Raw genomic sequence first — 55,062 nt, 5'->3', positions numbered from 1 at the left:
GAGCGCGGCGCGCACGACCAGATCCTGAACCTGCCCCTGCATGTCGGCACCGATGGCGCGCCGGCCCGCGCCGCATGGCGCCAGATCTGCGCCCGGGTCGAGGACTGGCGGCCGCAGCTGGTGCTGGTCTCGGCCGGGTTCGACGCCCATGCCGCCGATCCTTTGGCCGGGCTGATGTGGGACGAGACCGATTTCACCGCCATCACCCGGATGATCTGCGACGCGGCGGTGTCATGTTCGGCCCCGGTGGTATCGGTGCTGGAAGGCGGTTATGATCTCGCGGCTCTGGGGCGCTCGGCGCGCGCCCATGTCGAAGTATTAAGGGAGACGGCCGCGTGACCGAGATTGCTGAGATGTCCTTCGAGGAGGCAATGAAAGAGCTTGAGGCTACGGTCGGCAAGCTTGAGCACGGCGAAGCCTCTCTGGAAGAATCGATCGCCCTTTATGAGCGCGGCGCCGCGTTGCGCGCGCATTGCGACAAGGTGCTGCGCGCCGCCGAAGAGCGCGTTGAAAAGATCACGCTTGCGGCCAATGGCCAGCCCGGCGGAACGGTTCCGGTCGAGGGTCTGTGATGCGCGAACGTCTTGAGGATGTCCGGGCGCAGGTTCAGACCGCGCTGGAAGAGGCCATGGCCGCGCTGCCCGAGGGCGAGCTGACCGATGCCATGCGCTATGCCTGTATCGGCGGCAAGCGCATCCGTGCCTTTCTGGTGATGGAATCGGCCCGGCTGTTCGGCCTGCGCGACAAGGAATCGCTGCCCGTCGCTGCTGCGGTCGAGGCGTTGCACGCCTATAGTCTGGTGCATGACGACCTGCCGGCGATGGATGACGACGACCTGCGCCGCGGCCTGCCGACCGTGCATGTGCAATGGTCCGAGGCCACCGCGATCCTTGCGGGCGATGCGCTGCAATCGCTGGCCTTTGGCCTGCTGACCGATCCGGTGATCGGCGCGCCCGACGCGCGTCTGGCCTTGGTGCGGCTCTTTGCCGATGCGGTGGGGGCGCGCGGCATGGTCTGGGGGCAGGTGCTGGACATCGCCGCCGAAACCGCCGTCGAACCGCTGGATCTGGTGGCAATCAAGCGGCTGCAACAGGCCAAGACCGGCGCGCTGATCCAGTTTTCCGCCACCGCCGGTGCGATCATGGCCGGCGAGGATGCCGGACCGCTGGCCGATTACGCCCGCCATCTGGGTCTGGCCTTCCAGATCCAGGACGACATTCTGGACGTGACCGGCAATGAGCAGGACACCGGCAAGCGCATCGGCAAGGATGTCGCCGCCAACAAGGCCACCTTCGTGTCGCTGATGGGCCTTGAAGGCGCGCAGGACAAGGCCCGCAAGCTGGCCCGCGCCGCCGAGGCCGCGCTGGAGCCCTATGGCGAGGCCGCCGGAAACCTGCGCGACCTCGCGCGTTTCGTCATCGAACGCGACGCCTGAACGAAAGGGTCAGCCATGAGCCAGACCGAAGATTCCCGCCCCGCGACGCCGATTCTGGATCGGGTCACCCTGCCCTCGGACCTCAAGGGGCTGACCGACCGCGAGCTGGTGCAGCTTGCCGACGAGCTGCGCGCCGAGACGATCAGCGCGGTCTCGGTCACCGGCGGCCATCTGGGCGCGGGTCTGGGCGTGGTCGAGCTGACCGTCGCGCTGCATGCGGTCTTTGACACGCCGCGCGACAAGGTGATCTGGGATGTCGGCCATCAATGCTATCCGCACAAGATCCTGACCGGGCGGCGCGACCGCATCCGCACCCTGCGGATGGAGGACGGGCTGTCTGGCTTTACCAAGCGCTCCGAAAGCCCCTATGACCCGTTCGGGGCCGGCCATTCCTCGACCTCGATCAGCGCGGCGCTGGGGTTTGCCATGGCGCGCGAACTGGGTGGCGATCCGGGCGATGCCATCGCGGTGATCGGCGACGGCGCCATGAGCGCGGGCATGGCCTTCGAGGCGCTGAACAATGCCGGCGATCTGGGCAAGCGGCTGTTCGTGGTGCTGAACGACAATGAAATGTCCATCGCCCCGCCGACCGGGGCGCTGTCGCGCTATCTGACGCGGCTTTACGCCGAGGGCCCGTTTCAGGATCTCAAGGCCGTGGCCAAGGGCGCCGTGGGCTTCCTGCCGACGCCGCTGCAAGAGGGCGCGCGCCGGGCCAAGGAAATGCTGAAGGGCATGACCGTCGGCGGCACCCTGTTCGAGGAGCTGGGCTTTTCCTATATCGGCCCGGTCGATGGCCATGATCTGGAACAGCTGTTGCCGCTGCTGCGCACGCTCAAGGCGCGGGCGACCGGGCCGGTGCTGATCCATGCCGTGACCCGCAAGGGCAAGGGCTATGCCCCCGCCGAGCGCGCCGCCGACAGGGGCCATGCCACCGCGAAATTCGACGTGGCGACCGGCACGCAGGCCAAGGCGAAATCGAATGCGCCCAGCTATACGGCGGTCTTTGCCCGCGCTTTGGCCGATCAGGCGGCGCGCGATGACAAGATCGTGGCGGTGACCGCCGCCATGCCGGATGGCACCGGGCTGAACCTGTTTGCCGAGCGCTTCCCACGCCGCTGTTTCGACGTGGGCATCGCCGAGCAGCATGCCGTGACCTATGCCGCCGGGCTGGCGGCGGGCGGGATGAAACCCTTTTGCGCGCTTTATTCGACCTTCCTGCAGCGCGGCTATGATCAGATCGTGCATGACGTGGCGATCCAGCGCCTGCCGGTGCGCTTTGCCATCGACCGCGCGGGTCTGGTCGGCGCCGATGGCGCCACCCATGCCGGGGCCTATGACGTGGCCTTCCTCGCCAACCTGCCCGGCATGGTCGTCATGGCCGCCGCCGACGAGGCCGAGCTGGCCCGCATGGTTGCCACCGCCGCCGCGCATGACGCGGGGCCGATCGCCTTCCGCTATCCGCGGGGCGAGGGCATGGGCGTCGAAATGCCCGAGCGCGCCGAACCGCTGAAGATCGGCAAGGCCCGCGTCATCGCCGAGGGCAAGCGCGTCGCCATCCTGTCGCTGGGCACCCGTCTGGGCGAGGTCATGCGCGCGCGCGAGGAACTGCTCGGCATGGGCATCCAGCCCACCGTCGTCGATGCGCGTTTCGCCAAGCCTCTGGACCGCGACCTGATCCTGCGGCTTGCGCGCAGCCATGAGGCGCTGATCACCATCGAAGAGGGCGCGGTCGGCGGTTTCGGCTCGCTGGTGGCGCAGCTTTTGTCGGATGAGGGCGTGTTCGACGGCGGGCTGCGTTTCCGCCAGATGGTGCTGCCCGACACTTTCATCGACCACGCCAGCCCGGAATCGATGTATCGCGCCGCCCGCATGTCGGCCCCCGACATCAAGGCCAAGGTGCTGGAAGTGCTGGGCGTCGCGCAGATCGAGGGCAAGCGGGCCTGACGCCCCCCGCCCCCGCCGGCCTGCGCGACCGGTCACGGGGGCTATATGCCCGGCGCGGGCGGTGCTAGCTTTTGCCAGACCGCGTTTTCCACGGCCTGCCGGCCATGCTTTGCAACCAAGGTGAAACCCATGCTGCGAACCTTTGTCATCGGGCTTGCCCTGTCCTTGCCTCTGGGCGCCCTGGCGCAAGAGCAGGCCGAACCCTCGGCCGCGACGCCGGCCCCGGCTGAGGGCGCGGCACCTGCTCCGGCCCCGGCGGAAAAACCGCAAGAGGCGGCCAAGCCCCCGGCGGAAAAGCCCGCCACCGAGAAGCCTGCGGCGAAACCTGCACCCAAACCCGCAGCCGAGGCGCCGGCCAAGACCGAGCCCGCCCCGGCGGTGCCTGCCAAGGGTCAGCCCGCCCCGGCCGAGGCGCCCGCGCCTGCTGCCGCACCGGCCCCCGCCACCACCGAGGCAGCAGCAGCCCCCGTCGAGGCGCAGCCGGAAAAGCCCGCGCCCTTCCTGCCGAACCTGTTTGACGTGACGGTGCTGGAAACCTGGGACACGCTGAATGTGCGCGCCGCCCCCGATGGGCAGGCCCCGGTCATCGCCACCCTGCCCGCCACCGCCACCAATGTCGAACTCTTGGCGCGCGATGCCTCGGGCAAATGGGGCAAGGTCAATACCGGCGAACAGACCGGCTGGGTCGCGCTGCGCTTTCTGAAGCTGCAACCGGGCGTCTGGCAATCGGCGGCGGTGCCGCAAAGCCTGTCCTGCAGCGGGACCGAGCCATTCTGGTCGCTCAAGGCCACCAAATCGGGCATGGTCTTCAGCCAGCCCGACAGCCCTGACCGGCCGCTGACGCTGCGCAAGGTGATGGACCGCGGCATCGAGGGTGAACCGACGCGCGGCCTGATCGCGGGCGATGACAAGGGCCGCGTCACCGCCTTCGTCCGCCCCGAGCAATGTTCGGACGGCATGTCGGACCGAGGCTTTGCGCTGGCGGTGGCGGTGATCCTTGACGGGCAGGACATGCCCTCGCGCATGCTGACCGGCTGCTGCTCGATCGCGCGCTAGGCGGGACCGGTCCCGGCAGTCTGCCTTGCAGCAAGACGGCTTTCCTTTTGGCCCCGCGATTCGTAATCTCGGGGCCGTCCCGCGCCAGGGGGTGCTCTGCCGATGTTCTCTGTCCTGCCGCTGCTTGCCGGCCTGCTGCTCGTGGCAGCCTCGCTGACACCCTCGCTGGTGCCGCGCGACTGGGTCATGCAAGGCGCCCTGGCGGGGGTGTCGATGGCGGCGGGCTATGTCGCCACGCAATTCCTGCTGGCGCTGTGGCGCACGCTGGAGATCCCGGTGCTGCGCGGGCGGGCGGCCACCATCGCCCATGCGGTGATCGCGGTGCCGGTGCTGATCGTGCTGCTGCGCTGCGTGGCGCTGTCCTCGGCATGGCAGGACAGCATCCGCAGCCGGATGCACATCCCGCCGCTGGATTCGGCCAATACCACCCGGATGCTGGTGCTGGCGGCGGGGGTGTTCCTGTCGCTTTTCGTGCTGGGCAAGGCGGTGCAGGGGCTGTTCGACCTGCTGCGGCTGCGGCTGGCGCGCTATATCCCGGCCACCAGCGCCAATGTCCTTGGGCTGCTGCTGGCCGGAACGTTTCTGGTCATCCTGACCCGCGACGGCGTGGTGAACGGCGCCATGCGCATCGCCGACAGCTCTTATGTCGCGGCCCAGCACCTGACCGACCCCAATCTGGACCCGCCGACCGAGCCATGGCAGTCGGGCGGCCCCGGCTCGGTGGTGGACTGGGGGCTGATGGGCGCGCCGGGGCGCGATTTCGTGCTGGGCGGGCCGCGCGCGGCGGCGATCGCGACCTTTACCGGGCGCGCGGCCAAAGAACCGCTGCGGATCTATGTCGGCCTTGCCCAGGACAAGGACCCCGAGGAACGCGCCCGCATCGCCCTGCGCGAGATGCTGCGCACCGGCGCCTTTGACCGCAAGACCCTGATCGTGGCCAGCCCCACCGGCACCGGCTGGATGGACCCGGCCAGCTATGATGCGCTGGAATACATGCATGACGGCGATGTGGCGACGGTGGCGGTACAGTATTCCTATCTGCAAAGTCCGCTGGCGCTGATCTTTGAAACAGACGCCGGGCTGGCGCAAAGCACCGCGCTGATGCAGCAGGTCTATGGCCATTGGCGCCAGATGCCGCCCGAACATCGGCCCCGGCTTTACCTGCATGGCATCTCGCTGGGGGCGTGGTCGTCGATGTATGCCTTCAACCCGTTCCAGATGATGGACCAGCCGGTGGCCGGGGCCTTTTGGGTCGGCCCGCCCTTTCCCTCGACGCTGTGGCAGCAGGCCAATGCGGCGCGCCAGCCCGACAGTCTGTATATCCTGCCCCGGATCGACGACGATCAGGTGATCCGCTACGCCAGCCAATATGCCCGTCCCGAACGCTCGGCCCGGCCATGGGGGCGGCTGCGCATCCTGTTTTTACAACACGCCAGCGACCCGATCGTGTTCTACACCCCGCAATCGCTGTGGCGCCCGCCGGAATGGATGCGCGAGGCGCCGGCGCCGGATGTCTCGCCCCGGCTCAGCTTCACCCCCATCGTGACGCAGCTGCAGCTGGCGGTGGACATGCTGGTGTCGACCTCGACGCCCCCGGGCTATGGTCACATCTACGACGCCGAGGAATATATCGACGGCTGGGTGGCGGTCACCGCCCCCGAGGGCTGGACGGCCGGCGACACCGCCCGGCTCAAGGCGAAATGCGGCAAGAACGGGCTGATCGGTTGCGACAATCGCTGATCAAAAGATGGGCGGTCAGGACGGCGCTGCTGCTGCTGGTTCTGGTGACGGTGCTGGTGCTGAACACAGCGCGCAACGCCATGGGCTGGCAGCCGCTGGTCGATACGCCCCAGCAGCGCCGGGCGGTGCTGTCGTCCGGCTGGCGCATCGCGCAGCCGCCGGGGCCGGGGCCGCACCGGGCCGCGATCCTGCTGTCGGGCTGCGACGGCGTGCATGACAATATGGAGTGGTGGGCGGCGCGCCTGCGGGCGCAAGGCCGCGCGACGCTGATCCTGGACAGCCACGGCCCGCGCGGCATCGACCGGGCACAAAGCTGGCGCGCGGTCTGCGCCGGCCAGTTGCTGACCGGATCGGAACGCGCGGGCGATCTGGCGACGGCGCTGGTGGCGCTGCGCGAGATGCCGGGGATCGACGCCCATGACGTGGCCATCCTTGGCACATCCCACGGCGCCTGGACGGCGATGGAGCTGATGGCGGCGCTGGCCCGGCCCGAGCCGCCGCCGGGCCTGTCGGCATGGCCCGCCCCGCCCGCAAACATCGCGGCGCAGGTCGGGCCGGTGATCCTGCTATACCCATATTGCGGGCTGCTCAGCCGGGCCGGCGGCAGCGCATGGCCCATGCCGGCGCGGGGGCTGATGCTGCTGGCGCAAAACGACAGCATCACCAGCCCGCAGGATTGCCGCGCCATGGCGCAGGGCCTGCGCGACAAGGGCGCGGCATTGCGCGTCCTGACCCTGCCCGGCACCGATCACGGCTTTGACCAGCAGGAACGCTCGGCCCTGTCGCCGCTGCAATTCGACGCGCGCAGCCGTGACCGCGCCGGGATGCTGGTCGATGATTTCCTGACCGGCTTTGCATCCGCCCCGCGCCTTGGCATATGAAGGCCGCAGAACGGAGGGCCAAGGCATGCGCGTGATCTTCATGGGAACCCCGGAGTTTTCGGTCCCGGCCCTGCAGGCCATCGCCGCCCGGCATCAGGTGGTGGCGGCCTATTCGCAGCCGCCGCGCATGGCCGGTCGCGGGCAAAAGCCGCGCCCCTCGCCGGTGCAGCGCGCGGCCGAGGAGCTGGGCATCCCGGTGCGCACGCCGCTGCGTCTGCGCGAGGCCGAGGATCAGGCCGCATTCGCCGACCTGCAGGCCGATGTGGCCGTGGTGGTGGCTTACGGCCTGATCCTGCCGCAGGTGGTGCTGGACGCACCGCGTCTGGGCTGTCTGAACATCCACGCCTCGCTTTTGCCGCGCTGGCGCGGTGCGGCACCGATCCATCGCGCGATCATGGCCGGCGATGCCGAGACCGGCGTGGCCATCATGCAGATGCAGGCCGGGCTCGACACCGGCCCGGTGCTGGCCGAGACGCGCACGCCGATCGGCCCCGAGGACACCACCGCCGATCTGCATGACCGTCTGTCCGCGATGGGGGCCGCGCTGATCACCGACGTGCTGGACCGCCTGCCCCTGCCGGCCACGCCGCAGGCCGAAGGCGGCGTGACCTATGCCCACAAGATCGACAAGGCCGAGGCCCGCATCGACTGGAGCCGCCCCGCCGCCGAGCTGGACCGTCAGATCCGCGGCCTGTCGCCCTTTCCCGGCGCGTGGTGCATGGTCGGCGGCGAGCGCCTCAAGCTGCTGCGCTCGCGCGTGATCGCGGGCAAGGGCGCGCCGGGCGAGGTGCTTTCGGGCTTTGTCATCGCCTGCGGCGAGGGCGCCATCGAGGTAACCGAGGCCCAGCGCGAGGGCAAGCGACCGATGCCCGCCGCCGAGGTGCTGCGCGGCCTGACCCTGCCGCCCCGGCTGGACTAGGGCAGCCACATTCGCCGCCCCGACAACACGCGCGGGTAGCAAGGGCTGTGGCGGTTTCGCCACGGCAAACGATTTGCCCAAATACACCACCGCGCGCGGCCCCTGCTCGTGTTATGCTGTCCCCGGCAGACCGGGCCGACCCCGTCGCGCCATGCCGTTGATCGCATTCCAGAACAGGAGCCCGACGATGGAAAACCTTGCCCGCGTGATGTCGGATCACTGGTGGGTGCCGCTGCTGCGCGGCATCGCCGCCATCATCTTTGGCCTGATCGCGCTGGCGATGCCGGGGCTGACGGTGCTGGTGCTGCTGCTGACCTTTGGCGTCTATGCGATCTTTGACGGCGTGCTGGCCATCGTCACCGCCCTGCGCCGCAAGGACGGGGACGAACAATGGTGGGCCTGGGCGCTGGACGGGCTGTTGTCGGTGGTGATCGGCATCCTGGCCCTGACCTGGCCCGCCGAGACGGCGGTGGCCTTCGTGCTGTGGATGGCCGCCTGGGCCGTGGTCGCGGGCGTCTTTCGCATCATCGCCGCGATCCGGCTGCGGCGCGAGATCGACGGCGAATGGGCGCTGGGGCTCAGCGGGCTGTTGCTGGTCTTGTGGGGCATCCTGCTGGTGCTGATGCCGGCGGCGGGGATCCTGGGTGCCGCCTGGATGATCGGGGGCTTTTCGCTGGTGATCGGCGTGCTGCTGATCATGCTGGCCTTGCGGCTGAAATCACTTCAGGCGCTTTAGCTGCCACGAGGCTTGGCCCGCAGGGTCGGATCAGCCTCCAGCGGGTTTTCCGGCCACGGGTGGCGCGGATAGCGGCCGCGCATGTCCTTGCGGACATCGGCATAGCCTCCGGCCCAAAAACCGGGCAGATCCGTCGTCACCGCGATCGGCTTGCCGCCCGGCGACAGCATGGTGATGCGCAGGGGCTGGCGGCCCACGGTCGGATGCCGCGCCAAGCCGAAAAGCTCTTGCAGCTTCAGCTCGATGCTTGGCGTTTCGTGGTCATAGTCGATGGGCACCTTGCGGCCCAGGGGCGTGGTGAAATGCGCCGGCGCCGTCTGGTCCAGCCGCTGTTGCCCGTCCCAGCCAATGCGCGCCTTCAAGGCCTCGGTCAGGTCGAGCCCGCGCAGATCGGCGGCGGTGCGCGCACGCGTCAGCCATGGCAGCAGCCAGTCGGGATCGGCCAGCAGGCTGTCGTCATCGACCGGGCCAAGGTCCGGGATCAGCGCGATCCGCGCCCGCAGCCGGGCGGCAGCGGGGGTCAGCGTCAGCCCCAGCTGCCGCAGCCCCTCAAAGGCGGCGCGGGCCAGCGCCTGCGGATCGGGATTGTCCAGTGCTCGGTCCGACAGCACCAGCGATCCCAGCCGCTCCTGCCGGCGGGCAATGACGCGGTTATCGCGGCGCGACCATTCGACGGTCTCAACGGTTTCCACGCGGTCGGCGTAGAGGTCACGAATTTCAGCCTCGGTCACGGCGGCGGCCATGCGGATGCGGGCCTCGCGCGTGTCGCCGTCCAGATCGGACGCCACGATCAGCGCGTCGCCTGATAGCGCATCGCCCTCGGGCAAGATCGCGCCCTTGCCGCCCGACAGCACATAGCGCGGCTGATCGCCCTTGCGGCGCTGGCCGATGCGGTCGGGATAGGCCAGCGCGGCCATGGCGCCGGGTGACAGCGCCGGCCCGTCGCCCGCCATGCGGCGCAGGCGCCTGGCCTCATCGCGGATGCGGTGCAGGCCGGCGTAATTGACCGGCCATGGGTGGCGGTCGCGATAGGCGCGCAGGTCGCGGATCGCCGTCAGCCGGGGTGCCAGATCGACCGGGGCGCCGCTCAGCGGATCGCGGTCGGCCAGCAGCGCGGCCAGATCGGCAGCGCCCCGCCCGGCGATGGCCAGCATATGCGCCAGTCGCGGATGCAGTGGCAGCGCCGCCAGCGCCCGGCCATGCGCGGTGATGCGGTTTGCCCCGTCAAGCGCGCCCAGATCGCGCAAAAGTGCCCGTGCCTCGGCCAAAGCGCCCTCGGGCGGAGGGGTCAGGAAGGCCAGATCGGACCCGTCCGAGCCCCAGATCGCCAGTTCCAGCGCCAGCCCGGCCAGATCGGCGACCGCGATCTCGGGCGGGGCAAAGCCGGGCAACGCGCCTTCCTCGGCCCGCGCCCACATGCGATAGCAAATGCCCGGCGCGACGCGGCCCGCGCGGCCCCGGCGCTGTTCGGCCTCGGCCCGGCTGACGCGCTCGGTGACCAGCCGCGACATGCCGCTGCCCGGATCAAAGCGCGCGCGGCGCGCCCGGCCGGCATCGACCACCACTTTCACATCGGGAATGGTCAGCGAGGTTTCGGCGATCGAGGTCGCCAGCACCACCCGCCGCGCGCCGGTCGGCTGCATGACGGCGCGCTGCGCCTTGAAGTCCATGGCGCCGTAAAGCGCCACCACGTCGCAGGACAGATCCAGCGCGGCCTGCACGCGCCGGATCTCGCCCTCGCCGGGCAGAAAGGCCAGAACGGTGCCGCCCAGATCGCGGGTCGCGGCATCGGCTTCGGTGATCAGCCGCGCGGCCTCGGGGACCAGCCGGGCGCCGGCGGGCAAGGGTCGGTCCAGCCAGCGGGTTTCCACCGGATAGGCCCGACCCTCGCTGCGGATCACCGGGGCCGCGTCCAGCAGCGCGGCGACCGGCCCGGCATCCAGCGTGGCCGACATGACCAGCAGCGCCAGATCGGGACGCAGGGCGGCCCGCGCCTCCCAGACCAGCGCAAGGCCCAGATCGGCGTTCAGACTGCGTTCGTGGAACTCGTCAAAGATGACGCAACCGATGCCGTCCAGCGCCGGGTCCGATTGCAGCATCCGGGTCAGGATGCCCTCGGTCACCACCTCGATCCGGCGGCCGGGCACGGATTCGCCGCGGATGCGATAGCCCACGCTTTGGCCCAAGGGCTCGCCCAGCGTTTCGGCCAGACGCTCGGCGCTGGCACGGGCGGCCAAGCGGCGGGGCTCTAGCATGACGATGCGGCCCCGGATCACCGGCATCAGCGCCAGCGGCACACGGGTCGTCTTGCCCGCGCCGGGCGGGGCCACCAGCACCGCGCGGCCATGCGCAAGCAGGGCTACGGTCAGATCGGGCAGAACGGCGTCGATGGGCAATTGCATGACGGTGTTATGGCAAAAGCGCTGGGACGGTGAAAGGGCATGAGCAGGCACTTGACGCGGGGCGCCGCTCGCGGCTTCGTGAACGTGCAAGACCAGAGGTTTTTCCATGAGCGAATGGCTGCTGCTTTTCCTGCTTCCGCTTGGCGCGGCGGCCTTTGCCGACCTGTTTCAGCACGAGGACGAGGAGACGGACAATTCCGCGCCCCGGCCCGAACCCGAGCCGCAGACCGACGGCACGGCTGGCGACGACACGCTGAGCGCGCCCGATGGCTATCATGGCCGGGTCATGGGCCGCGACGGCGATGACCTGATCACCGTCGGCTCGCCCGAGAACGCCAGCCATTACCACGACGGCACCAACCTGACGCCCGACGACGGGCAGTGGAACGGCTGGCCGGACTGGGATCCGTATTCGCCCGGCGCTGTACCGCCCGGTGTGGTATTGGCGCGCGGCGGCGAGGGCGCGGACACCATCATCGGCAGCGGACGCGGCATCCATGCCCAGGGCGACGCCGGAGATGACCGGATCGAACTGCACAGCCAGCCGGGCGACCTCGGCGAAGGACGCGGCGATTTCGCCGTGGTTGGTCGCGGCGGCGACGGCGATGACGAGATGATCGTCTCGGGCAGCGGCGCGCTGGTGCTGGGCGATGCCGGCAACGATTCGATCCGCGCCTCGGGTGACAACATGGTCATCAATGGCGGCGACGGCGCGGACCATATCGACGTGGCCGGCCTGCGCAACAGCGAGATCGTGCTGGGACGCGGCGATGTGGTGACCGGGCGCAGCGAGACGGCGGACGGGTTGCGCTTTCGCCTGCATGACGGCGCCGATTTCACGGGCAATAACAGCGATGAAAGCTTCGTGGCGCGCGAGGGGTCGCGAGTCGATGGCGGCGGCGGCAACGACCTGCTGACCAATTCTTATCTAGATCGCAGTTCGGTCACGCTGATCGGCGGGGCCGGCGACGACAGTTTGGTCGGCAATGATGCCGTCGGCGCCCATGCCAGCACGGCGCAGGACGGTTACCGTTGGCGCGTCGGCGCATCGAGCGACAGCCTGGACGGCGGCGATGGCAACGACCTCATCGGCTATGATACGGACGACACCATAACCGGCGGCAGCGGTGCCGACCGCATGGACGGTTTCGTGGACAGTCGCGAACACGCCACCGTCACCGACTTCAACCCCGCCGAGGACTGGCTGCGCATCAATAGCCCGCCCGCCGAGGCGGGTGACGACAGCGACCGCTTCGGTAATGTCTCGGTGGCGGAAGAGGACGGCGACACCATCATCCGGCTTGGCACCGACGAAGTGATGCGGATCGAGAACGCCACCGGCCTCAACATCGGCTTCCAGACCGACCGCTACCGCGAGGAATGGTCCGATGGCAGCATCCACGAGGGCGAGTTTAGCGAGGGTGACGGCGAGGTGCTGAACGACCACACCATATTTACCGACCTCGACGGCAACAAGGTCGACCGCGGCTCGCTCGACGTTGTGATCAACAGCTATCTGACGCTCTATACCTGAAGCCCTACACATCCCTGACGGCGTTGCCTATCTTGACCGGGCGACATGCGAGGGACGGGAATGGGACTTGCCGACGATCTGATGCAGGGGTTGGGGATGTCCGACCCGGTCATCCGGCTGGGAGTGACGGGCCTGTCGCGCGCCGGCAAGACGGTGTTCATCACCTCGCTGGTGGCAAACCTGCTGGACCGGGGCCGCATGTCGGCGCTGCGCGCGGCGGCAGATGGCTCGATCAAGGCGGCGTGGTTGCAGCCGCAGCCCGACGATACCGTGCCGCGTTTCGATTACGAACGCCATCTGGCCGCGATGACCGGCCCCGACCCGCATTGGCCCGAGGGCACGCGCCATGTCAGCCAGTTGCGCCTGTCGCTGCGGGTGCAGCCGCGCGGGCTGATCTCGGGCTGGCGCGGCACGCAGGTGATGCATCTGGACATCGTGGACTATCCCGGCGAATGGCTTCTGGACCTGCGGCTGATGGACCGGGAATTCGACGCCTGGTCGGTCGAGGTTCTGGGCCGTATCGAGGGCCGCCCGGGGGCCGAGGCGTTTCGCGCCGCATTGGCCGCGACCGATCCGCAGAATTTCGACGAAAGGGCCGCGCAGGCGCTGGCCACGGCCTATACGGCGCATCTGCATCAGGCGCGCGACGCCGGCTGGTCGGATTGCACGCCCGGCCGCTTCCTGATGCCCGGAGAGCTGGAAGGCTCGCCCGCGCTGACCTTTACGCCGCTGCCGCCGGACATGGCCGGCACGCCGCTGGGCCGCGAATTCGCCCGCCGCTTCGGCGCCTACAGGTCGCGCGTGGTCAAGCCGTTCTTCCGCGATCATTTCGCCCGCATCGACCGGCAGGTGGTGCTGATGGATGTGCTGGGCGCCATCCACGCCGGGCCGCAGGCGGTCGAGGACATGCGCCGCGCCATGGCCGATATCCTGACCGCCTTTCGCCCCGGTCGCGCGGGCTGGCTGTCACAGCTTCTGGGCTCTCGCCGGGTGTCGCGCATCCTGTTTGCCGCGACCAAGGCCGATCACCTGCACCACATCCAGCACCCACGCCTGACCGCGATCACGGGCGCCATGCTGCGCGAGGCGCGCGACCGGGCCGATTTCTCGGGGGCACGGACCGAGGCCATGTCCATCGCCTCGCTGCGCACCACGACCGAGGAAATGATCCGTCAGGACGGCGACGAGCTGCCGGCGGTGCGCGGCACGCTGATGGATGGCCGGCAGGCAGCGTTCTATCCGGGCGAGCTGCCGGCCAATCCGGCCGAGCTGCTGGTGCCGGCCAGTCAGGGCGCGGTGCATTGGCTGGACGGCGATTACGCGATCATGGACTTCGCCCCGGCGCGCAGCACTTTGCGCCCGGGCGACGGGCCGCCGCATATCCGGCTGGACCGCGCCGCCGAATTCCTGATCGGCGACCAGATCTGAGGAGAGGTCATGTCTGAGAACGGAAAGCGACGCGGCCCGCTGCTGGTGGAACTGGGCACGACCGCGCCCAGCGAGCGGCCGGTGATGCTGGAAAACCCACCCGGCAACGTGACAGATGCCCCCGCCGCCGACGCGCCGCGCGGCACGGACAATCGCGAGCGCCGTGCGCCGCGCAGCGAGCTGCGAGAGGCTGGCCCCTCGCCCGCCGATGCGCCGCCGGTGGACGCGGGCGAGGCCCCGGGCCTGCCGCAACCACGCACCATGCAACTGGTGGCGCGGCTGGTCGGCAGCGGCCCCTCGCCGCTGACGCGGTTCTTCATCAACAGCGGCGTGGCACTGTTCACCTTTTTCCTGTCGGTCGCGGCACTGAACTATCTGACCAACCTGCTGCGGACCTATCCGCTGCTGGGCTGGATCGGCATCGGGCTGCTGACGCTGTTCTGCATCGCGGCTCTGGCGATGGCGGTGCGCGAATACCGGGCATGGGCGCGCTTTGCCGCCATCGATGGCATCAACCGGCAGGCGGGGGCGGCGATGACCTCGGGTGATGTGAAATCGGCGCAAGAGGTTGTGACGCGGCTTGAGGGGCTGTATCGCCACCGCCCCGAACTGGAATGGGGTCTGGGCCGGGTGCGCGAGCGCAAGCCCGAGGCCTATGACGCCCATAGCCTGATCGCTTTGGCCGAGACGGAGTTGCTGGCGCCACTGGACCAGCAGGCCCGGCGCGAGATCGAGGCCGCTGCCCGCACCGTCGCCGCCGCGACCGCGCTGATCCCGCTGGCTTTGGCCGATGTGATCGCGGCGCTGGCCGCGAACCTGCGCATGATCCGGCGCATGGCCGAGATCTATGGTGGCCGCGCGGGCGCGGTGGGCGGCTGGCGACTGGCCCGCACGGTGATGACGCATCTGATCGCCACCGGCGCCGTCGCGGCGGGCGATGATCTGATCCATACGATGGCGGGCGGCGGGCTGCTGGCCAAGGTCTCGAAACGCTTTGGCGAGGGGGTGGTGAACGGCGCTCTGACCGCCCGCGTTGGCATCGCCGCCATGGAGGTCTGCCGGCCGCTGCCCTTTGTCAACCAGCCGCGCCCGGCGGTCAGCAATCTGATCGCGCGCGGGCTGAAGGGGCTGTTTGGCGAGGACGGGCCGAGGTAGCCGCCTGACCGCAGGCTTGGCATGGGTATTTGGGAAATGGTGAAAGCCGCAGGGCATCGCGAGGTGGCGGCGGGTGCGGGCTTTCGGAGCCGAGACCGGAGGGCGTAAGCAGGGGATATGAGACCACGCCGCCTTGCCCTGTCGATCTGCGCCGCCGTGCTGGCCCTTGGGCTGGCGGCGGGCGCGCGGGATCGGTTCGATGACTGGATCGCCGCCACCCAGCTGCCCCGGCTGGAGGTGCCGGTGGGGGTCGAAGTGCTGGCGCGCGACGGCTCGTTGCTGCGGGCGTTTCAGGTGGCCGATGGGCGCTGGCGGCTGGATGCCGGTCCGGTCGACCCGCTGTTCCTGGACATGCTGACCGCCTGGGAGGACCGGCGGTTTGAACGCCACCATGGCGTCGATGTGCTGGCGCTGTTGCGCGCCGGGGGACAGGCGGTCTGGCATGGACGGGTAGTCTCGGGCGGCTCGACGCTGACCATGCAGGTGGCGCGGCTGCTGGAGGAGGGCACCACCGGCGTCTGGGGCGGCAAGCTGCGGCAGATGCGGCTGGCGCTGGCGCTGGAGCGGCGGCTGAGCAAGGCGCAGATCATGGGCCTGTATCTGCGGCTGGCGCCCTATGGCGGCAATGTCGAAGGTGTCAGAGCGGCGGCGCTGCAATGGTTCGGCAAGGAGCCGCGCCGGCTGAGCCCGGCGCAGGCCGCGCTGCTGGTCGCGTTGCCGCAATCGCCCGAGGCGCGCCGGCCGGATCGTTTCCCCGGGGCGGCGCGGGCGGCGCGCAACCGGGTGCTGGCGCGGGCGGCGGCGGTGGGGCTGATCTCGGAGGGGGATGCCCGCGCCGCCATGGCCGAGCCGGTGCCGCGCCAGCGCCGCGCCTTTCCGGCCCGCGCGCCCCTGCTGGCGGCACGGCTGATGCGCGAGCATCCGGGCGCCGGTCGCATCGAAACCACGATCGACCCGCGCCTGCAGATCCGCGCCGAGGAGCTGGCCCCGCGTGCGGTGCGCGGGCGGCCGGGTCTGTCGGCGGCCATCGTGCTGGCCGATCACCGCAATGGCGAGATTCTGGCCGACGTCGGGGCGGCGGACTGGACCGATGGAGGCTCGGCCGGGTTCGTGGACATGACCCGGGCCTGGCGCTCGCCCGGATCGACGCTGAAGCCCTTTGTCTATGGGCTGGCCTTTGACGACGGGCTGGCGCATCCCGAAACGCTGATCGAGGACCGGCCCACCGCCTTTGGGCGCTGGCAGCCGCAGAATTTCGACCATCATTTCCGCGGCACGGTCAGCCTGAGAAATGCGCTGATCTGGTCCTTGAACATCCCGGTCGTGAAGCTGGCCGAGGCGGTGGGGCCCAATCGCATTGCGCAGGCGCTGGCGCGCGGCGGGGTGGCGCTGCGCCTGCCGGGCGACACGCCGGGGCTGGCCCTGGTGCTGGGCGGCGGCGGCGTCACGCTGGAGGGGCTGACGCAGGGCTATGCGGCTCTGGCGCGCGGTGGGCAGGGGATCGGTCTTTCGGCGCTGCCGGGGCAGTCTGCGCCGCTGCCGCAGCCGATGTTCGGACCGGCGGCGGCATGGCAGGTCGGCGCGATCCTGTCGGGCAATCCCGCCCCGCATGGCGTGCGCCAGCGGGTGATGGCCTACAAGACCGGCACCTCTTATGGGCATCGCGATGCGCTGTCGCTGGGCTATGACGGCGCCCATGTCGGCGCGGTCTGGCTGGGCCGGCCGGACGGGACGCCGGTGCCGGGCGCCTTTGGCGGCGAACTGGCCGCGCCGGTTCTGTTCGATCTGTTCGATGCGCTGCCCTCGGTCGCGCTGCCGCCACCACCGCCGCAGGTGCTGACCGTGCCGGGCAGCGCCCTGCCCCTGGCGCTGCGCCGCTTTGCCCCGCCGGGAGAGGCCAGCGCCACCCTGTCGCGGCCGGCCAGCCCCGATCCCCTGCGCCTGACCTACCCGCCCGACGGCGCCGAGATCGAGGCCGGTCCGCGCCTGATCGCCAAGGCGCGCGGCGGCAAGGGGCCGTGGAGCTTTCTGGTGAACGGGGTGCCTGCGGTGCTGGCCTCGGCCCGGCCCGAGGCGGAACTGGACAGCCCCGGCCCGGGTTTTGCCGAATTGACGGTCATCGACGCGACAGGAGCATCAGATACTGCGGCAATCCGGTTGCAATCGCCGTAATTCCTGCGTGAATGGCGGTTGACGCCTTTTTTCCGACGGGTTTTGCCACATATTCCGACCATGTTGCGTATTAGTGATACATTATTCATTGCAGAGTGGGAGCTGTCGGAGCAATTCAGCCGATCCCAGGGACCCGGTGGTCAGAATGTGAACAAGGTCGAAACAGCGGTCGAGCTGCGGTTCGAGGCAGAGCGTTCGCCGCATCTGACCGAGGCCGTCAAGCAGCGCCTGCGCCGTCTGGCCGGGCGGCGCTGGACGCAGGATGGCGCGCTGTTGATCCGCGCCGAGGAAACCCGCAGTCAGGCCCGCAACCGCGAGATCGCACGCGAACGGCTGGCCGAACTGATCCGCAGCGCGCTTGCCGCGCCGCGCAAGCGCATCGCCACCCGCCCCACATTGGGCAGTCAGCGCCGCCGTCTGGCTGCCAAGACACAACGGGGCGATGTCAAGAACCTGCGCGGCCGCATCCGCCAGCCGGAGGGCGACGAATGAACAGGATCATGCGCGACAAACTGGGCAAATTGCTGGGCCGCAAGCCGCCGCAGATGCAGGTGGCGGCGCTGTGCCGCGATGCGCAGGGGCAGGTGCTGTTGGTGACCAGCCGCGACACCGGCCGCTGGATCCTGCCCAAGGGCTGGCCGATGGCAGGCCGCAGCCTTGCCGAGGCCGCCGCCCAAGAGGCTTGGGAAGAGGCCGGCGTGCGCGGATCGGTCGAGCAGGCCGAGATCGGCACCTATCATTATGACAAGCTGCAGGATCGCGGTTTTGCCATCCCGGTCCAGGTGCGGGTCTATGCGATGTCGGTGGATGAGCTGGCCGAGCGCTATCCCGAATCCAAGGAACGCAAGCGGCGCTGGTTCGCGCCGGCGCGCGCCGCCGAGATGGTTGCCGAGGTCGGATTGCAGGCGCTGCTGCGCAGGCTGCCCTTTTCCGGGCCGCAGCCGCGCCCGGGCGACGGTCAGGCCGGATGAGCCAGCGACCCGAGCGGGACTACCGCATCCTGGACAAGGATCTGGGCCGGATGAGCAATGCCGAGCACGCGGCGCTGGCGCTGGCGCGGCCGCGCGTGCGCTTTGGGCTGGCGCTGGTGTTCATCGCCGCTGCGGCCGAGACGGCGGCGACGGTGCTGGCCGGACAGCCGGCGCTGGGGATCGTCGCGGCCTCGGTGGCGATCGCGATCTATCTGGCGCTGTCGATCGGCGCCAATGACGTGGCCAACGCCCTGTCCCCCGCCGTCGGCGCCGGGGCCATCGGGCTGAGCGCCGGCCTGTGGCTGGTGGCGATGATGGATGTGGCCGGGGCGGTGATCGCCGGCGGCCCCGTCACCCAGACCCTTGCCGCCGGGCTGGTCGGCAACAATCTGGGTCAGGGCTCGCCTACGGCCCTGATGATGCTGGCCGCTTTAGCCAGCGGCGCGACATGGATCAGCGTGGCGACATGGCTGGATGCGCCGATCTCGACCACGCATTCGGTGGTGGGGGCCATCGCCGGCGCCGGCATGGCGACCTATGGCTTTGCCTCGGTCAACTGGCCGGCCCTGGGTGTCGTCGCCCTTGGCTGGCTGGTGTCGCCGATCGTTTCGGGCGGGCTGGCGGCGGCGCTGCTGGCCAGTCTGCACCGCCATGTGCTGGACAAGGACGACCCGCTGCCCTCGGGGCGGATCTGGCTGACGGTCATGGTGGCCTGCGCCGCCGGCATCCTGATCGGCGTTGCGGCGCTGTTCTATGGCGGGCTGGGCTGGCCGGTGGTGCTGGGTCTGGCCGGGGCCGGCTGGCTGCTGGGCGCGGTCTATGCCCATCGCACCCTTGGCCTGCAGATCCGGCAGGGCGAAAAGGACAGCAAGGCGCTGAAGGCGCTGCTGGGCCTGCCGCTGATCGTGGCGGCGCTGGTCATGGGCTTTGCCCATGGCGCCAATGACACCTCGACCATCGCCGCCCCGCTCAGCATCGTGCTGAGTCATGTCGGTCAGAGTGACAAGCCGCTGTTGTCGCAGCACGCCGTCATGGCGCTGTCGGGGCTGGGGATCGGCGTCGGCATCCTGCTGTTCGGTGGCCGGCTGGTGCATATGGTGGGCAGCAACATCACCCGGCTGAACCCGGCGCGCAGCCTGTGCGTCACCCTGTCGGCGGGGCTGACGGTGCTGGGCTTTTCGCTGGCCGGGCTGCCAGTTTCGACCACGCATATCGCGGTCGGCGGCGTGTTCGGCGTCGGCTTCTGGCGCGAGCAGCGCGACCGCGCCCAAAGCCGGCGCCGCGCCCCCATGCCCGAGGAAGAGCGCGGCCGCCGCCATCTGGTGCGCCGGTCCTATGTGCGCGGCATCCTTGGCGCATGGCTGATCACGGTGCCGGCCAATGCCGCGATGGCGGCGCTGCTGGTGCTGGTGCTGAAATAGCCGCGCTTCAGGCGCGGCTTTGCAGCGCCTCGCCGGCGGCACGGGTCTCGGAGAGGGTGGCGCCGGTCGACAGGGCCTCGGGGTCGAGACGCAGCTCGATCACCGCCGGCGTGCCTGCGGATCGCACATGCGCCTGCGCCTGCGCAAAGGCCGGGGCGAACTGATCCTGCCGCGTCACCTGCGCGCCATGGCCGCCATAGGCGCGGGCCACCGCGGCGAAATCCGGGTTGACCAGATCGGTGCCCGAGACGCGACCGGGATAGCTGCGTTCCTGATGCATGCGGATGGTGCCAAAGCGGCCATTGTTGGCGACGATGACGATGACCCCGGCACGATGCTGCACAGCGGTCGATAGCTCGTTGACGGTCATCTGCAGGCAACCGTCTCCGGCCAGACAGACCACGCTGCGGCCGGGATCGTGCAGCTTGGCCGCGATGGCTGCGGGCAGGCCATAGCCCATCGAGCCCGAGGTCGGCGCAAGCTGGCTGCCAAAGCGACGGAAGCGGAAATAGCGGTGGATGAACGCCGCATAGTTCCCGGCGCCATTGGTCAGCACGGCATCTTCGGGCAGATGCGCCGAAAGCCATGTGATCACATCCTCCATCCGCACCGCGCCGGGCGTCGCCCGGGGCTGCTGCCAGCCCTCATAGGCGCGGCGCAGGCATTGGGTCCAATCGTCCCAGCGCCGGGGCGCCGGCAGCCGCGCCAAGGCCGCGACCACCGCACGCGGATCGGCCACCAGCCCGGGATCGGGCGCCCAGAGGTGGCCCAGCTCATCGGGCGAGGGATGGACATGGATGACCCGCAGATGCGGCCTGACCGGGTCCATCAGCTCATAGCCGCGCGTCAGCGTATCCCCCAGCCGCGATCCCAGCGCCAGAATGCAATCGGCCTTCTGCAACGCCTGCCCCAGCGCCGGGCTCATGCCCACGCCCAGATCGCCGACGTAATTCGGATGGGCATTGTCCATATGCCCCTGCCGGCGAAAGGGCACCGCGACCGGCAGGCCCCAGGCCACAGCGAATCGCGCCAGATCCTCTGCCGCCGCTTGCGACCACAGCGTGCCACCCGGCACCACCAGCGGGCGCTCGGCCGCAGAAAGCGCCTTGGCCAGCGCCGCCACGGCACTGTCGGCGACATCGGGCAGCGCGGGGCGAAAGGCCGACAGGTCCGGCACATCGGCCCGCGCGCTCAGCATATCCTCGGGCAGGGCCAACACCACCGGACCGGGCCGGCCCGACATCGCCAGATGAAAGGCGCGGGCGACATATTCGGGGATGCGCTCGGTCTGGTCGATCTCGGCCACCCATTTCGCCAGACCGCCGAACATCTGCCGGTAATCCACCTCTTGAAACGCCTCGCGGTCGCGGTCACCGCGCGCGATCTGGCCGACGAACAGGATCATCGGCGTCGAATCCTGCCGCGCCACATGCACGCCTGCGCTGGCATTGCTGGCGCCGGGCCCGCGCGTGACAAAGGCCACGCCGGGGCGGCCGGTCAGCTTGCCCTGCGCCTCGGCCATCATCGCGGCGCCGCCTTCGTGCCGGCAGACGATATTGGCGATCCCCGAGGCATAAAGCCCGTCCAGCGCCGCCAGAAAGCTTTCACCGGGAACCGAGAACACCCGCGCGACGCCATTGACCGCCAGCGCATCCACCAGAATCTGCCCGCCGTGCCGCATTGCCGATCTCCTCTTGCCTTGTCGTTACTCTGGGCTAGGTTGCCGCTGCGGGGCAAGCATATGCCCGGCGGCGCCGAGGGGAATCATGGACCGCAAGTCCGTGCTGTTTGTCTGTCTGGGAAATATCTGCCGATCCCCCTTGGCCGAGGGCGCGCTGCGCCAGCGGGCCGAGGCCGAGGATCTGCACCTGCACATCGATTCGGCCGGGACCAGCGACTGGCATGTCGGATCCGAACCCGACCGCCGCGCGCAGGCAATCGCGGCGCGCCATGGCATCAATATCTCGCGCCTGCGCTCGCGGCAGGTGCAGCCACGCGATTTCCGCAGCTTCGACCTGATCGTCGCCATGGACAGCGACAATCTGGCCGCGCTGCGCCAGCTGGCGCCGCCCGATGCCGTGGACCGGCTGTCGCTGCTGATGGATCACGTGCCCGGCCGCGAGGGGCAATCCGTCACCGACCCCTATTTCGGCAGTTCGGACGGGTTCGAAACCACATGGACCGACGTGGTGCAGGGGGTCGAGGCGCTGCTGGTGCAGTTGCGCGGCTAGCCGATTGGTGCCGCGCAACAGCGGCCAAGCCTTTACAGAGCCCAGGCTTGGCCCTATCTCTGCCCGATCATGGCAGCCAAGTCCGACCCGAATTACAAGATCATCGCCGAGAACCGCCGGGCGCGCTTCGATTACTTCATCGAAAGCGATCTGGAGGTCGGCATCGTGCTGACCGGGTCCGAGGTCAAGTCGCTGCGCACCGGCCAGTCCAATATCGCCGAAAGCTATGCCTCGGTCGAGGGGGGCGAGCTGTGGCTGATCAACGGCTATATCGCCGCCTACAAACAGGCCGGCGTCTTTGGCCATGAGGAACGCCGCAAGCGCAAGCTTCTCGTCTCGCGCAAGGAACTGTCGCGGATGTGGCAGGCCATCGGGCGCGAGGGCATGACGCTGGTGCCGCTGGTGATGTATTTCAACGATCGCGGCATGGTGAAGCTGAAGATCGGCATCGCCAAGGGCAAGAAGAACCACGACAAACGCGAAACCGACGCCAAGCGTGACTGGAACCGGCAGAAACAGCGGCTGCTGAAGCAGGGCTAGGGCGAACAGCGATTGCGGCGCCCAACCCGTCCGGTTACATGGATGGCGCCTTGCGTCAACCGGAGGAAGGGAAGGCCGATGACCAGCGATTCCGACGATCCCAGAACACTGGTTTCGACCGCCTGGCTGGCGGCGCATCTGAACGACCCCGATCTGCGGGTGATCGACGCCACATGGTTTCTGGAACCGGGCCGCGACGCCCGCGCCGAATACGATGCCGGGCATATCCCCGGCGCGCGGTTCTTTGATCTGGACGAGATCGCCGACAAGCGTTCCGGCCTGCCGCATATGGCGCCGCAACCCGAGATGTTCATCAGCCGCATGCGCGCCATGGGCATCGGCGACGGCCATCAGGTCGTGATCTATGACAATTCGCCCGTGCATTCCGCCGCCCGCGTCTGGTGGACCTTCCGGCTGATGGGCAAGACCGATGTGGCGGTGCTGGACGGCGGCCTTGCCAAATGGCGCGCCGAGGACCGCCCGCTTGAGGACATGCCGCCGGTGATGCGCGACCGCCACATCACCGTGCAGCGTCAGGCCGGCCTCGTGCGCGACGTGACGCAGGTCGCCTCGGCCAGCAAGCTTGAAAGCCACGAGATCGTCGATGCCCGGGGCGAGGCCCGTTTCCGCGGCGAGGTGCCCGAACCGCGCCCCGGCCTGCGCGCGGGCCATATCCCCGGCGCGCGCAACCTGCCCTTTGGCCGGCTCTATGAGGCCGACGGCACCATGAAATCCCCCGAGGCGCTGCGGGCCGAATTCGTCGCCGCCGGCGTCGATCTGACCCGGCCGGTCGTCACCACCTGCGGCTCGGGCGTGACGGCGGCCTCGCTGTTTCTGGCGCTGGACCGCATCGGGCATCGGGATCATTCGCTTTACGACGGAAGCTGGGCCGAATGGGGCAGCTTCCCGGACCTTAAAATCGCAACCGGAGACGCGTGAATGCTGGGCAATCTGAAACCGCAGGCCCCCGACAAGATCCTGGCCCTGATGGGCGAATTCAAGGCCGATCCCCGTCAGGGCAAGATCGATCTTGGCGTCGGGGTCTACAAGGATGCGACCGGCCACACGCCGATCATGCGCGCGGTTCTGGACGCCGAAAAGCGCATGCTGGAGACCGAGACCACCAAATCCTATGCCGGCCTTGCCGGTGAGCCCGAGTTCCAGCAGGCCATGGGCAAGCTGATCCTTGGCGATCTGTACAAGCCCGAAACCACGGCGGCGCTGGCCACCGTCGGCGGCACCGGCGCCATCCGTCAGGCGCTGGAACTGGCGCGCATGGCAAACCCCGATCTGCGCGTCTTCGTGTCGAACCCGACCTGGCCGAACCACGTCTCGATCATGAACTTCATGGGCGTGCCGGTCGTCGAATATCGCTATTTCGATGCGGCCACGCGCGGCGTCGATTTCGACGGGCTCAAGGCTGACATCTCGGCGGCGAAAAAGGGCGATGTGGTGCTGTTGCATGGCTGCTGCCACAACCCGACCGGCGCCAACCTGACGCTGGAGCAATGGGCCGAGGTCGCGACCATCCTTGAACAGACCGGCGCGACGCCGCTGATCGACTTGGCCTATCAGGGCTTTGGCGACGGACTGGAAGAGGACGCCGCCGGCACCCGCCTGATCGCCGCGCGCATCCCGGAAGTGCTGATCGCCGCCTCGTGCAGCAAAAACTTTGGCATCTACCGCGAACGCACCGGCTGCCTGCTGGCGCTGTGCACCGACAAGGCGACCAAGGATCTGGCGCAGGGGGCGATGGCCTTCCTGAACCGCCAGACCTATTCCTTCCCGCCCTTCCATGGTGCCAAGATCGTCGCGACCATCCTGACCGATGACGCGCTGCGTGCCGACTGGATGGCCGAGCTTGAGGCCGTGCGCCGCGGCATGCTGGACCTGCGCCAGCAACTGGCCGCCGAGCTGCGCACCCTGTCCGGGTCGGACCGCTTTGACTTCGTGGCAAGCCATCGCGGCATGTTCTCGCGCCTTGGTGCCACGCCCGAGCAGGTCGCCAAGGTCAAGGAAGAGTTCGCCATCTACATGGTGGGCGATTCGCGCATCAACATCGCCGGCCTGAACCAGGCTACCATCCCGGTCCTGGCCCGCGCCATCATCGAAGCCGGGGTCTGATCTAGATGCGCCTGAGCGATCCGACGCCGCTGGCCCATGTCGCTCATTCAAGCGCTTGATGCGGCCCGTAAGAGCCATTCCGATTGCCCGGCAGTTGTTCGCGCAACTGCCGGGGATCTGGGCGCCGGGAATAGACCGACATCTGCGGCGACGATATCGCGACCGCAAACCGACCCGGCTAGACGTGATGACCTCATTCGCCGGCCGGCATCTCGACATCGTGCAGGTGATGATACTGTCCCTGGCCGAGGCACACCCACTGGATCATATCCGGCTATGGCTTTTCGAGCAGGATATTCCGATGCTCGAGATCCGGGCACTGGCGGAATTCTGCGCCACCCTCGGTAATATTGAGCTGCGCCCGGTGCGAGTCCCCGATGCTGCCAGCTTTGCCCGGCTGCAAGAACTTGGCGGCAAGCCAGACAGTGCGCGTTTCCTGTGGTTTGTGGCGCATCAGCAGCTGCCCGATGACTTGGACCGAATAATCTATCTGGATGCCAGCGACATCATCGTCACCGGCGATCTGGTGCCACTGTTGAACCACCCCTTCCTAGGCAAATATCTGGTGGCCTGTCGCGAGTTCATTGACTTGCCACCGCTGCTGATCGGGAACGCGCGCCGGGCACATCACTGCGGTGTGCCGGCGGCGGTGATTCGCAGAGTATCGCGCGGGCTGATCAACAGCGGTGCCATCGTATTAAACCTGAGCCGGTTCCGCCGCGACGGGATTGGGATCGCAACCTATCTCGACACCGCCGAATGGGCACACGAGCGGCTGGGGCTGCGTTTCGGCGACCAAGGCCTGTTTTCACTCAGCCACGGCAGCCATTACACGCGGTTGCGTGACCGTTACAATCACCGCTTTTGGGCAGAATCGCCCAAGCGGATCATGTCCGACCCTGCCGTGCTGCATTTCGCCGGTCCGGTGCTGAAGCCGGCCTACTGGCGGTTGAGTGAGGATCAGGAACAGCAGGTACTAAAGCACCTGCGCCGCAGCGGCAGCGCGGTGCTGCGGCTAAACAATAGCCTGCCCCTGCGTGCCGCGCACCTGCCCTATCTGCGACACTGGTGGAGGATCTGCGCCCGCACCCCCGGTCATGCCCGGCTTGGCACCGAGGCCGACCAGCGGATGACGGCCGCGCTGGCCCGGCTACAACAAGAAAGCAACGACGTCTGACTTCGAAAGGCCGTGCCGTCAGCGGCCCAGCTTGCGGTCGATATAGGCGCGCAGTTCCTCGATCTCGGCCCGGGCCTCGGCCAACTCGTCCTCGGCGGCCTTCTGCGCCGATTCCGCCGTGCCCAGCCGCGCCACCAGATCGGCCTCGCGCTCTTCCAGCTGCGCCACGGCGCTGTCGCGCGCTTCCTCGGCCTCGTGCAGCTCTTGCGCCATGCTCTCCAGTGCGCCGATCTCGGCGCGGGTGACGCGCGACAGGCGGTGGATCAGCCAGCTTGCGAACCAGCCCAGGACAAAGGCGGCGAACAGGATGATCGCGGTGGCGATGATGAATTCCTGACGGTTCATGGGCGGCTCCCGTGGGAAAGATTTGCACTCACGGCTTGGCCGCCTGCGGAAATTCGGGCGGGGCCAGCGGGTTCAGCGGCGGCAGGGCCTCCAGCGGGATGCCCGCATCGGTGCCGGCCTCCGGATCGGGGAAGGCGGCCTCGACCGCTGGCACGGTCAGCGCGTCGATGATCGCCGTCGCCACGGCGGGATGGACCACGATGGCCGCCGGCGCGCTGGCGATAGCGCCGGCATGGGCCGGGGCCAGCCCGGGGCTCACGGCGACCGGCGCCAGCACCGGGCGGATCGCGCCGGTCGCAGCGGCCACCGCCGCCTGTTCCACGCGCTGCGTCGCCACCTCGGCGCTGTCGGTGACGCCGGTCACCTTGACCGCAGGCTTGGGCGCCTCGGCCAGCACCGGGATTTCCGACAGCAGGGTGAATTCGATGCGCCGGTTCGCCTCGCGGCCGGCGTCGGTGTCATTGTCGGCCACCGGCACGGCGGCGCCATAGCCCTTGACGGTCATGTTCGAGGTGTCGATGCCGGCCTTGGTCATCGCCTCCAGCACCGCCTGCGCGCGGCCGCGCGACAGCTCGGCATTCACGGCCTCGGAGCCCTGCGAATCGGTATGACCGCCGACCTCGATGCGATAGTCGCCGCAGTCCTGCATGGTCTCGGCCAGCCGCTCCAGCACCGGCTTGGGGTCGCCCGCGATCAGCGCCTTGCTCGGCTCGAAGCCGATCTCGGATTCGCGCATGGTGGCGTTCAGCGCATCGACGCATTCCATCCCCGAGGGCAGGCCCAGAATCGGGTCCAGCCGCCGGTCATAGCGGATCGCCAGCTCATAGCGCGCGCCCGCGCCCAGCCGCTGCGCCAGCCGCGCGGCGGCAAGGTCGGTCGCGGTCTTGCTGCCCGACACGCCGCTGACCTTGATCAGCCCCGGCGTCACCGTGACCGCGCCGTGATCCAGCCCTTCGAGCACTTCAAGCGCGGCGATGGCGCGCAGGGTCCAGCCCTCGGGCACCGAGGCATCGGCGCGCAAGGCGCTGTCCACGGCGCCGAAATGCGCCCGCGCCAGACTTTCCACCGTCTGCCGCATGCGGTCGTCGCCGATACGCCCACGCAGCATGACGCCGCCACCATTCAGACTGGCGCTGAATTCCGCCGGACCCTGCGGCGCCACCACCTTGACCTCGTGATCCGAGCTCAGGGTGAATCCCGGCGGCAGCCCTGCCTCAAGCCGACCCACGGCCTCGTCAAAGGCGGCATCATCGACCGAGGCCGGCGCGAACAGCGCCATCTCGGTATCCGACAGGGTGACCGCACCCGCGCCCAGCGTGGCGACGGCGCGCACCCCGGCCACGGCGGCATCGGCCCAGACCGGGCTGGGCACACCCAGGGCCAGCAGGCATTGCGGCTCGCCGGGGATGCCGGCCTGAATCCCGGCCTGCAGGATGCGGTCGCGGTCAGCCGCATTGTCGGCGGCGCAGGCGTCGAAACGCGCCCCGGCCATGTCCTTGACGAAGCGCAGGGTAAAGGGCGTCACCACCGGGCGCGGCGCGGTCACGTCCAGCTCCAGCGCGACATCGGCCGGCTTGGCGCGGCGCAGCATCTGCTCCAGATCGTGGCGTTCATTGGCATTGTCGGTGATGGCGCGCACCGCGACCTTGCCCGGCGTGACCGAGACCTTGCCGCGCCGGGCCATCTCGGCCGCCTTCATGCCATAGACGAAGGCCGCGTCCCAACCCGGCGGCACCGGGTAATCGGCGGCCTCGACCAGATCGGTGACCGTGGCGGTGCCGGCCTGCCGACGCAGCGCCGCCACCATGGCCGCCCGGTCCAGCGAGGCCGGGACCAGCCCGACGATCGAAATACCGTCATCATTGCGCAAAAGCTGGATGGCGAATTGCGGCTGCGCCAGCGCCCGGCTGGCGGCCACCTGCATGTCATCAATGACCCGGCCCGGCTCGACCACGGCATCGACGGCGGATTTGGCGCGAAAACGCTGGATCTCGTCGGGAGCGGTGCCGGTCAACCGCACCAACAGCCCGTCGGTCGCGGCACCGGCCCAGCCAAAGCCGCCCTGCTGCAGGGCGCGCGTCACCTCGGCCTGATTGCGATGCTCGATGAATTCGGCCGCCTTGCTGGCTCCCAGCCAAGCCAGACCGCCGGCGGCGATCAGCGCGATCAGGCTGCTCAGGATCGGCGCGCGGTGCCGTTTGGGATTGGCCATCCGGGGGACCTTCGGGCTGTTTCCGGTTTACCGCATGTAGCGCGGCCCGGCCAGATTCACAATCAGACCAGCCCGGCCAAGGCAAGAAACCCCGCGATCAACAGTCCGGCATCGCGGTTCGAGCGGAACAGCCGCAGGCAGACCGCCGGGCTCGACATGTCGAAATGCTTCAGCTGCCACAAGAGATGCCCGGCAAAGGCGGCGATGCCCACCAGCGCCAGCAGCAGCGCCAGCCCATGCGGCCCCGCTGCCAGCACCGCCAGCACCAGAAGCCCCACCGCCGCGCTGCCAAAGACGACCAGCCAGCGCGCAGTGTCGCGGCCAAACAGCCGCGCCGTGGATTTGACGCCGATCAGCGCGTCGTCCTCGGTATCCTGATGGGCATAGATCGTGTCGTAAAAGACCGTCCAGCAGATGCCGGCGGCATAGGCCAGCAGCGGCGCCGGCGCCAGATTGCCCATATGCGCGGCCCATGCCAGCAGCGCGCCCCAGTTAAAGGCCAGCCCCAGAAACACCTGCGGCCACCATGTGAAGCGCTTGGCAAAGGGATAGATTGCCACCAGCGCCAGCGAGGCCACGCCCAGAATCACCGCAGCCGGCCCCAGCGTCAGCAGGATCACCAGCCCGGCCAACGACTGCGCGGCCATCCACAGCACCGCGCCCCGGACCGTGACCTGCCCCGACGGGATAGGCCGCGACCGCGTGCGCGCCACCTTGTCGTCGATGTCGCGGTCGGTGATGTCGTTCCATGTGCAGCCGGCGCCGCGCATCAGCACCGCCCCCAGCGCACATGCCACGGCGATCCACAGGTCGCGCCACTGTGGCACGCCGGCGATCATTGCCAGCCCGATCCCCCACCAGCAGGGCAAAAGCAGCAGCCATGTCCCGATCGGCCGGTCGGCGCGCGACAGCCGCAGCCATGGCCGCCAGCCGGACGGCGCGTAACGGTCCACCCAATTGTCGGGCGGGGCGTCCGAAACACTGCGGTGAGCCTCTGGCATAGGCTGGTCGGTCTGCATTAGGCTGCGCCCCATCATGGCGAAAATCAGATTGTTCATAGAGCACCCGCTGGCCGAGGGACAAGGCATCCCGCTGAATGCCGATCAGGCGCATTACCTGGGCACGGTGATGCGACAGGGCGCGGGCGACGCGTTTCTGGCCTTCAACGGCCGCGACGGCGAATGGCTGGCACGCATCGACGGGCTCAGCCGGCGTGGCGGCACGGCGGTGGCCGAGGCGCAGACCGCGCCGCAACGCGATCCGCCGGACCTGTGGCTGATGTTTGCCCCGATCAAGAAGGCCCGCACCGATTTCATCGTGGAAAAGGCGGCGGAAATGGGCGCGGCCCGCATCATGCCAGTGCAGACCGAGCACACCAATTCCGAACGCATCCGGCAGGACCGCTTGCAGGCCCATGCCGTAGAGGCTGCCGAGCAATGCGGCGGCACCTATGTGCCCGAGGTCGCCGACCTGGCGCCGCTGTCGCGGCTGCTGGACGGCTGGGACAGCCAAAGGCGTATTCTGTGGGCAGACGAGGCACTTGCCGGCCCGGCACAGGTGCTGGCCGGGCTGCCGCGCGGGCCATGGGCGATCCTGATCGGCCCCGAAGGCGGGTTTTCCGAATCAGAGCGGGCCCGCCTGACCCGGCTGGCGCATGTCACTCCGGTCTCTTTGGGCCCGCGGATCCTGCGCGCCGACACAGCTGCCGTGGCGTCACTTGCCCTGTGGCAGGCAGCGCTGGGAGATTGGGGCTGACGCATCCGAGCGTTTTTGTCGCAATCGGATGCCGGTTTTGAAGCAAGAAGCGGCGCTTTCTTGCAAACTTGCCCCCGGAATCGGCTTGCGTTACAAAAAGTTAATGAAAACGGCGGCTTATGCGCGCACTGCATAGCGGGATTGCCGCCACGCACGTAGAGTTTTCAAACTGCCCGAACTATATGCTTGGTCATCAAGTAAACGCCCCGTTGCGGGCAAACCCAATTCACAGGTGACATCATGTCGGCAATCGACACCAACCGCGTCCATGGTGGCGTGGCCTCGCTGGGCTTCGGCTCGAAATTCTTTGCCGCTCTGGCCGCGTGGAACGATGCGCGCGTGACCAAGAACGCGCTGAACCGTCTGTCGGATCGCGAACTGGACGATATCGGTCTGTGCCGCGGCGACATCGAGCGTATCGCGCACGCCCGCTGATTTCAGGCGCGACTGACTATGCAAACAGGCCCCGCGGGTTGTCCCGCAGGCGCCTTTTTCATGCCGAAAGGCCGACGCAAGAGCAGGCGGTCGGCGGGGGCCGCAATCAGCCGGCAGGACGGCGCGCCAACGCCAGCAGGGCGCCAAAGCCGATCATGGCGGCACCGCTGATGCGGTTGATCCAGCGCAGCCCGCCCGCCTTGGCCATCACCCCCGACAGCCGGGTTCCCGCATAGGCATAAAGCGCGATGGCCACGGTTTCGAGCGCCAGAAAGATCGCCCCAAGGATCAGGAAACTGCTCCAATAATGCGCAGGCGCGACGAATTGCGGGAAAAAGGCGGTAAAGATCAGGATCGCCTTGGGGTTGCCGATCGCGATCATGAATTCGCGCCGGATCCGCGCCCGGACCCCGTCCGGGGTGCCCTGCCCGCCCGGCAGCGCAAGCCCGGCGTCCGCGCGCAGGATGCGCAGGCCCAGCCAGACCAGATAGGCCGCGCCCAGCATCTTGACCGCGGTAAAGACCATCTCGGAGGCCATCAACAGCGCGCCCATGCCCAGCGCGGCGACGGCAATCATCATGGCAAAGGCCGCCAGCCGCCCCGTCCCGGCAATCACGGCCGCGCGCAAGCCCAGCCGGGCGCCAACCGTCACCGACAGCAGGTTGTTCGGCCCAAAGGCCATATTCAGGGCAAAGCAGGCGGGAACGAACAGCAGCAGGGTTTCAGGGGACATGGTGCAATCCTCGACAGGCGATGAAGCATGGCCTGTCGAGGAATGATCTGTCTACCCCCACGCGGGGGCGCCCTTGCCCGAGTGTGCGGGCAAGGGGCTCAGCCCTTGCGGACCACCAGCGTCGACCAGTCGCCGTAATCGTCGCGCCGCTCCAGCGTCAGACCGCCTGCGGAATAGGCAGCGGCGACTTCATCCGCCTGCGTGGTCAGGATGCCCGACAAGATCGCCCGGCCGCCCGGCGCCAGATAGCGCGCCATATCCGGCACCAGATCGATCAGCGGCTGTTTCAGGATATTGGCAAAGATCAGGTCAAAGGGCGCCGCACCCTCGATCAGCGGATGGTCAAAGCCCATGGCCTCGACGCATTCGACCTTGCCGTCCAGCCCATTGGCGATGACATTGGCCCGCGCCACGTCAACCGCCTGCGGGTCGATGTCGCCGGCCAGCACGACGACCGGGAATACCCGCGCTGCCGCCATTGCCAGCACCGCCGTGCCACAGCCCACATCGACAATGCGGGCGGGCGAGACGCCCTGCCCGATCAGCCGGTCCAGCGCCAGCAGACAGCCGCGCGTCGTGGCGTGATGCCCGGTGCCAAAGGCCATCGCCGCCTCGATCAGCAGCGCCTCGGCGCCTTCGGGGACCTTGTCGGCATCATGGCTGCCATAGACGAAAAAGCGCCCGGCCTCGACCGGGGCCAGCTCGCGTTTGACATGCGCGACCCAATCCACCTCGGGCAGTTCCGACACGACGAAGGGCTCGGCCCCCCAGGCTGCGGCCAGCAGCGCCAAGGCGACCTCGTCGGGCGCCTCGGTGAAATACAGACCCACCTCCCAGCGGTTCGATCCGTCCTCGATTTCAAAGACGCCGCTGCCGACCGGCTCGGGGGTCAGCTCCTCGCCCAGTTCGGCAAGGGCTTCGGCGGCATCGCGGCCGCTGGTCTGGGTCAGCGCGGTCCAGGTGGACATCAGAGCTCCTCGGAAACATCGGTCAGAGGCGCCTGTACGCCGGTGCCGCGCAGCCCGCAATAGCCGTCCGGGTAGCGGTCCAGATATTGCTGGTGATCCTCTTGCGCCGGATAGAAGGGGCCGGCGGGCAGGATCTGCGTGGTGATGTCGGGAAAGCCCTCGACCGCCAGCCGGTTGGAATAATCGGCCTTGCTCAGCTCGGCCGCCGCGCGCTGGCTGTCGGTGAAATACATGATCATCGAGCGGTATTGCGACCCGACATCATTGCCCTGCCGGTTGCCCTGCGTCGGGTTGTGGTTTTCCCAGAACACCTGCAGCAGCCGCTCATAGCTGATGCGCGAGCTGTCATAGATGATGCGCACGACTTCGGCATGGCCGGTGCCGCCCTCGCAGACCTGCTTGTAAGTGGGATCGGGAACATTGCCGCCGGCAAAACCGACCGAGGTCAGCCAGACCCCGTCCAGCTGCCAGAACAGGCGTTCGACGCCCCAATAGCAGCCCATGCCGAAAATGGCCTGGTCCAGCCCCTTGGGGACCTCGGCGTCCAGCGGGCGATCAAAGATGCGGTGCAGCGGTGCGGTCATGGTCACGGCCTTTCGAAAAGCGGTTGCAGGTAATCTAGGCGCGGGCCTACCGTCCTGCAACGCCGGGCGCAGCACCCCGGTTCGGTCACGAGGCTGAGGGCAAAGATGCGTCGCGGACAGCGCAACCTGATTACCGATGTCGCCGGCCTGATGGTCGGCAATGCCCGCGACGACGCGCTGCGCTCGGGCGTGACCGTGCTGACCGCACCGATGCCGCTGGCCTGCGGCGTGCATGTCATGGGCGGCGCCCCCGGCACGCGCGAAACCGATCTGCTGGCGCCCGACAAGATGGTGCCCAGTGTCGATGCGCTGGTGCTGTCGGGCGGCTCGGCCTTTGGGCTGGCGGCCTGCGACGGGGTGGCGGCGGGGCTGCGCGCGCAGGGGCGCGGCTTTCCTGTCGGCCCGGTGCGGGTGCCGATCGTGCCCGGCGCCATCGTCTTTGACCTGCTGAACGGCGGCGACAAGGACTGGCAGGACAACCCCTATCCGGCGCTGGGGCGGGCGGCGCTGGCCGGGGCCGGGGCCGATTTCGCGCTTGGCAGCGAGGGCGCCGGCACCGGCGCCATGACCCATCGCTGGAAAGGCGGCCTCGGCTCGGCCTCGGCGGTGCTGGATTGCGGGATCACGGTGGGGGCGCTGGTCGTGGTCAATGCCTTGGGCTCGGTCACCGTGGGCGAAACCCGGCAGTTCTGGGCCGCGCCATGGGAGCTGGATGGCGAATTCGGCGGCCTTGGCATGGCCGGGATGCATGACGGCGGCGCCGAGCCCGCGCTGGCCAAAAGGCTGGGCGAGGCCACGACCATCGCCATTGTCGCCACCGATGCAGCCCTGGACAAGGCGGCGCTGACGCGGCTTGCCACCGCCGCGCATGACGGCATGGCCCGCGCCATCCTGCCCAGCCACACGCCGCTGGACGGCGATCTGGTCTTTGCCGTGTCGACCGGGGCGCGCGCCCTGCCCGACCCGGTGCTGACGCCCTTTCAGCTGGGCCATGCCGCCGCCTGCGTGCTGGCCCGCGCCATTGCGCGCGGCGTCCATGCCGCCACGCCGCGTCCGGGCGATCTGCAACCCTGCTGGAAAGGCGGCCGCCCCGCGCCATGAAAAAGCGGGGCGGCAGGAGAGAGATCCGCCGCCCCGCAGTCTGAACACGCCAAGAGGGAAAAGCCTGACGATATCTGCCCAACGCAGCCGCAGCCTTCGGGGTCCATCAAGTTTTGCGTGATCGCGCCCCTGAATGTGCCGCACTTGCGTTTGCACAGGGAAACCGCAAGCCTGCGGCCAACGAAAACAGGGATGATACCGCCATGACCACGCAGACCACCGACCTGAAAACGCTGCTCAAGGATCCCACACTGCTGCAGACCCGCGCCTATGTGGCCGGTGCATGGATCGACGCCGATGACGGCGCCACCTTCGAGGTGACCAACCCCGCGCGCGGCGACGTGATCGCACGGGTGGCCGATCTGTCGCGCGCCGAGGTGGCCCGCGCCATCACCGCCGCCGCCGGGGCGATGACCGCATGGACCGCGCGCACCGCCAAGGAGCGCGCGCAGATCCTGCGCAAATGGTTCGACCTGATGATGGAGAACCAGGAGGATCTGGGCAAGATCCTGACCGCCGAACAGGGCAAGCCGCTGGCCGAGGCCAAAGGCGAGATCGCCTATGGTGCCAGTTTCATCGAATGGTTCGGCGAAGAGGCCAAGCGCATCTATGGCGAAACCATTCCCGGCCACCAGCCCGACAAGCGCCTGACCGTGATCCGCCAGCCGATCGGCGTGGTGGGTTCGATCACGCCTTGGAACTTTCCGAATGCGATGATCACCCGCAAATGCGCCCCCGCGCTTGCGGCGGGCTGCGGCTTTGTCGGCCGGCCTGCAGCGGAAACGCCGCTTTCGGCGCTGGCGCTGGCGGTGCTGGCCGAACGCGCCGGCGTGCCGGCCGGGCTGTTCAGCATCGTCACCTCGTCGCGCGCCTCGGACATCGGCAAGGAGTTCTGCGAGAACCCGCTGATCCGCAAGCTGACCTTCACCGGCTCGACGCAGGTGGGCCGCGTGCTCCTGCGTCAGGCCGCCGATCAGGTGCTGAAATGCTCGATGGAGCTGGGCGGCAACGCGCCCTTCATCGTCTTTGACGACGCCGATCTGGACGCGGCGGTCGAGGGCGCCATGGCCTCGAAATTCCGCAACAACGGCCAGACCTGCGTCTGCGCCAACCGCATCTATGTGCAGGCCGGGGTCTATGACGCTTTCGCCGAAAAGCTGGCGGCGGCAGTCGAGAAATTGCGCGTCGGCGACGGGCTGACCGAGGGCGTGACCACCGGCCCGCTGATCAACGAGAAAGCCGTCGCCAAGGTCGAGGAGCATATCCAGAACGCGCTGGCGGGCGGCGCCACCGTCGTCACCGGCGGCAAGCCGATGCAAGGGCTCTTCTTTGAACCGACGGTGCTGACCGGGATCACCGACGCCATGCAGGTCTCGACCGAGGAAACCTTCGGGCCCTTGGCGCCGCTCTTCCGCTTTGACACCGAGGCCGAGGCGATCACGCGCGCCAATGACACCATCTTTGGCCTTGCCGCCTATTTCTACGCCCGCGACATCGGCCGGGTGACACGGGTGCAAGAGGCGCTGGAATACGGCATCGTCGGCGTCAACACTGGTATCATCTCGACCGAGGTTGCGCCCTTTGGCGGCGTCAAGCAATCGGGGCTGGGGCGCGAAGGCTCGCGCCATGGCATCGAAGACTATCTGGAAATGAAATACATCTGCCTGTCGATCTGAACCGGCAAGCTGCAACGAAGAACCCCCGAAGCATCTGCTTCGGGGGTTTTGCGATCAGTTGTCGTCTTCGTCGTCTTCGTCATCCGCATCGGGCAGGTTGAAGAAGCTGTCGGCATCCAGATCCGCCGGAGCCGGCTGTTCTTCTTCGCGGGTCAGGCTGAAATTCTCCAGCCCGGCGATGCTCGACGGCATGCGCGGCTCGTCGGACATGGCCAGCGAGGTTTCGGTGGACAGCAGCTTGCGGCGCTCGTCATCCGTCATGGTGCCGCCTTCCGAGGCCTTGCGCTTGGCGGCTTTCTGCACGGCGGCATCCAGCTCCGACTGACGGCACAGACCCAAGGCCACCGGGTCGATCGGCTGCATGTTCTGGATGTTCCAATGCGTGCGCTCGCGGATCGAGGCGATGGTCGGCTTGGTCGTGCCGACCAGCTTGGCGATCTGCGCATCGGCCAATTCAGGGTGGAACTTGACCAGCCACAAGATGGCATTGGGCCGGTCCTGACGTTTCGACAGCGGGGTGTAGCGCGGGCCCCGGCGCTTTTCCTCGCCCTCGGCGGCGGGGTTGTGCTTGAGCTTCAGCTTGTAGCGCGGGTCTTTCTGACCCTTTTCGATCTCTTTCGGGTCAAGCTGGTTCGAGGCGACCGGATCGAAGCCCTTGACGCCGGCGGCCACATCGCCGTCGGCAATGCCCTGAACTTCCAGCTCGTGCATGCCGCAGAAATCGCCGATCTGCTTGAAGCTCAGCGTCGTGTTGTCGACCAGCCAGACTGCGGTGGCCTTGGCCATCAGCGGCTTGTTCATGACCTTCTCCTTAAACAATAGTTCTTCGGCCGGGAAAACGGCTTCTGGCGGGCGCCATTCCATTTTCAGGGGGGATTGCCGGGTTATATAAGCTGTCGCGGGCTTGGAATAAAGCCTGAATTTCGTAGCCTGCGCTGCCGGGGCCGGCTAGGATCGGCGCATGAGACTGCTTGCCCTTGCCCTGACCCTGATCACAGCGCCGGCCTTCGCCCAGGATGTGGCGGGGCGTTTCGACTATTATGTCCTGTCGCTCAGCTGGTCGCCCAGCTGGTGCAGCAGCGAAGGCGACAGGGACGACGCCGGGCAATGCGCCACCGGCCGCAAGCTGGGCTTCACCGTGCACGGGCTCTGGCCGCAATACGAACAGGGCTGGCCCTCGGACTGCCGCACGACGGCCAGAAACCCCTCGCGCCAGGAAAGCGGCGCCATGTCGGACATCATGGGATCGGGCGGGCTGGCCTGGTATCAATGGAAGAAACACGGCCGCTGCACGGGTCTGCCGGCAGAGGACTATTTTGCCCTGACCCGCAAGGCCGCACAGCGCATCCGGGTGCCGGAAACATTGGCCGGGCTGTCGCGCGACGTGAACCTGCCGGCCAAGGTGGTCGAAGACGCCTTCATCGAGGCGAACCCCGGCATGCAGCCGCAGGGCATCACCGTCACCTGCCGCAACAAGGCGCTGCAAGAGGTGCGGATCTGCCTGACCCGCGACCTTGAACCCCGCGCCTGCGCCTCCGACAGCCAGCGCGATTGCAACGGCAGCTTCCTGATGCAGGCGCCGCGCTAACGGCGCGGCCGGTGCCTCCGGCGGGGATATTTAGACACGAAAGAAACGCACACACCCCGCCCGCCGGAGCTGAGGTCGGGGTGTGGCTTCTCTCGTGACGGTCATCGGCGTCCCCGCCTGTCCCGTAGTGCCAGACTGGCACCAAAAGCTTGCGATTCGGTTAACGGCTTCTTTCGTGTTCAAATATCCCCGCCGGAGGCACCGGCAGCCGCAGCAGGCGTTGCGGGCTCAGTCCTCGGCCGCCACCTGCAACAGGATCTTGCCGATATGGCCACTCGATTCCATGTGGCTATGGGCTTCGGCGGCCCTGGCCAAAGGATAGGTGCTGTCGATCAGCGGCTTGACGGCGCCGGTTTCGATCAAGGGCCAGAGGCGCTCGCGCAATTCCGTCGCGATAGCGGCCTTGGCGGCATCCGATTGCGGGCGCAGGGTCGAGCCGGTGACCGTCAGGCGCCGGGACATGATCGGCGCAAAGTTCAGCTCGGCCCGCGCCCCGCCCAGAAAGGCGATCAGCACCAGCCGGCCGTCATCGGCCAGCGCGCGCAGATCGCGGGCCAGATAATCGCCGGCGACCATGTCGAGGATCAGGTCGGCCCCGCCAGCCCGCTGCAGTTCGGCCACGAAATCCTGTTCGCGATAATTGATCGGCTCGGCGCCCAAGGCAGCGATCGCGGCGCATTTCTCATCCGATCCGGCCGTGGCCCAGACCCGCGCCCCCAGCGCGCGCGCCACCTGAATTGCCATGGTGCCGATGCCCGACGAGCCGCCATGGACCAGAAACCGTTCGCCCGCGCGCAGCCCGCCGCGCATGACGACATTGGACCAGACCGTGAAGGCGGTTTCGGGCAGGGCCGCCGCCTGACGCAGATCCAGACCCGCCGGCACCGGCAGCGCATGCTCGGCCGCGCAGGTGGCATATTCGGCGTAGCCGCCACCGGGCAGCAGGGCGCAGACCGCATCGCCCACCTGCCAACCGGTGACGCCACCACCCAAAGCCGCGACCGTTCCCGCGCATTCCAGCCCCGGCAGGTCCGACGCCCCCGGAGGCGGCGCATAGGCGCCGGCGCGCTGCAGCACATCGGGCCGGTTCACCCCGGACCAGGCCAGCCGGATCAGGATCTGGCCATGGCCCGCCACCGGCACCGGCCGGGTCGCCGGTTGAAGCACCTCGGCCGCGCCGGGGGCGGTGATCTCGATGGCCTGCATCACGTCCGGAATCTTCATGCGTCACCCTTGTCCATGGCCGCCGCCGGCTGGCCTGCGGCATATCCCGGCGCGCGCCGGGCCTCGGGGCGGCGGATCCAGCCGGTCGCCAGCCCCGCCAGCGACGAGACCCCCGGCAGGGCCGCCATCCGCCCCTTGAACTTTTCAAAGCGCATCACCCCCTCGACGCGGCGGGTGAGAAAGGCACGGGTCTCTTCGGCCTCGGGCGAGCCGTCGCCCAGCCAGTAAAGCACCGTCGCGCCGTAAACCGTCGAAAGCGTCGCCCGCTTGGAATACCAGTTCACGTCGCGGGATTCGTCGCCGAGCCCCTCCCAGATCGCATCGGCGCTTTCCCAGACCAGCCGCGCGCCCAAGGCCGCATTCTGCGGCAGGGCAAAGACCACCGCCCCCGCCCGCGCCATCTCGCGATCCGACAACGCCAGCCGGCGCATCACCGCCTCGACCACGCGGTCACGAAAGCGGCCCTGCGGCGGGTTGGCGGCAAGGTCGGCGCGCAGCGCGGCATCGCCGCGGCGGTGATAGGCGGCGGCCAGATCGACGCCGCCGCGCGGCAGATGCACCCGCGCCAGCGCCGCCGTCATGCCGATGTCGCGCGCGCCCTGTTCCACCGCGCGGTCGGACATGCCGTCGAAAATCACATGCTGCAGCGCCGCCTCGATCAGGCGGTCTTTTTCGCTGGTCATGGCTCCCTCCTCGTGGTGGCCGGAAATTCTGGACAAAAGCGATTCGCCTTGCTAGAAGGCCGCGTCCTGCAATTCAGCTCAACTTTAACCTAGGAAGGTGGTGACAACCACATGCAGGTAAGTGTTCGCGACAATAACGTCGAACAGGCGCTTCGTGCTCTGAAGAAAAAACTTCAGCGCGAGGGGGTGTTCCGTGAAATGAAGCTCAAGCAGCATTTCGAGAAACCCTCGGTCAAAAAGGCCCGTGAAAAGGCCGAGGCCGTCCGCCGCGCCCGCAAGCTGGCCCGTAAAAAGGCACAGCGCGAAGGCGCACTGTAAGACGAGCGACACGTTCGTTTCCGAGAACCCCTGCCCCGGCGGGGGTTTTCTTTTGCCCTTGGATCTTTGCCCTCAGACCGGCAGGGCCGTGGTCTGGGCCACCGTCTTGAGCGAAAACGACGAATGCATCTGCGCCACGCCCGGCAGCTTGGCCAGCCGCTGGCGGTGGATGCGGGCAAAATCGTCGGTATCCTGCGCCACCACCTTCAACAGGTAATCCGCCGATCCGGCCATCAGGTGACATTCCAGCACATCGGGGATCTTGCGCACCTCGCGCTCGAAGGCTTCCAGAAGCTCGTCGGCCTGTCCTGACAGCGTGATCTCGACGAAAACCGTCGTCGGCCGCTCCAGCTTGCGCGCGTCCAGCAGCGCCACATAGCCCCGGATCAGCCCGGTTTCCTCAAGCCGCTGCACACGGCGGTGGCAGGCGCTGGCCGATAGCGCAACCTCGGCGGCCAGTTCGGCATTGGTGATGCGCCCGTCGCGCTGCAACACCGAAAGGATGCGACGGTCGATTGCGTCAAGCTCGATCATGCCGGGATCTCCTGCGGGAAAGTCGGGCTTTCGCGTCCGATCTTTGCACGATTACGGGGGTGGCGCAAAGAAATGCGGCGCAGGCCAAGGCATGCGCCGCCGATCTGTTCAGGCTCAGGCGCGGTTGGCGCGCAGCTCGTCGCGGATCTGCATGAGCAGCTCTTCCTGCGTCGGGCCGGCCGGCGCGGCTTCTTCCTCTTTCTTGCGGACAGCGGCGCTTTGCAGCTTGTTCACGCCCTTGACCAGCAGGAACACCGCCCATGCGATGATCAGGAAGTTGATGACCGCCGACAGGAACGAGCCATAGGCAAAGACCGCGGCCCCGGCATCGCGGGCGGCCTTCAGGCTGGCCCCGGCGGGCACGTCGCCCTTGAGCACCAGATAATGGCCGCTGAAATCGGTGCCGCCCGTCAGCAGACCGATGATCGGGTTGATCAGATCGGCCACCAGCGAGTTCACGATCGCCGTGAACGCGGCACCGATGATGATACCGACTGCCAGATCGACGACATTGCCCCTGGCGATGAATTCCTTGAATTCCTTCAGCATGTACTTACCTTTTTCATGTCGCACGCGTTGGCGCGAGTGTGCCCACAACGGACGGCGAAAATCCAGCCCATACCCATAGAGGCCGATATGACCGATCTTGCCGCGTTTCCGATCACCCGCCGCTGGCCACCGAAGCGGCCCGGCGTGATCCAGCTATATACACTGAATACCCCAAATGGCATCAAGACCTCGGTCATGCTTGAGGAATGCGGGCTGGACTATGACGCGCATCGCATCAGCATCACCGACCCCGAGGACCAGTTCACCCCGGAGTTCCTGTCGCTGAACCCCAATAACAAGATCCCGGCGATGATCGACCCGAACGGGCCGGACGGCCAGCCCATCGGCCTGTTCGAGACCGGCGCCATGCTGATCTATCTGGGCGACAAGACCGGGAAATTCCTGCCCGCCTCGGGCGCCGCGCGCTATCACACCATCCAATGGCTGATGTGGCAGATGGGCGGGCTGGGGCCGATGCTGGGTCAGGTCGGGTTCTTTCACCGCTACAAGGGCAAGGAGATCGAGGATCCCCGCCCGCGCACCCGTTATTTCACCGAGGCGCGGCGGCTTTTGGGTGTGCTCGACAAGCAATTGCAGGGCCGCGACTGGATCACTGGCGAATATTCCATCGCCGATATGGCGATCGGGCCGTGGCTGCGCACGGTGCGGGTGAATTACGAGGCCGAGGCGGAAACCGGCATGGACGGGTTTGCCAATGTGCAGGCCTATCTGGACCGCTTCCTTGCCCGCCCCGCCGTTCAGCGCGGCATCGAGGTCGGCGCGGCGTAAAGGGCGGATCGGGGCTGCGGGCCGGGGCGAGGCGCACCTGCGCTGCGCCCTGCTGCAGGCTGGGAAAGCAAACGCATGAGCGACCCACCGGTGAGCTGGATCATGGCAGCGTCGGCATTCGTGCCCTGATTTCGGCGCGGCATGGGCCGGAATATGATGGGCTTGGTGGCGCCGTAATCAGGCTGGGGCTGATTGCACATGGGGGCGTTATTCGGCGGGCTTGCCGGTATTGCGAAATATCGGTCGTCGGGTCGTCCCATAAGTACGCGCGACGCATGCAATGAGCATTCTCCAAAAGGCGGGATTTCAGCTCGCGCTCGCCCGATGACTGCCCCCGTGTCGGCATTACGACGGCTCGGCAATCTGCAAGTGATCCTGCGCTGTCGCTTGGCCCCAATCCTGCCAGATCACCTCAAAATACGGCCTTATAGAATCACCTTTCCGTGATACGCTCGAACGAGTTTCCATGTAATGAGGTCATCATGTTCAAACGTGCTTTTTTCGGTCTTGTAATCGGGGGGCTTTTGGCAGCGGGCGCCGCTCAGGCGGAATGCTCGGGCAGCAACGGGCGCGGCTGGGCCAGCGGCCAAGGCAATGGCAAATTCCAGATGTCCGCAGGCGACAAGCAGTGCGTGATCGGCTATCCCAGCTTTATCAAAGGGCAAAGCAAGACCCCGGCAACGCAGGTCAAGCTGACCCGCGCCCCCAAATCGGGCAAGATCACTTTGTCACCGCAAGGGATAATCTATACGCCCGCTGCTGGTTTCAAGGGCACCGACAAGTTTTGCACCAACAATACGGCCCCCGGCATGCCCGGCAGCCTGAAAGGCTGCGTCTCGGTCACGGTGCAGTAAGGGCAGGCCGCCGGCCCCATAGGGCCGGCATTCGCTTAGCCCCGCAGCACGCCGCCGGTGGCCTTGCTGACCTTGTCGACGATCTTGGCACTGACGGCCTCGATCTCGGCATCGGTCAGGGTCTTGTCCTTGGGTTGCAGTCGGGCGGTGATGGCGATGGATTTCTTGCCGCCCTCAAGCCCGGTGAACTGGTCAAAGACCGTCACCCGCTCGATCAGCGCCTTGTCGGCGCCGGCTGCAGCATTGACCAGCGTCAGCGCCTCGACCTGCGGATCGACGACGAATGCGAAATCACGCTCGACCGCTTGCAGGCCCGAGAGCGCCAACGCCGGACGGGACGGCGTGCGCACCTTGGGCAGCGGCACGGCGGCGATACGGACGGTAAAGGCCACAACCGTGCCCTTGATACCGAAGTGGCGCACGACCTTGGGGTGGATCTCGCCAAAGGTGGCCAGCGCGTTCGGACCCAGCGCGACATTGCCGGCGCGGCCGGGATGCCACCACGCGGCCAGCTTGCGGTTGATCTGGGCCTTTGCGGGGGCGCCGATCTCGGCCAGCACGGCCTCGGCATCGGCCTTGGCGTCATAGATGTCGACCTTGCGGCGCGAGGCATAGGGGTCGCGCGGCGTGGTATTGCCGACCAGGATCGCGGTCAGATGCAGGTCCTGCTCGCCCGGCTCGCCGCCGGCAAAGACCGGGCCGCATTCGAACAGCGCCAGATCCATGAAGCCACGCGCCTGATTGCGCGCCGCCGCCGCCAGCAGGCCGGGCAGCAGGTCGGGGCGCATATGGGTCATCTCGCTGCTGATCGGGTTTTCGATCCGCACCGCGTCGGCGCCGCCGCCGAACAGCGCGGCTGCCGGCTGGTCGATGAAGCTGTAGGTGACGCATTCATTGTAGCCAAGGCTGGCCGCCAGGCGCCGCGCCGCCGATTCCCGGCGCTGCAAAGGCGTCAGCACCGGCTGCGGCACGCCGGCCTGCGGGCGAGGCAAAGGCTGGCCTTGCAGCTTTGTCAGGCTGGCGATGCGGGCGACTTCCTCGACCAGATCGGCACTGCCCAGCACGTCAGGGCGCCAGCTGGGCACGAAGGCCTGATCGCCTTCCAGCCGGAAGCCGAGCGCCTCAAGGGTGCGGCGCTGCTCGGCCTCGGGGATCTCCATGCCGACAAGGCTGATGACACGGGCCGGATCCAGCGCATAGCTGCGGGTGGTGTCGGGGATCGCGCCTGCGGTCACGACCTCAGAGGGCTCGCCGCCGCACAGATCAAGGATCATCTGCGTCGCCAGCTCCAGCCCCTTTTGGGTGAATGCCGGGTCGGCGCCGCGTTCAAAGCGGTAGCGCGCATCCGAATTGACCTTCAGCGCCCGGCCCACGGTCGCGATGGCGATCGGGTCCCAATAGGCGCTTTCCAGAAACACATCGGTGGTCTCATCCGAACAGCCCGAATGCTCACCGCCCATGATTCCGGCAATGCTTTCCGGGCCTTGGTCGTCGGCAATGATCATGGTGCCGGGGGCAAAGGCATAGGTCTTGCCGTCCAGCGCCAGCAGTTCCTCGCCCGGGGCCGAGGGACGGACATGCAGGTCGCCCTTGACCTTGGCCGCGTCAAACACGTGCAGCGGGCGGTTCAGGTCAAAGGTGAAGAAATTGGTGATGTCGACCAGCGTGTTGATCGGGCGCAGGCCGATGGCGGTCAGGCGCTTTTGCAGCCATTCCGGCGAGGGGCCATTCTCGACGCTCCGGATCAGACGGCCACTGAAGAACGGCGCCTTTTCAGCCACTTCTGGCGCGATCACCACCTTGATCGGGCTGGGGAACGTGCCCGGCACCGAAACGTCGGCAATGGGTTTCAGAACGCCCAGACCGCGCGCGGCCAGATCGCGGGCGACGCCGTGGACGCCAAGCGCGTCGGGACGGTTCGGGGTGATCTTGATCTCGATGACCGGATCGACCGCCTCGGGGCGGTTCAGGGCCAGCCAATCGACGAATTTCTGGCCAACTTCACCCGAGGAAAGCTCAATGATTCCATTGTGTTCGTCGGAAAGCTCCAGCTCGCGCTCGGACGCCATCATGCCATGGCTTTCGACGCCGCGGATCTTGCCCACGCTCAGCGTCACATCCAGACCGGGGACGTAATCGCCGGGCTTGGCCAGCACCACGGTAATGCCGGCCCGCGCATTGGGCGCGCCGCAGACGATCTGCTTTTCGCCCTCGTCCGTCATCACCTTGCAGACCCGCAGGCGGTCGGCATCCGGGTGCTGGACGGCCTCGATCACCTTGGCAATGGTGAAGGATTTCAAGCGGCTGGCCGGATCGGTCACGCCCTCGACCTCCAGACCCAGATCGGTCAGCGCCTCAGTGATCGCATCCAGCGAGGCGGTGGTGTCGAGATGCTCTTTGAGCCAGGAGAGGGTGAATTTCATGGGCGCGGGCTCCGGTCGTTTGCGCGTCCCTTAGCGCATGGCGCGGCGGAATGGTAGGGTTGTGCACCGCCCCGACCCGCCTGACGCGGATTTTCCAGCAATTGCTGGGGATGGCGCTGTGACAGCCGTACACGGCGCGTACACCGGGCGTACACAGCCTGTGCACCGATCTTGTCGCGCGCCGCCGCCGCCCTATATGTAAGGGACATTAACATAGACCAGATATTCTGGACACGGGAGCCAATGGACACGCAACGCGAAATGCTGATCGAGCAACGGGTCGCCAATGACGCCAAATCGCCTTTGGTCGCCTATCTGCTGGCGATCTTTCTGTGGGGCTTTGGCGCGCATCGCATGTATCTGGGGCGCTGGGTCAGCGGCCTATTGATGCTGGCGATGTGGGGTCTGGGCTGGCTGACGGCACCGATCCTGATCGGCTGGCCGCTGATCGGGCTGGTCTGCCTGTGGGCGCTGATCGACCTGTTCCTGATCCCCGGCATGATCCAGGAGGACAAGGACGAGATCCGCTATCGGCTTGGCTCGCGGCTGGGCTGATCGCGGGTCATTCCCCCGGCATTTCTGATGCTGATTATCGACGCCGGCGCGTAGTGCCGGCGCGCGCGCCCGGCTAGAGCCTCGGTCAGCCTTTCAGGCTGACATGAGGGGGAAATGCTGACCGGGTTCGTCTTGTTCTATGTCGGGGCCGTTCTGGTCATCAACGGGCTGTGGCTTCTGGACCGCATCGACGGGCGCGAGATCGTGGTGATCAATCTGGTCACGGCGCTGGTCTCGGGCGCGGTGGTTTTGCACGATGCCTTTGGCCATCAGGCCGACGCGGCCTCGATCCGCAACGCCACGCTGTCCCTGTTGTTCTGCACCACCTATCTGTGGGTGGCATGGAACCGGATTTCGGGCGCGGATGGCCGCGGCCTTGGCTGGTTCAGCCTGTTCGTCGCCGTGACGGCGCTGCCGGTGTCAGTGCTGGCGTTCCGCGATGCGCTTGGCGCCGGCGAGACATGGATGGCGGTGAACTGGCTGGCTTGGGCAGGGCTGTGGTTTCTGTATTTCCTGATGCTGGCGCTGCGGATGCCGGTAGCGCGCAAGGCGGGCTGGGTGACGCTGCTGGTGGGCGTGTTTACCGGCTGGCTGCCAGGGTTTTTGATGATTCAGGGGGCGTTGTGAGGGGGTATAGGATCAGGCAGGCACTTCGAAAGGATTGCCAGGCTGGCTAGCAGGTGTTTGAAACGGATTTTTCTGCTCGGGAACCACGAAAGGATTTTTCTCATCAGGACCGGTCTGCTTGGCACGCCAGCAATCTGAGGCCATATTCAAAGCGCGGGCACTGCCGGCGAGCGGAATGCTGTAGCTGTCACCGTTAGGAAAAACGACGCGCAGCATGCGTCCGTTACGAAATGCGTTAAAGATCTTCCCAAATTCGTCCGGCTTGAAGAGCATCTGCACGGTTGATGTCGTAGAATGGGTATCGGAGCCACCACGCGCGAATGTGCTCGCCGCAGCGATGTAAATCGCACCATCAAGGTCGACACCAACCGGTCCGAGCACCTGATCGTAGGGCAAGGCGAAATCCTGATGGTGAAATACGATGTCCAGCACGTCGCCATAAAGGCGAACTATGACGAAACTGTCCCGATAGTCCTGAATAGCAGCGCAGGCATTCAATGTGCCTGCTCCTTCCCCCTCAATATTCAAAAACTCCCACGCCGCAGCAGAAAAAGGAAAAAGCAGCGCGATTGCGAAGAAAGTGCCCATCCACATAATAAGACCGCCGTTTAATAGCTTTGGCCTAGTGGCACACAAATCAGCGCATCATATCAAGTTAATGGATTGGAGTTTAAATTCTCCTTGCCGCTTACCGCGACAACCCGCCCGCCACGCTCGGCACGTCGCCGGCAGCAAAACCATAATGCCGCAGCCAGCGCAGGTCCGATTCAAAGAACGCGCGCAGGTCCGGTATGCCGTATTTCAGCATGGCGATCCGGTCGATGCCCATGCCGAAGGCAAAGCCCTGCCATTGGTCCGGGTCGATGCCGCCGGCGGCCAGAACCTTGGGATGCACCATGCCCGAGCCGAGGATTTCCAGCCAGGAATTGCCTTGGCCCAGCGTCAGCTTGCCGCCTTCCCACGAGCAGCGGATATCGACCTCGGCCGAGGGCTCGGTGAAGGGGAAATGGCTGGCGCGGAAACGCAGCTCGACCTCGTCGAGTTCAAAGAAGGCGCGGCAGAACTCCTCGAGCGTCCATTTCAGGTTCGCCATGGAAATGTCGCGGCCAAGCGCCAGACCTTCGACCTGATGGAACATCGGCGCATGGGTCTGGTCCATGTCCATGCGATAGACGCGGCCCGGCGCGATGACGCGGATCGGCGCGCCGGTCGCCTGCATGGCGCGGATCTGCACCGGCGAGGTATGTGTGCGCAGCACATGCGGCGGGCGCAGGTCGCCCTCGGCCCGGGCCATGAAGAAGGTGTCGTGTTCCTGCCGGGCGGGATGCTCGGGCGGGATGTTCAGCGCGTCGAAATTGAACCAGTCGGATTCGATCTGCGGCCCTTCGGCGACGCGAAAGCCCATGTCGGCAAAGATCGCGGTGACTTCCTCGGTCACCTGACTGACCGGGTGGATCGAGCCCTGCGGGCGCGGACGCCCCGGCAGGGTCACGTCCAGCCATTCGTCCTTGAGCCGGGCGTCCAGCGCCGCATCCTCAAGCCCCTGCTTGCGGGCGCGCAGCGCGGTGTCGACCTCATCGCGCAGACGGTTCAGTTCCGCGCCGCGGGTCTGACGCTCTTCCGGCGTCATGCGGCCCAGTTCCTTCATCATTCCGCTGATTTCGCCCTTCTTGCCCAGGGCGGCCAGGCGCACCTGCTCCAGCGTATCGGCGTCGGCGGCGCCCGAGATGCGGTCAAGATAGGACTGGCGAAGGGAGATCAGATCGGACTGGTCGGACATGGAGGCGGCTTTCCTTGCGGTTCCCGCGCCGATTAGCACGCAGGGGCGCGCGGGAAAAGCCTCAGCGCCGCAGGGTTTCGGCAACCAGCTCGGCCGGGCGGCACAGGCGCACGCCGCCGGGTCCGCAGACGATGGGGCGTTCGACCAGCAGCGGGTTCTGCACCATGTGATCCAGGATGGTGTCATCGTCGGCGCCGACCAGACCGCGTTCCGCCGCATCGGTGCCCCTGACGCGCAGGGCCTGCACGGGCGTCACATCGGCGGCCGAGAACAGGCCCAGCAGCTGGCCGCGGGTCCAACCGGTCTGGGCATAGTCGATGACATGAGGCTCGTGCCCGGCGTCGCGGATCATCTGCAACACCTTGCGCGAGGTCGAGCAGGTCGGCTTGTGATAGATGGTGATCATGGCCCCATCCTGACGCGGTGCGGGCGCGGGTTCAAGCGCGTTCGCGGAGGTTCAGCCAGACCCCGCCCTGCGGGCGCAGCGTCAGGATCATGCGCGGCTGCGGCAGGCGCGCGGTCAGCGCGAACTCCAGCCGGTCCAGCACCGTGGCCAGAATGATCACCGCCTCTTGCAGGGCGAAACCGGCGCCGATGCAGATGCGCGGGCCACCGCCAAAGGGCAGAAAGGCATAGCGGTCGCGGGTGACGCCGGGCGCAAAGCGGTCGGGATCAAAGGCGTCCGGGTCGTCCCACAGCAGATGGTGGCGATGCAGCGCATAGACCGGCAGCATGATCGTGTCGCCCGGCAGCACCTCGCGCCCGCCAAGGCTGTCATGGACCAGCGCGGTGCGCGACAGCAGGGCGGCGGGCGGATAAAGCCGCAAGGCCTCGTCGGCCACCTGCCGGATATAGGGCAGGCGCGGCAGATCCGCCGCCGTGGCCGCACGCCCCGACAGCACCGCCCGCGCCTCGGCTGCCGCCCGCTCCTGCACTTGGGGATCGAAGGCCAGCAGATACAGCGCCCAGGCCAGCGTCAGAGCCGTCGTCTCATGCCCGGCGACGATGAAGGTCAGCAGGTTGTCGCGCAGCTCGGCCAGCGACATGCGACGCTGCGTCTCGGGGTCCTCGCCGGCGCGCAGCAGGTCCAGCAGATCGGGCACAGGGCGCGGGCCGGTCCGGGCGCGCGCGGCGATGGCCTGATCGGCGGCCCGCTTCATCCGCCGCAGATCGCCCCCGCCCCACAGCCGCCCCGGACGCGGGATCCAGCCCGGCAGGCCCAGAATATCCAGAACCGAGATCCGCCCCATGCGCGCGATATAGGCATTGATCGCATGATGCACCGCATCCCGGTCGAACCCCTCATCGCCGGAAAATGTCACATCCGAGATCACCTCGAAGGTCGCGGCCACCGTCTCGGCGAAGACATCGACTGGCCCCTGCGCGGCAGCCAGCCTCCGGGCGCTGGCCTCGGCGGCGGCGGTCATCACCGGGGCCAGTGCCTCGACATGGCGCTGCGCAAAGGCCGGGGCGGCAGCCCGGCGCTGCCAGCGCCAATGCGCGCCCTCGGCCACGAACAGCGACTGGCCGATAGCGGGCTCCAGCAGCAGCTTGGTCACCACCGATTTCGGATAATCCTCGACCCGGTCCTTCAGCACGATGCGCAGGGCCTCGGGGTCCATGACCATATGCCAGCGCTTGCCGACCTTGCCCGAAACCATCGGCTGACGGGTGGCGATCTCGGGGATCAGCTCCAGCACATTGCGCCGCGCGACCATGGCCGAGCCGATCACCCCCAAAGGCTTGCGGTGCAAAGGCACGCGAACGGGATAAGGCTTTTGTTCCATCGCATCCGCAACCATCGCCCGCCACCCCGGTTCCGCCGCCGCGCGCTTCTTTCGTGGGAAAATATCCCGGGGGAATGCCGTGCCCGGCCCGGCATGGGGGCAGAGCCCCCCGGACAAAGAAAAACCCGCGCCTTGGCGCGGGTCAATTTCCTGTCAGCCTTGCCCGAAAAATCAGGCGGCGGCTTTCGCCTGTGCGACCACGGCGGCAAAGGCCTCGGGCTCGTGCACGGCGAGATCGGCCAGAACCTTGCGGTCCACTTCGATCCCGGCTTTCGCCAGCGCGGCGATGAAGCGCGAATAGGTCATCTCGGCATCGACCGCGCGAACGGCGGCGTTGATGCGCTGGATCCAGAGCGCGCGGAAATTGCGCTTGCGGGCCTTGCGGTCGCGCGTCGCATATTGGTTCGCCTTGTCGACAGCCTGGGTCGCGGTGCGGAAGTTGCGCGAACGGTTGCCGTAATAGCCTTTTGCCGCGTCAAGAACCTTCTTGTGGCGGGCGTGGGTGACTTTACCCGATTTGACTCGTGCCATGTCCGGTTCTCCTTAGCGGTTGTAAGGCATGTATTTCTTGACGATTTTCGCGTCCGATTCGGACAGGATCATGGTCCCGGTCACGTCGCGGATGAATTTCGTCGAGCGTTTGATCATGCCATGGCGCTTGCCAGCCGGGCCGGCTTTCACCTTGCCCGAGGCCGTCATCGAGAACCGCTTTTTCGCGGCCGATTTGGTCTTCATCTTCGGCATTTTACTCTCCTTGCGGTCAGAGTGAACGCGCGACTCGGCAATGCCATATCGGCCGGCCGCACGGGTGGAAGCGTGCCCTATAAGGCGCGCCACGGATCTTGGCAAGCACAAAGGCTGGACCCTGCCGGCCCGGCGGGGCAGCCTGCCCGCGACTGCATACAAGGGAATGGCACGGATGACGATCTATCTCAATGCCGGCGGCCATGGCCTGCCCAGCGCCGCGACCCGGGCGCGGCTTTTGACCCATGCCCGCTGCGAGGCCGAGGCGGGCAGTCTGGCCGCCCTGAGCATGGCCGAGGCTGAGCTGACCCAGCTGCGCGCCAAGGCGGCGCGGCTGGTCGGCACCACGCCGGCGCAGGTCGCGCTTGGCCATACCACCTCGCAATTCTGGCTGGCCGCCATCGCGCGGCTGCCGCTGAGTGGGCGGCGCCTGCTGATCGCGCCGCATGAATGGGGCAACCACCTGCGCCATCTGCGCCATGTCGCGCCGGATCTGGGCCTGCGGCTGGACATCCTGCCGCGCGACGAGGCACTGGACCCCGCCGCATGGGCCGCGCGCATGGACGAGGACGTGGCGGCATTGCTGCTGCCGCAGGTTACCAGCGCGCAGGGGCTGGTCTATCCGGGGACCCGGATTGCTGCCCTGCCCCGGCCCGAACAGACGCTGGTCATCGTCGATGCCGCGCAATCGCTGGGCCGCATCGAGGTGCCGCAGGGTTGGGACGTGCTGGCCGGCACGGCGCGCAAATGGCTGCGCGGCCCGCGTGCCACGGCACTGCTGGCGCTGTCGCCACGCGCCAGCGCCGTGCTGGGCGTACAAGCCGCAGGGCTTGAGCCGATGGATGCCAATGTCGCGCTGCGGCTGGGCATGGCGGCGGCGCTGGATCAGGTGCTGACGATGGGCGTGACGCAGGCGGGCGCGCGGCTGAACGACATTGCCGCGCTGTTTCGCCGGGCGCTGGGGCGCGACGACCGGCTGGCCGGATGGCTGGCGGCGGGCACGCCGGCAGGCGAACAGGCGCCGGGCCATATCACGCTGGCGGTGCCGGCCAGCGAACGGGCGCGGCTGGCGCAGGCGCTGGAGCGGGCCGGGATCGTCGCGAAATGGCCCGATCCCGCCGTCGAGGAACCGCAGGCGCAGCTTAACCCCGGGGTCGCGCTGCTGCGGATCACGCCGCATCTCGACAATGATGCGGCCGAGGCCGAGGCGCTGGCCGCAGCCTTGGCCGGGTGATTACTGCTGACCGGCCGGCGCGGCGGGGGCCGTGTCGCCGGTTGCGGCGGGGGCCGTCTCGGGGGCCGGCACAGCCGCAGCATCCGGGCTGGTTGCGGATTGCTCGGCCGGGGTGGCAGGCTCGGCCGCAGGTACCGTCGCGGGTGCGGGTTCGGCCGCAGGGGCAGGTTCGGCGGCCGTCGCCGCCGCCGGGGCGGTTTCAGGCGCGGCAGCGGTCGCAGCGGCGGGTTCGGCCGTCACGCTGCTGCTTTCGGGGGCAAAGCTTGCGCCGCTGATCACCCGCTGCCAAGCCTCGCTGACATCGGTGACGCCCAAAGCGCGGTTGCCGATCCAGCTGGTCGCGAACAGCACGGCGATGCCGAGCACCACCAGGACCGCCGCACCACGTGGCGGCTGGGTGCGGATCACCGAGACCACCGCCATCAGCACCGAAATCACGCAAAGCGCCACGCCCAACAGCAGCAGCAGATCGATCATCGCATAGCCCTCTTGCTTGAAGGGTCCGCCCGTGCATGGCCGGCGGACCTGTTGGATCAGCGGCTTATTCCGGATCGGTGCGATAGATCAAGCGCTCGTCGCAAGGCGCAACGCGCAGGATGTTGGTGGTGCCCGACTGGTTGAAGGGCACGCCCGCCATCACCACGATCTGGTTGGTCTCATCGGCGAAACCGAAATCGCGCGCGGCTTTCGCGGCATTGACCACGGCCTGTTTGAACCGCTCCAGCTCGGGCGTCTTGACGCAATGCGCGCCCCAGGTCAGGCACATGCGGCGCAGCGCGGTATCCTCGGCGGTCATGGCGATGATCGGCACGCGGGGACGTTCGCGCGCCACCAGACTGACCGTGGTGCCCGACGAGGTATAGGCGCAGATCGCGGAAATATCGGTGGTCTCGGCGATTTCGCGCGCCGCCGCCACCATGGCATCGGCCACGGTCTGGCGCTTGGCCTGCCGCGAGCTTTCGATGATCTCGCGATAGGTCGGATCGCTTTCGACGGAACGCGCGACGTTGTCCATGGTCGCCACCGCCTCGACCGGATAGGCGCCGGCGGCGCTTTCGGCCGAGAGCATGATCGCGTCGGCGCCCTCATAGATCGCCGTCGCCACGTCCGAAACTTCGGCGCGGGTCGGCATCGGGCTTTCGATCATCGATTCCAGCATCTGCGTGGCGACGATCACGGGTTTCGCGGCAGCGCGACAGGCGCGGGTCAGGCGTTTCTGGATCGGCGGCACCGAATGCACCGGCAGTTCCACGCCCAGATCGCCGCGCGCCACCATGATCCCGTCCGAGACCTTCAGGATCTCGGAAAAGGCGCGCACGGCGGCGGGTTTCTCGATTTTCGACAGGATGGCGGCGCGGCCCTTGGCCAGTTCGCGTGCCTCCAGCACATCCTCGGGGCGCTGGACAAAGGACAGGGCCAGCCAGTCCACGCCCAGCTGGCAGGCGAATTCCAGATCGTCGCGGTCCTTGTCCGAGAGCGCCGCCAGGGGCAGCACCACATCGGGGACGTTGACGCCCTTGCGGTTGGAAATCGGCCCGCCCGCCGTCACCACGCAATCGGCGAAATCCGGGCCACAGGCCTCGACCCGCAGGCGGATCTTGCCGTCATTGACCAGAAGCTGCGAGCCGGGCTCCAGCGCGGCAAAGATCTCGGGGTGGGGCAGCTGCACGCGCGCGGCGGTGCCGGGCGTGTCGTCCAGATCAAAGCGGAAGGCCTGACCTTCGTGCAGGTCATGCGGGCCTGCGGCAAAGGCGCCGACGCGCAGCTTGGGGCCCTGCAGGTCGGCCAGCACCGCGATCGGGCGGCCCGATTCCGCCTCGACCCGGCGGATGATGTCATAGCGGGCGCGCTGTTCGTCATGGGTGCCGTGGCTCATGTTCAGGCGGAACACGTCGGCGCCGGCCTCGAACAGGGCGCGGATGGTCGCGAAATCGCTGGACGACGGCCCGAGGGTTGCCACGATCTTGACCTTGCGATGCCGTCTCATCCGTCTCTCTCCCGTCGATGATTGCGCTAGCAGGCGCTGTATAGTCCCATTCGGCCATGGGCGGCAACGGTGCGCTGGGGCCATGGCTTGCACTAATGCGTGCCCCATGCAAGCAAAGGCACCATGACAGCCAGACCTTTTTCCATGCTGGGCGCGGATCGCCCGTCGCGTTGGCTCATCACCTGCGATCACGCCACCAACCGGGTGCCCGATTGGGTCGGCGGCGGCGATCTGGGCATCGCGCCCGAGGATATGGGCCGCCATATCGCCTATGACATCGGCGCGGCGGGGCTGGCGCGGGACCTGGCGCTGCGGCTGGATGCGCCGGCGATCCTGTCTGATTTCTCGCGCCTCGTGATCGACCCGAACCGGGGCGAGGACGACCCGACGCTGCTGATGCGGATCTATGACGGCACGGTGATCCCCGCGAACCGCCATGCCGACGCGGCCGAACGCGAGCGGCGGCTGGATCGGCTTTACCGCCCCTATCACCAGGCTTATGCGGAATTGGCCGCAGCGCTGCCCGACCGGGCGATCTGCGCCATCCACAGCTTTACCCGGCAATTGCGTGGCCGCCCGCGCAGGCCTTGGTCGGTGGGGGTGCTTTATTCGCATCTGGACACGCGGCTGGGCCCGGCGCTGATCCGCGAATGTCGCGACCAAGGCTGGGTCACCGGCGACAACGAACCCTATTCCGGCCATCTGCAGGGCGATTCGATCGACCGGCACGGGCTGGCGCAGGGCCGGCCCAATGTGCTGATCGAGGTGCGCAACGACCTGATCGCCGATGCCGAGGGCCAGAGCCTGTGGGCCGACCGGCTGGCCGGCATCCTTGCGGGCTTTCTGGAACGCTGCGGGGTCTGAGCCCACCTTGACGCGGGCGCCGTCAGGCGTCAGGGACGGGCCTATACCCGCCCCAACCCACGGAGCCCCCAATGCCGCCCAAGGCCGTGATCTTTGACTGCGACGGCGTCGTCGTGGATACCGAACCGGCGACGCTGGCGCTGTTGCAACGGGATTTCGCCGAGCGCGGGCTGGAGCTGACGCTGGACCAGCTGAACGAAGGCTTCGTCGGCAGCGTCATGGCCGAGGTCGGCGCCCGCGCCCGCGCCATGGGCGCCCGGATCCCCGCCGATTGGGTCGAGCGCTTCTATGCGCGGCTTTACGACCATCTGGCACAGGGCGTCGCGCTGGTGCCGGGCATCCTGACGGTGCTGGACCGGCTGGACGCGGCGGGCATTCCCTATGCCATTGGCTCGAACGGCTCGCCGGAAAAGATGCTGGTGACGCTGGGCCAGTTTCCCGGCCTGACGCAAAGGTTCCGCGCCGTGCTCTCGGGTCAGGCGGATACGCTGCCGAAACCGGCGCCGGATCTTTACCTTGCTTCCGCCCGCGCTCTGAATGCGGCACCCGCCGATTGCGTGGTGATCGAGGACAGCCCGACCGGCGCCCGCGCCGCGCGCGCCGCCGGCATCCGCTGCTTCGGCTATGCGCCCGAGGGCAATCCCGCGCTGGCCGCCGAGGGGGCGCGGCTGTTTGACGACATGACGCACCTGCCCGCGCTGCTGGATCTGCCGGGCTAGAGCATCTGCCAGATCAGCCGCAGCGCCAGCCCGGTCGAGGTGACGACGAGCAGCGGCTTGATGATGCGCGCGCCGATCCGCATGGCCAGCCGCGCGCCCAGCGTGGCGCCGGCGACTTGCGCCACCGC

General features: G+C 67.8%; 57 protein-coding genes (2 of these 57 only partly in view). 34 read left to right on the top strand and 23 right to left on the bottom strand.

The features are described 5' to 3' along the window. From GL279_RS02525 to GL279_RS02480, 9 genes are all read left to right on the top strand, one after another. On the top strand, positions 1–339 hold the 3' end of the coding sequence (locus GL279_RS02525) for a histone deacetylase family protein (protein WP_155063042.1). 579 nt of this gene lie to the left of the window's left edge; the window shows 339 of its 918 coding nt (coding positions 580–918); its start codon lies beyond the left edge, outside the window; its stop codon occupies positions 337–339. Continuing rightward, entirely contained in the window at positions 336–572 is a 237-nt protein-coding gene (locus GL279_RS02520) for an exodeoxyribonuclease VII small subunit (protein ID WP_343039685.1), read from the top strand. The genes GL279_RS02525 and GL279_RS02520 overlap by 4 nt, the downstream gene beginning before the upstream one ends. Further along, positions 572–1,435, top strand: coding sequence for a polyprenyl synthetase family protein (locus tag GL279_RS02515; RefSeq protein WP_155063041.1), 864 nt, complete (start codon positions 572–574; stop codon positions 1,433–1,435). The genes GL279_RS02520 and GL279_RS02515 overlap by 1 nt, the downstream gene beginning before the upstream one ends. A 15-nt stretch (positions 1,436–1,450) precedes the next feature. Then, positions 1,451–3,379 (top strand): 1-deoxy-D-xylulose-5-phosphate synthase, encoded by a 1,929-nt coding sequence (gene dxs, locus GL279_RS02510; RefSeq protein WP_155063040.1) that lies wholly within the window; start codon positions 1,451–1,453, stop codon positions 3,377–3,379. Between the two features lie 129 nt (positions 3,380–3,508). Beyond that, the gene (locus GL279_RS19545) at positions 3,509–4,435 is read left to right on the top strand and encodes a COG3650 family protein (protein WP_211371241.1); all 927 of its coding nucleotides are present in this window, start codon (positions 3,509–3,511) and stop codon (positions 4,433–4,435) included. Between the two features lie 102 nt (positions 4,436–4,537). Then, the gene (locus GL279_RS02495; protein WP_155063039.1) at positions 4,538–6,175 is read left to right on the top strand and encodes an alpha/beta hydrolase; all 1,638 of its coding nucleotides are present in this window, start codon (positions 4,538–4,540) and stop codon (positions 6,173–6,175) included. After that, positions 6,160–7,056, top strand: coding sequence for a dienelactone hydrolase family protein (locus GL279_RS02490; protein WP_246175093.1), 897 nt, complete (start codon positions 6,160–6,162; stop codon positions 7,054–7,056). The genes GL279_RS02495 and GL279_RS02490 overlap by 16 nt, the downstream gene beginning before the upstream one ends. A gap of 25 nt (positions 7,057–7,081) precedes the next feature. Next, complete coding sequence (fmt, locus tag GL279_RS02485; protein ID WP_155063038.1) at positions 7,082–7,975, top strand: methionyl-tRNA formyltransferase; 894 nt, start codon at positions 7,082–7,084, stop codon at positions 7,973–7,975. Positions 7,976–8,162: 187 nt separating this feature from the next. Next, entirely contained in the window at positions 8,163–8,711 is a 549-nt protein-coding gene (locus GL279_RS02480) for an HdeD family acid-resistance protein (protein WP_155063037.1), read from the top strand. Here the strand turns inward: GL279_RS02480 and hrpB are convergent. Further along, positions 8,708–11,113, bottom strand: a complete 2,406-nt coding sequence (gene hrpB / locus GL279_RS02475) for an ATP-dependent helicase HrpB (RefSeq protein WP_155063036.1) — start codon at positions 11,111–11,113, stop codon at positions 8,708–8,710. The genes GL279_RS02480 and hrpB overlap by 4 nt on opposite strands. Before the next feature lie 106 nt (positions 11,114–11,219). Here hrpB and GL279_RS02470 point away from each other — a divergent pair, with 106 nt between their 5' ends. The 7 genes from GL279_RS02470 to GL279_RS02440 all read left to right on the top strand — a co-directional run bounded on the left by GL279_RS02470 (position 11,220) and on the right by GL279_RS02440 (position 19,794). After that, the gene (locus GL279_RS02470) at positions 11,220–12,647 is read left to right on the top strand and encodes a calcium-binding protein (protein WP_155063035.1); all 1,428 of its coding nucleotides are present in this window, start codon (positions 11,220–11,222) and stop codon (positions 12,645–12,647) included. A gap of 60 nt (positions 12,648–12,707) precedes the next feature. Next, positions 12,708–14,075 carry a YcjX family GTP-binding protein gene (locus tag GL279_RS02465; protein WP_155063034.1) on the top strand — a complete coding sequence of 456 codons (1,368 nt, stop codon included), beginning with the start codon at positions 12,708–12,710 and terminating at the stop codon, positions 14,073–14,075. 9 nt (positions 14,076–14,084) lie between these two features. Next, the gene (locus GL279_RS02460; protein ID WP_155063033.1) at positions 14,085–15,230 is read left to right on the top strand and encodes a YcjF family protein; all 1,146 of its coding nucleotides are present in this window, start codon (positions 14,085–14,087) and stop codon (positions 15,228–15,230) included. A 117-nt stretch (positions 15,231–15,347) separates the two neighbouring features. Then, positions 15,348–17,402 carry a penicillin-binding protein 1C gene (gene pbpC / locus GL279_RS02455; protein WP_155063032.1) on the top strand — a complete coding sequence of 685 codons (2,055 nt, stop codon included), beginning with the start codon at positions 15,348–15,350 and terminating at the stop codon, positions 17,400–17,402. 60 nt (positions 17,403–17,462) lie between these two features. Next, the gene (gene arfB / locus GL279_RS02450) at positions 17,463–17,894 is read left to right on the top strand and encodes an alternative ribosome rescue aminoacyl-tRNA hydrolase ArfB (RefSeq protein ID WP_155063031.1); all 432 of its coding nucleotides are present in this window, start codon (positions 17,463–17,465) and stop codon (positions 17,892–17,894) included. An 8-nt stretch (positions 17,895–17,902) separates the two neighbouring features. Beyond that, the gene (locus tag GL279_RS02445) at positions 17,903–18,373 is read left to right on the top strand and encodes an NUDIX hydrolase (RefSeq protein WP_246175091.1); all 471 of its coding nucleotides are present in this window, start codon (positions 17,903–17,905) and stop codon (positions 18,371–18,373) included. Beyond that, complete coding sequence (locus GL279_RS02440; RefSeq protein ID WP_155063029.1) at positions 18,370–19,794, top strand: inorganic phosphate transporter; 1,425 nt, start codon at positions 18,370–18,372, stop codon at positions 19,792–19,794. Before GL279_RS02445 ends, GL279_RS02440 begins: the two co-directional genes overlap by 4 nt. A 7-nt stretch (positions 19,795–19,801) precedes the next feature. Here GL279_RS02440 and GL279_RS02435 read toward each other — a convergent pair whose 3' ends face one another. Further along, positions 19,802–21,475, bottom strand: coding sequence for a thiamine pyrophosphate-binding protein (locus GL279_RS02435; protein ID WP_155063028.1), 1,674 nt, complete (start codon positions 21,473–21,475; stop codon positions 19,802–19,804). Positions 21,476–21,560: 85 nt separating this feature from the next. On the opposite strand from GL279_RS02435, the gene GL279_RS02430 reads away from it, so the two are divergent. The 5 genes from GL279_RS02430 to GL279_RS02410 all read left to right on the top strand — a co-directional run bounded on the left by GL279_RS02430 (position 21,561) and on the right by GL279_RS02410 (position 25,866). Then, positions 21,561–22,025 carry a low molecular weight protein-tyrosine-phosphatase gene (locus GL279_RS02430; protein WP_155063027.1) on the top strand — a complete coding sequence of 155 codons (465 nt, stop codon included), beginning with the start codon at positions 21,561–21,563 and terminating at the stop codon, positions 22,023–22,025. 69 nt (positions 22,026–22,094) lie between these two features. Beyond that, entirely contained in the window at positions 22,095–22,565 is a 471-nt protein-coding gene (gene smpB, locus GL279_RS02425) for an SsrA-binding protein SmpB (RefSeq protein ID WP_155063026.1), read from the top strand. Between the two features lie 78 nt (positions 22,566–22,643). Continuing rightward, entirely contained in the window at positions 22,644–23,504 is an 861-nt protein-coding gene (sseA, locus tag GL279_RS02420) for a 3-mercaptopyruvate sulfurtransferase (RefSeq protein WP_155063025.1), read from the top strand. Beyond that, positions 23,505–24,689: an amino acid aminotransferase gene (locus tag GL279_RS02415; protein WP_155063024.1), complete on the top strand. Its 1,185-nt coding sequence runs from the start codon at positions 23,505–23,507 to the stop codon at positions 24,687–24,689. Positions 24,690–24,876: 187 nt separating this feature from the next. Further along, a complete protein-coding gene (locus GL279_RS02410) occupies positions 24,877–25,866 on the top strand; it encodes a glycosyltransferase family 8 protein (protein WP_170293903.1) in 990 nt (329 codons plus the stop codon). An 18-nt stretch (positions 25,867–25,884) separates the two neighbouring features. Here GL279_RS02410 and GL279_RS02405 read toward each other — a convergent pair whose 3' ends face one another. From GL279_RS02405 to ubiA, 3 genes are all read right to left on the bottom strand, one after another. After that, entirely contained in the window at positions 25,885–26,211 is a 327-nt protein-coding gene (locus tag GL279_RS02405; protein WP_155063022.1) for a hypothetical protein, read from the bottom strand. Between the two features lie 28 nt (positions 26,212–26,239). Beyond that, complete coding sequence (locus GL279_RS02400; protein ID WP_246175089.1) at positions 26,240–28,423, bottom strand: OmpA family protein; 2,184 nt, start codon at positions 28,421–28,423, stop codon at positions 26,240–26,242. Positions 28,424–28,485: 62 nt separating this feature from the next. Continuing rightward, positions 28,486–29,442, bottom strand: a complete 957-nt coding sequence (ubiA, locus tag GL279_RS02395; RefSeq protein ID WP_155063128.1) for a 4-hydroxybenzoate octaprenyltransferase — start codon at positions 29,440–29,442, stop codon at positions 28,486–28,488. Positions 29,443–29,458: 16 nt separating this feature from the next. Here ubiA and GL279_RS02390 point away from each other — a divergent pair, with 16 nt between their 5' ends. Both GL279_RS02390 and GL279_RS02385 read left to right on the top strand, forming a co-directional pair. Continuing rightward, positions 29,459–30,178, top strand: a complete 720-nt coding sequence (locus GL279_RS02390) for a 16S rRNA (uracil(1498)-N(3))-methyltransferase (protein ID WP_155063021.1) — start codon at positions 29,459–29,461, stop codon at positions 30,176–30,178. A gap of 240 nt (positions 30,179–30,418) precedes the next feature. Next, positions 30,419–30,613: a DUF1127 domain-containing protein gene (locus GL279_RS02385; RefSeq protein WP_155063020.1), complete on the top strand. Its 195-nt coding sequence runs from the start codon at positions 30,419–30,421 to the stop codon at positions 30,611–30,613. Positions 30,614–30,719: 106 nt separating this feature from the next. Here GL279_RS02385 and GL279_RS02380 read toward each other — a convergent pair whose 3' ends face one another. The 3 genes from GL279_RS02380 to msrA form a co-directional block, all read right to left on the bottom strand. Continuing rightward, positions 30,720–31,346 carry a LysE family translocator gene (locus tag GL279_RS02380; RefSeq protein WP_155063019.1) on the bottom strand — a complete coding sequence of 209 codons (627 nt, stop codon included), beginning with the start codon at positions 31,344–31,346 and terminating at the stop codon, positions 30,720–30,722. A gap of 98 nt (positions 31,347–31,444) precedes the next feature. Beyond that, positions 31,445–32,314 carry a 50S ribosomal protein L11 methyltransferase gene (locus GL279_RS02375; protein WP_155063018.1) on the bottom strand — a complete coding sequence of 290 codons (870 nt, stop codon included), beginning with the start codon at positions 32,312–32,314 and terminating at the stop codon, positions 31,445–31,447. Then, positions 32,314–32,898, bottom strand: a complete 585-nt coding sequence (msrA, locus tag GL279_RS02370) for a peptide-methionine (S)-S-oxide reductase MsrA (protein WP_155063017.1) — start codon at positions 32,896–32,898, stop codon at positions 32,314–32,316. Before msrA ends, GL279_RS02375 begins: the two co-directional genes overlap by 1 nt. 105 nt (positions 32,899–33,003) lie before the next feature. Between msrA and GL279_RS02365 the strand changes: the two genes are divergently transcribed. Together GL279_RS02365 and GL279_RS02360 are read left to right on the top strand one after the other, a co-directional pair. Next, the gene (locus tag GL279_RS02365; protein ID WP_155063016.1) at positions 33,004–33,999 is read left to right on the top strand and encodes a P1 family peptidase; all 996 of its coding nucleotides are present in this window, start codon (positions 33,004–33,006) and stop codon (positions 33,997–33,999) included. A gap of 203 nt (positions 34,000–34,202) precedes the next feature. Further along, entirely contained in the window at positions 34,203–35,675 is a 1,473-nt protein-coding gene (locus GL279_RS02360) for an NAD-dependent succinate-semialdehyde dehydrogenase (RefSeq protein WP_155063015.1), read from the top strand. A gap of 54 nt (positions 35,676–35,729) precedes the next feature. On the opposite strand, the gene GL279_RS02355 is transcribed toward GL279_RS02360, so the two are convergent. After that, positions 35,730–36,476 carry a DUF1013 domain-containing protein gene (locus GL279_RS02355; RefSeq protein WP_155063014.1) on the bottom strand — a complete coding sequence of 249 codons (747 nt, stop codon included), beginning with the start codon at positions 36,474–36,476 and terminating at the stop codon, positions 35,730–35,732. Between the two features lie 160 nt (positions 36,477–36,636). Between GL279_RS02355 and GL279_RS02350 the strand changes: the two genes are divergently transcribed. Then, a complete protein-coding gene (locus GL279_RS02350) occupies positions 36,637–37,263 on the top strand; it encodes a ribonuclease T2 family protein (protein ID WP_155063013.1) in 627 nt (208 codons plus the stop codon). Positions 37,264–37,491: 228 nt separating this feature from the next. On the opposite strand, the gene GL279_RS02345 is transcribed toward GL279_RS02350, so the two are convergent. Both GL279_RS02345 and GL279_RS02340 read right to left on the bottom strand, forming a co-directional pair. Beyond that, positions 37,492–38,487, bottom strand: coding sequence for an NAD(P)H-quinone oxidoreductase (locus tag GL279_RS02345; RefSeq protein WP_155063012.1), 996 nt, complete (start codon positions 38,485–38,487; stop codon positions 37,492–37,494). Continuing rightward, positions 38,484–39,170 carry a COQ9 family protein gene (locus tag GL279_RS02340; RefSeq protein ID WP_155063011.1) on the bottom strand — a complete coding sequence of 229 codons (687 nt, stop codon included), beginning with the start codon at positions 39,168–39,170 and terminating at the stop codon, positions 38,484–38,486. The genes GL279_RS02345 and GL279_RS02340 overlap by 4 nt, the downstream gene beginning before the upstream one ends. Before the next feature lie 111 nt (positions 39,171–39,281). Between GL279_RS02340 and rpsU the strand changes: the two genes are divergently transcribed. Further along, positions 39,282–39,488, top strand: a complete 207-nt coding sequence (rpsU, locus tag GL279_RS02335) for a 30S ribosomal protein S21 (RefSeq protein ID WP_011748553.1) — start codon at positions 39,282–39,284, stop codon at positions 39,486–39,488. A 72-nt stretch (positions 39,489–39,560) separates the two neighbouring features. On the opposite strand, the gene GL279_RS02330 is transcribed toward rpsU, so the two are convergent. Next, positions 39,561–40,019, bottom strand: a complete 459-nt coding sequence (locus tag GL279_RS02330; protein ID WP_343039690.1) for an Lrp/AsnC family transcriptional regulator — start codon at positions 40,017–40,019, stop codon at positions 39,561–39,563. 117 nt (positions 40,020–40,136) lie between these two features. Further along, positions 40,137–40,571, bottom strand: a complete 435-nt coding sequence (gene mscL, locus GL279_RS02325) for a large conductance mechanosensitive channel protein MscL (RefSeq protein WP_155063009.1) — start codon at positions 40,569–40,571, stop codon at positions 40,137–40,139. 87 nt (positions 40,572–40,658) lie between these two features. Here mscL and GL279_RS02320 point away from each other — a divergent pair, with 87 nt between their 5' ends. Further along, positions 40,659–41,360: a glutathione S-transferase C-terminal domain-containing protein gene (locus tag GL279_RS02320; protein ID WP_155063008.1), complete on the top strand. Its 702-nt coding sequence runs from the start codon at positions 40,659–40,661 to the stop codon at positions 41,358–41,360. A 482-nt stretch (positions 41,361–41,842) separates the two neighbouring features. Next, positions 41,843–42,214, top strand: coding sequence for an Ig-like domain-containing protein (locus GL279_RS02315; protein ID WP_155063007.1), 372 nt, complete (start codon positions 41,843–41,845; stop codon positions 42,212–42,214). Between the two features lie 35 nt (positions 42,215–42,249). Here GL279_RS02315 and pheT read toward each other — a convergent pair whose 3' ends face one another. Beyond that, complete coding sequence (gene pheT, locus GL279_RS02310) at positions 42,250–44,637, bottom strand: phenylalanine--tRNA ligase subunit beta (RefSeq protein WP_155063006.1); 2,388 nt, start codon at positions 44,635–44,637, stop codon at positions 42,250–42,252. Between the two features lie 243 nt (positions 44,638–44,880). Between pheT and GL279_RS02305 the strand changes: the two genes are divergently transcribed. Together GL279_RS02305 and GL279_RS02300 are read left to right on the top strand one after the other, a co-directional pair. After that, the gene (locus GL279_RS02305; protein ID WP_155063005.1) at positions 44,881–45,192 is read left to right on the top strand and encodes a TM2 domain-containing protein; all 312 of its coding nucleotides are present in this window, start codon (positions 44,881–44,883) and stop codon (positions 45,190–45,192) included. Between the two features lie 114 nt (positions 45,193–45,306). Beyond that, positions 45,307–45,819, top strand: coding sequence for an AmiS/UreI family transporter (locus GL279_RS02300; RefSeq protein WP_155063004.1), 513 nt, complete (start codon positions 45,307–45,309; stop codon positions 45,817–45,819). A gap of 12 nt (positions 45,820–45,831) precedes the next feature. On the opposite strand, the gene GL279_RS02295 is transcribed toward GL279_RS02300, so the two are convergent. The 6 genes from GL279_RS02295 to rpmI form a co-directional block, all read right to left on the bottom strand. Then, positions 45,832–46,413 carry a hypothetical protein gene (locus tag GL279_RS02295; RefSeq protein WP_155063003.1) on the bottom strand — a complete coding sequence of 194 codons (582 nt, stop codon included), beginning with the start codon at positions 46,411–46,413 and terminating at the stop codon, positions 45,832–45,834. A 94-nt stretch (positions 46,414–46,507) separates the two neighbouring features. Beyond that, entirely contained in the window at positions 46,508–47,599 is a 1,092-nt protein-coding gene (gene pheS / locus GL279_RS02290) for a phenylalanine--tRNA ligase subunit alpha (RefSeq protein WP_155063002.1), read from the bottom strand. 61 nt (positions 47,600–47,660) lie between these two features. After that, entirely contained in the window at positions 47,661–48,005 is a 345-nt protein-coding gene (locus GL279_RS02285; protein ID WP_155063001.1) for an arsenate reductase family protein, read from the bottom strand. Between the two features lie 31 nt (positions 48,006–48,036). After that, positions 48,037–49,386 (bottom strand): cytochrome P450, encoded by a 1,350-nt coding sequence (locus GL279_RS02280; RefSeq protein WP_155063000.1) that lies wholly within the window; start codon positions 49,384–49,386, stop codon positions 48,037–48,039. Positions 49,387–49,557: 171 nt separating this feature from the next. Further along, positions 49,558–49,917 (bottom strand): 50S ribosomal protein L20, encoded by a 360-nt coding sequence (rplT, locus tag GL279_RS02275; protein ID WP_155062999.1) that lies wholly within the window; start codon positions 49,915–49,917, stop codon positions 49,558–49,560. A gap of 12 nt (positions 49,918–49,929) precedes the next feature. Continuing rightward, positions 49,930–50,130, bottom strand: a complete 201-nt coding sequence (rpmI, locus tag GL279_RS02270) for a 50S ribosomal protein L35 (protein WP_114349997.1) — start codon at positions 50,128–50,130, stop codon at positions 49,930–49,932. Positions 50,131–50,305: 175 nt separating this feature from the next. On the opposite strand from rpmI, the gene GL279_RS02265 reads away from it, so the two are divergent. Then, complete coding sequence (locus tag GL279_RS02265; protein WP_170293902.1) at positions 50,306–51,364, top strand: aminotransferase class V-fold PLP-dependent enzyme; 1,059 nt, start codon at positions 50,306–50,308, stop codon at positions 51,362–51,364. Here GL279_RS02265 and GL279_RS02260 read toward each other — a convergent pair whose 3' ends face one another. Then, positions 51,365–51,841 carry a hypothetical protein gene (locus GL279_RS02260; protein WP_155062997.1) on the bottom strand — a complete coding sequence of 159 codons (477 nt, stop codon included), beginning with the start codon at positions 51,839–51,841 and terminating at the stop codon, positions 51,365–51,367. A gap of 64 nt (positions 51,842–51,905) precedes the next feature. Further along, complete coding sequence (pyk, locus tag GL279_RS02255) at positions 51,906–53,351, bottom strand: pyruvate kinase (protein ID WP_155062996.1); 1,446 nt, start codon at positions 53,349–53,351, stop codon at positions 51,906–51,908. Positions 53,352–53,474: 123 nt separating this feature from the next. Here pyk and GL279_RS02250 point away from each other — a divergent pair, with 123 nt between their 5' ends. Both GL279_RS02250 and GL279_RS02245 read left to right on the top strand, forming a co-directional pair. Then, complete coding sequence (locus tag GL279_RS02250; RefSeq protein WP_155062995.1) at positions 53,475–54,215, top strand: N-formylglutamate amidohydrolase; 741 nt, start codon at positions 53,475–53,477, stop codon at positions 54,213–54,215. Positions 54,216–54,286: 71 nt separating this feature from the next. Next, the gene (locus GL279_RS02245) at positions 54,287–54,934 is read left to right on the top strand and encodes an HAD family hydrolase (RefSeq protein WP_155062994.1); all 648 of its coding nucleotides are present in this window, start codon (positions 54,287–54,289) and stop codon (positions 54,932–54,934) included. On the opposite strand, the gene GL279_RS02240 is transcribed toward GL279_RS02245, so the two are convergent. Beyond that, positions 54,931–55,062, bottom strand: partial view of a TSUP family transporter gene (locus GL279_RS02240; protein ID WP_155062993.1) — the 3' portion only. 627 nt of this gene lie beyond the right edge of the window; only the last 132 of its 759 coding nucleotides appear in the window; its start codon lies off the right edge, out of view; the stop codon is at positions 54,931–54,933. The genes GL279_RS02245 and GL279_RS02240 overlap by 4 nt on opposite strands.

Origin of the sequence: Paracoccus limosus (assembly GCF_009711185.1) — a bacterium.
GTDB lineage: Bacteria > Pseudomonadota > Alphaproteobacteria > Rhodobacterales > Rhodobacteraceae > Paracoccus > Paracoccus limosus.
This window is presented reverse-complemented; position numbering and strand designations above follow the sequence as displayed.

Coding starts and splice junctions, on each gene's coding strand:
- GL279_RS02515 (WP_155063041.1), top strand. CDS start 572: ATGCGCGAACGTCTTGAGGATGTCCGGGCGCAGGTTCAGACCGCGCTG.
- dxs (WP_155063040.1), top strand. CDS start 1,451: ATGAGCCAGACCGAAGATTCCCGCCCCGCGACGCCGATTCTGGATCGG.
- GL279_RS19545 (WP_211371241.1), top strand. CDS start 3,509: ATGCTGCGAACCTTTGTCATCGGGCTTGCCCTGTCCTTGCCTCTGGGC.
- GL279_RS02495 (WP_155063039.1), top strand. CDS start 4,538: ATGTTCTCTGTCCTGCCGCTGCTTGCCGGCCTGCTGCTCGTGGCAGCC.
- fmt (WP_155063038.1), top strand. CDS start 7,082: ATGCGCGTGATCTTCATGGGAACCCCGGAGTTTTCGGTCCCGGCCCTG.
- GL279_RS02480 (WP_155063037.1), top strand. CDS start 8,163: ATGGAAAACCTTGCCCGCGTGATGTCGGATCACTGGTGGGTGCCGCTG.
- hrpB (WP_155063036.1), bottom strand. CDS start 11,113: ATGCAATTGCCCATCGACGCCGTTCTGCCCGATCTGACCGTAGCCCTG.
- GL279_RS02470 (WP_155063035.1), top strand. CDS start 11,220: ATGAGCGAATGGCTGCTGCTTTTCCTGCTTCCGCTTGGCGCGGCGGCC.
- GL279_RS02465 (WP_155063034.1), top strand. CDS start 12,708: ATGGGACTTGCCGACGATCTGATGCAGGGGTTGGGGATGTCCGACCCG.
- GL279_RS02460 (WP_155063033.1), top strand. CDS start 14,085: ATGTCTGAGAACGGAAAGCGACGCGGCCCGCTGCTGGTGGAACTGGGC.
- pbpC (WP_155063032.1), top strand. CDS start 15,348: ATGAGACCACGCCGCCTTGCCCTGTCGATCTGCGCCGCCGTGCTGGCC.
- arfB (WP_155063031.1), top strand. CDS start 17,463: ATGTTGCGTATTAGTGATACATTATTCATTGCAGAGTGGGAGCTGTCG.
- GL279_RS02445 (WP_246175091.1), top strand. CDS start 17,903: ATGCGCGACAAACTGGGCAAATTGCTGGGCCGCAAGCCGCCGCAGATG.
- GL279_RS02440 (WP_155063029.1), top strand. CDS start 18,370: ATGAGCCAGCGACCCGAGCGGGACTACCGCATCCTGGACAAGGATCTG.
- GL279_RS02435 (WP_155063028.1), bottom strand. CDS start 21,475: ATGCGGCACGGCGGGCAGATTCTGGTGGATGCGCTGGCGGTCAATGGC.
- GL279_RS02430 (WP_155063027.1), top strand. CDS start 21,561: ATGGACCGCAAGTCCGTGCTGTTTGTCTGTCTGGGAAATATCTGCCGA.
- smpB (WP_155063026.1), top strand. CDS start 22,095: ATGGCAGCCAAGTCCGACCCGAATTACAAGATCATCGCCGAGAACCGC.
- sseA (WP_155063025.1), top strand. CDS start 22,644: ATGACCAGCGATTCCGACGATCCCAGAACACTGGTTTCGACCGCCTGG.
- GL279_RS02415 (WP_155063024.1), top strand. CDS start 23,505: ATGCTGGGCAATCTGAAACCGCAGGCCCCCGACAAGATCCTGGCCCTG.
- GL279_RS02410 (WP_170293903.1), top strand. CDS start 24,877: ATGACCTCATTCGCCGGCCGGCATCTCGACATCGTGCAGGTGATGATA.
- GL279_RS02405 (WP_155063022.1), bottom strand. CDS start 26,211: ATGAACCGTCAGGAATTCATCATCGCCACCGCGATCATCCTGTTCGCC.
- GL279_RS02400 (WP_246175089.1), bottom strand. CDS start 28,423: ATGGCCAATCCCAAACGGCACCGCGCGCCGATCCTGAGCAGCCTGATC.
- ubiA (WP_155063128.1), bottom strand. CDS start 29,442: ATGCAGACCGACCAGCCTATGCCAGAGGCTCACCGCAGTGTTTCGGAC.
- GL279_RS02390 (WP_155063021.1), top strand. CDS start 29,459: ATGGCGAAAATCAGATTGTTCATAGAGCACCCGCTGGCCGAGGGACAA.
- GL279_RS02385 (WP_155063020.1), top strand. CDS start 30,419: ATGTCGGCAATCGACACCAACCGCGTCCATGGTGGCGTGGCCTCGCTG.
- GL279_RS02380 (WP_155063019.1), bottom strand. CDS start 31,346: ATGTCCCCTGAAACCCTGCTGCTGTTCGTTCCCGCCTGCTTTGCCCTG.
- GL279_RS02375 (WP_155063018.1), bottom strand. CDS start 32,314: ATGTCCACCTGGACCGCGCTGACCCAGACCAGCGGCCGCGATGCCGCC.
- msrA (WP_155063017.1), bottom strand. CDS start 32,898: ATGACCGCACCGCTGCACCGCATCTTTGATCGCCCGCTGGACGCCGAG.
- GL279_RS02365 (WP_155063016.1), top strand. CDS start 33,004: ATGCGTCGCGGACAGCGCAACCTGATTACCGATGTCGCCGGCCTGATG.
- GL279_RS02360 (WP_155063015.1), top strand. CDS start 34,203: ATGACCACGCAGACCACCGACCTGAAAACGCTGCTCAAGGATCCCACA.
- GL279_RS02355 (WP_155063014.1), bottom strand. CDS start 36,476: ATGAACAAGCCGCTGATGGCCAAGGCCACCGCAGTCTGGCTGGTCGAC.
- GL279_RS02350 (WP_155063013.1), top strand. CDS start 36,637: ATGAGACTGCTTGCCCTTGCCCTGACCCTGATCACAGCGCCGGCCTTC.
- GL279_RS02345 (WP_155063012.1), bottom strand. CDS start 38,487: ATGAAGATTCCGGACGTGATGCAGGCCATCGAGATCACCGCCCCCGGC.
- GL279_RS02340 (WP_155063011.1), bottom strand. CDS start 39,170: ATGACCAGCGAAAAAGACCGCCTGATCGAGGCGGCGCTGCAGCATGTG.
- rpsU (WP_011748553.1), top strand. CDS start 39,282: ATGCAGGTAAGTGTTCGCGACAATAACGTCGAACAGGCGCTTCGTGCT.
- mscL (WP_155063009.1), bottom strand. CDS start 40,571: ATGCTGAAGGAATTCAAGGAATTCATCGCCAGGGGCAATGTCGTCGAT.
- GL279_RS02320 (WP_155063008.1), top strand. CDS start 40,659: ATGACCGATCTTGCCGCGTTTCCGATCACCCGCCGCTGGCCACCGAAG.
- GL279_RS02315 (WP_155063007.1), top strand. CDS start 41,843: ATGTTCAAACGTGCTTTTTTCGGTCTTGTAATCGGGGGGCTTTTGGCA.
- pheT (WP_155063006.1), bottom strand. CDS start 44,637: ATGAAATTCACCCTCTCCTGGCTCAAAGAGCATCTCGACACCACCGCC.
- GL279_RS02305 (WP_155063005.1), top strand. CDS start 44,881: ATGGACACGCAACGCGAAATGCTGATCGAGCAACGGGTCGCCAATGAC.
- GL279_RS02300 (WP_155063004.1), top strand. CDS start 45,307: ATGCTGACCGGGTTCGTCTTGTTCTATGTCGGGGCCGTTCTGGTCATC.
- GL279_RS02295 (WP_155063003.1), bottom strand. CDS start 46,413: ATGTGGATGGGCACTTTCTTCGCAATCGCGCTGCTTTTTCCTTTTTCT.
- pheS (WP_155063002.1), bottom strand. CDS start 47,599: ATGTCCGACCAGTCCGATCTGATCTCCCTTCGCCAGTCCTATCTTGAC.
- GL279_RS02285 (WP_155063001.1), bottom strand. CDS start 48,005: ATGATCACCATCTATCACAAGCCGACCTGCTCGACCTCGCGCAAGGTG.
- GL279_RS02280 (WP_155063000.1), bottom strand. CDS start 49,386: ATGGAACAAAAGCCTTATCCCGTTCGCGTGCCTTTGCACCGCAAGCCT.
- rplT (WP_155062999.1), bottom strand. CDS start 49,917: ATGGCACGAGTCAAATCGGGTAAAGTCACCCACGCCCGCCACAAGAAG.
- rpmI (WP_114349997.1), bottom strand. CDS start 50,130: ATGCCGAAGATGAAGACCAAATCGGCCGCGAAAAAGCGGTTCTCGATG.
- GL279_RS02265 (WP_170293902.1), top strand. CDS start 50,306: ATGACGATCTATCTCAATGCCGGCGGCCATGGCCTGCCCAGCGCCGCG.
- GL279_RS02260 (WP_155062997.1), bottom strand. CDS start 51,841: ATGATCGATCTGCTGCTGCTGTTGGGCGTGGCGCTTTGCGTGATTTCG.
- pyk (WP_155062996.1), bottom strand. CDS start 53,351: ATGAGACGGCATCGCAAGGTCAAGATCGTGGCAACCCTCGGGCCGTCG.
- GL279_RS02250 (WP_155062995.1), top strand. CDS start 53,475: ATGACAGCCAGACCTTTTTCCATGCTGGGCGCGGATCGCCCGTCGCGT.
- GL279_RS02245 (WP_155062994.1), top strand. CDS start 54,287: ATGCCGCCCAAGGCCGTGATCTTTGACTGCGACGGCGTCGTCGTGGAT.